The organism is Pontibacter korlensis (genome assembly GCF_000973725.1).
Classification (GTDB): domain Bacteria; phylum Bacteroidota; class Bacteroidia; order Cytophagales; family Hymenobacteraceae; genus Pontibacter; species Pontibacter korlensis.
The window spans coordinates 1,689,556-1,746,499 of sequence record NZ_CP009621.1; the positions used below are offsets into that span (position 1 = coordinate 1,689,556).

The 56,944-nt window shown below is 48.2% G+C and carries 55 protein-coding genes and 1 pseudogene (1 of these 56 cut by a window edge); 25 read left to right on the plus strand and 31 right to left on the minus strand.

Features of this window, described 5'->3' with window-relative positions:
* Positions 1-182, minus strand: partial view of a DUF202 domain-containing protein gene (locus PKOR_RS07185; RefSeq protein WP_052738755.1) — the 5' end (the start) only. It extends 211 nt beyond the left edge of the window; only the first 182 of its 393 coding nucleotides appear in the window; its start codon is at positions 180-182; its stop codon lies beyond the left edge, outside the window.
* Positions 183-413: 231 nt separating this feature from the next.
* Here PKOR_RS07185 and PKOR_RS07190 point away from each other — a divergent pair, with 231 nt between their 5' ends.
* The 3 genes from PKOR_RS07190 to PKOR_RS07200 are packed head-to-tail and all read left to right on the plus strand — an operon-like array spanning position 414 to position 6,334.
* On the plus strand, positions 414-3,110 hold the full coding sequence (locus PKOR_RS07190; RefSeq protein WP_046309969.1) for a TonB-dependent receptor: 2,697 nt from the start codon (positions 414-416) through the stop codon (positions 3,108-3,110).
* A complete protein-coding gene (locus PKOR_RS07195) occupies positions 3,110-4,180 on the plus strand; it encodes a DUF4249 domain-containing protein (RefSeq protein ID WP_046309971.1) in 1,071 nt (356 codons plus the stop codon). The genes PKOR_RS07190 and PKOR_RS07195 overlap by 1 nt, the downstream gene beginning before the upstream one ends.
* Before the next feature lie 36 nt (positions 4,181-4,216).
* Entirely contained in the window at positions 4,217-6,334 is a 2,118-nt protein-coding gene (locus tag PKOR_RS07200) for a hypothetical protein (protein WP_235337312.1), read from the plus strand.
* A gap of 90 nt (positions 6,335-6,424) precedes the next feature.
* Here the strand turns inward: PKOR_RS07200 and PKOR_RS07205 are convergent, their stop codons facing one another.
* On the minus strand, positions 6,425-7,288 hold the full coding sequence (locus PKOR_RS07205; protein WP_084694741.1) for an LOG family protein: 864 nt from the start codon (positions 7,286-7,288) through the stop codon (positions 6,425-6,427).
* Between the two features lie 149 nt (positions 7,289-7,437).
* Positions 7,438-8,685 (minus strand): ABC transporter permease, encoded by a 1,248-nt coding sequence (locus tag PKOR_RS07210; RefSeq protein ID WP_046309973.1) that lies wholly within the window; start codon positions 8,683-8,685, stop codon positions 7,438-7,440.
* 202 nt (positions 8,686-8,887) lie between these two features.
* Between PKOR_RS07210 and queA the strand changes: the two genes are divergently transcribed.
* Positions 8,888-9,934, plus strand: a complete 1,047-nt coding sequence (gene queA / locus PKOR_RS07215; RefSeq protein WP_046309974.1) for a tRNA preQ1(34) S-adenosylmethionine ribosyltransferase-isomerase QueA — start codon at positions 8,888-8,890, stop codon at positions 9,932-9,934.
* Between the two features lie 155 nt (positions 9,935-10,089).
* Positions 10,090-10,770 carry a 2-C-methyl-D-erythritol 4-phosphate cytidylyltransferase gene (locus PKOR_RS07220; protein ID WP_046309975.1) on the plus strand — a complete coding sequence of 227 codons (681 nt, stop codon included), beginning with the start codon at positions 10,090-10,092 and terminating at the stop codon, positions 10,768-10,770.
* A gap of 33 nt (positions 10,771-10,803) precedes the next feature.
* Here the strand turns inward: PKOR_RS07220 and PKOR_RS07225 are convergent, their stop codons facing one another.
* The 3 genes from PKOR_RS07225 to PKOR_RS07235 all read right to left on the minus strand — a co-directional run bounded on the left by PKOR_RS07225 (position 10,804) and on the right by PKOR_RS07235 (position 13,443).
* The gene (locus PKOR_RS07225; RefSeq protein ID WP_046309976.1) at positions 10,804-11,535 is read right to left on the minus strand and encodes an ABC transporter ATP-binding protein; all 732 of its coding nucleotides are present in this window, start codon (positions 11,533-11,535) and stop codon (positions 10,804-10,806) included.
* Positions 11,536-11,620: 85 nt separating this feature from the next.
* Positions 11,621-11,842, minus strand: coding sequence for a DUF2795 domain-containing protein (locus tag PKOR_RS07230; RefSeq protein WP_025608825.1), 222 nt, complete (start codon positions 11,840-11,842; stop codon positions 11,621-11,623).
* Positions 11,843-12,129: 287 nt separating this feature from the next.
* On the minus strand, positions 12,130-13,443 hold the full coding sequence (locus PKOR_RS07235; RefSeq protein WP_046309977.1) for a DUF349 domain-containing protein: 1,314 nt from the start codon (positions 13,441-13,443) through the stop codon (positions 12,130-12,132).
* Between the two features lie 365 nt (positions 13,444-13,808).
* Here PKOR_RS07235 and ettA point away from each other — a divergent pair, with 365 nt between their 5' ends.
* From ettA to PKOR_RS07250, 3 genes are all read left to right on the plus strand, one after another.
* Entirely contained in the window at positions 13,809-15,479 is a 1,671-nt protein-coding gene (gene ettA / locus PKOR_RS07240; protein WP_046309978.1) for an energy-dependent translational throttle protein EttA, read from the plus strand.
* Positions 15,480-15,562: 83 nt separating this feature from the next.
* Positions 15,563-16,555 carry a GNAT family N-acetyltransferase gene (locus PKOR_RS07245; RefSeq protein WP_046309979.1) on the plus strand — a complete coding sequence of 331 codons (993 nt, stop codon included), beginning with the start codon at positions 15,563-15,565 and terminating at the stop codon, positions 16,553-16,555.
* A gap of 11 nt (positions 16,556-16,566) precedes the next feature.
* Positions 16,567-17,553, plus strand: a complete 987-nt coding sequence (locus tag PKOR_RS07250) for a GNAT family N-acetyltransferase (protein WP_084694742.1) — start codon at positions 16,567-16,569, stop codon at positions 17,551-17,553.
* 348 nt (positions 17,554-17,901) lie between these two features.
* On the opposite strand, the gene PKOR_RS07255 is transcribed toward PKOR_RS07250, so the two are convergent.
* The 4 genes and pseudogenes from PKOR_RS07255 to PKOR_RS07270 form a co-directional block, all read right to left on the minus strand.
* Positions 17,902-19,482: a serine hydrolase gene (locus PKOR_RS07255; RefSeq protein WP_046309980.1), complete on the minus strand. Its 1,581-nt coding sequence runs from the start codon at positions 19,480-19,482 to the stop codon at positions 17,902-17,904.
* Positions 19,483-19,589: 107 nt separating this feature from the next.
* Positions 19,590-20,536 (minus strand): annotated as a pseudogene (locus PKOR_RS07260) (zinc dependent phospholipase C family protein).
* Between the two features lie 108 nt (positions 20,537-20,644).
* A complete protein-coding gene (locus tag PKOR_RS23405; RefSeq protein ID WP_052738756.1) occupies positions 20,645-21,076 on the minus strand; it encodes a hypothetical protein in 432 nt (143 codons plus the stop codon).
* A gap of 71 nt (positions 21,077-21,147) precedes the next feature.
* Entirely contained in the window at positions 21,148-21,942 is a 795-nt protein-coding gene (locus PKOR_RS07270) for an alpha/beta fold hydrolase (protein ID WP_046309981.1), read from the minus strand.
* Positions 21,943-22,426: 484 nt separating this feature from the next.
* Here PKOR_RS07270 and PKOR_RS07275 point away from each other — a divergent pair, with 484 nt between their 5' ends.
* A complete protein-coding gene (locus tag PKOR_RS07275; RefSeq protein WP_046309982.1) occupies positions 22,427-23,239 on the plus strand; it encodes a universal stress protein in 813 nt (270 codons plus the stop codon).
* A 54-nt stretch (positions 23,240-23,293) separates the two neighbouring features.
* Positions 23,294-24,208 carry a bestrophin family protein gene (locus PKOR_RS07280; protein ID WP_046309983.1) on the plus strand — a complete coding sequence of 305 codons (915 nt, stop codon included), beginning with the start codon at positions 23,294-23,296 and terminating at the stop codon, positions 24,206-24,208.
* A gap of 105 nt (positions 24,209-24,313) precedes the next feature.
* On the opposite strand, the gene def is transcribed toward PKOR_RS07280, so the two are convergent.
* Together def and ruvX are read right to left on the minus strand one after the other, a co-directional pair.
* On the minus strand, positions 24,314-24,883 hold the full coding sequence (def, locus tag PKOR_RS07285) for a peptide deformylase (RefSeq protein WP_046309984.1): 570 nt from the start codon (positions 24,881-24,883) through the stop codon (positions 24,314-24,316).
* On the minus strand, positions 24,880-25,296 hold the full coding sequence (ruvX, locus tag PKOR_RS07290; RefSeq protein WP_046309985.1) for a Holliday junction resolvase RuvX: 417 nt from the start codon (positions 25,294-25,296) through the stop codon (positions 24,880-24,882). Before ruvX ends, def begins: the two co-directional genes overlap by 4 nt.
* Before the next feature lie 243 nt (positions 25,297-25,539).
* Between ruvX and PKOR_RS07295 the strand changes: the two genes are divergently transcribed.
* From PKOR_RS07295 to PKOR_RS07310, 4 genes are all read left to right on the plus strand, one after another.
* A complete protein-coding gene (locus PKOR_RS07295; RefSeq protein WP_052738757.1) occupies positions 25,540-27,201 on the plus strand; it encodes a S41 family peptidase in 1,662 nt (553 codons plus the stop codon).
* 129 nt (positions 27,202-27,330) lie between these two features.
* Complete coding sequence (locus PKOR_RS07300) at positions 27,331-28,515, plus strand: homogentisate 1,2-dioxygenase (RefSeq protein ID WP_046309986.1); 1,185 nt, start codon at positions 27,331-27,333, stop codon at positions 28,513-28,515.
* 111 nt (positions 28,516-28,626) lie between these two features.
* The gene (locus PKOR_RS07305; protein WP_046309987.1) at positions 28,627-29,154 is read left to right on the plus strand and encodes a hypothetical protein; all 528 of its coding nucleotides are present in this window, start codon (positions 28,627-28,629) and stop codon (positions 29,152-29,154) included.
* A 16-nt stretch (positions 29,155-29,170) separates the two neighbouring features.
* Positions 29,171-29,548 (plus strand): co-chaperone GroES, encoded by a 378-nt coding sequence (locus PKOR_RS07310; protein WP_046309988.1) that lies wholly within the window; start codon positions 29,171-29,173, stop codon positions 29,546-29,548.
* Between the two features lie 218 nt (positions 29,549-29,766).
* Here the strand turns inward: PKOR_RS07310 and PKOR_RS07315 are convergent, their stop codons facing one another.
* The 3 genes from PKOR_RS07315 to sdaAA form a co-directional block, all read right to left on the minus strand.
* Positions 29,767-33,546, minus strand: coding sequence for a S8 family serine peptidase (locus tag PKOR_RS07315; protein ID WP_052738758.1), 3,780 nt, complete (start codon positions 33,544-33,546; stop codon positions 29,767-29,769).
* Between the two features lie 174 nt (positions 33,547-33,720).
* Positions 33,721-34,692 (minus strand): porphobilinogen synthase, encoded by a 972-nt coding sequence (hemB, locus tag PKOR_RS07320; RefSeq protein WP_046309989.1) that lies wholly within the window; start codon positions 34,690-34,692, stop codon positions 33,721-33,723.
* Between the two features lie 224 nt (positions 34,693-34,916).
* Entirely contained in the window at positions 34,917-35,825 is a 909-nt protein-coding gene (gene sdaAA / locus PKOR_RS07325) for an L-serine ammonia-lyase, iron-sulfur-dependent, subunit alpha (protein WP_046309990.1), read from the minus strand.
* Between the two features lie 217 nt (positions 35,826-36,042).
* On the opposite strand from sdaAA, the gene PKOR_RS07330 reads away from it, so the two are divergent.
* The 4 genes from PKOR_RS07330 (at position 36,043) to PKOR_RS07340 (ending at position 37,735) form a co-directional block, all read left to right on the plus strand.
* Positions 36,043-36,330, plus strand: coding sequence for an acylphosphatase (locus tag PKOR_RS07330; RefSeq protein ID WP_046309991.1), 288 nt, complete (start codon positions 36,043-36,045; stop codon positions 36,328-36,330).
* Between the two features lie 106 nt (positions 36,331-36,436).
* Positions 36,437-37,111, plus strand: coding sequence for a hypothetical protein (locus tag PKOR_RS07335; RefSeq protein WP_046309992.1), 675 nt, complete (start codon positions 36,437-36,439; stop codon positions 37,109-37,111).
* An 82-nt stretch (positions 37,112-37,193) separates the two neighbouring features.
* Entirely contained in the window at positions 37,194-37,385 is a 192-nt protein-coding gene (locus PKOR_RS24715) for a hypothetical protein (protein WP_148561646.1), read from the plus strand.
* A complete protein-coding gene (locus PKOR_RS07340; protein WP_052738759.1) occupies positions 37,361-37,735 on the plus strand; it encodes a Crp/Fnr family transcriptional regulator in 375 nt (124 codons plus the stop codon). Before PKOR_RS24715 ends, PKOR_RS07340 begins: the two co-directional genes overlap by 25 nt.
* A gap of 7 nt (positions 37,736-37,742) precedes the next feature.
* Here PKOR_RS07340 and PKOR_RS07345 read toward each other — a convergent pair whose 3' ends face one another.
* Entirely contained in the window at positions 37,743-38,423 is a 681-nt protein-coding gene (locus tag PKOR_RS07345) for a hypothetical protein (protein ID WP_235337314.1), read from the minus strand.
* Between the two features lie 129 nt (positions 38,424-38,552).
* On the opposite strand from PKOR_RS07345, the gene PKOR_RS07350 reads away from it, so the two are divergent.
* A complete protein-coding gene (locus PKOR_RS07350) occupies positions 38,553-39,119 on the plus strand; it encodes a DinB family protein (protein ID WP_046309993.1) in 567 nt (188 codons plus the stop codon).
* A gap of 12 nt (positions 39,120-39,131) precedes the next feature.
* Here PKOR_RS07350 and PKOR_RS07355 read toward each other — a convergent pair whose 3' ends face one another.
* From PKOR_RS07355 to PKOR_RS07365, 4 genes are all read right to left on the minus strand, one after another.
* On the minus strand, positions 39,132-40,568 hold the full coding sequence (locus tag PKOR_RS07355) for a thioredoxin-like domain-containing protein (RefSeq protein ID WP_046309994.1): 1,437 nt from the start codon (positions 40,566-40,568) through the stop codon (positions 39,132-39,134).
* A gap of 159 nt (positions 40,569-40,727) precedes the next feature.
* Positions 40,728-40,922, minus strand: coding sequence for a hypothetical protein (locus PKOR_RS07360; protein ID WP_052738760.1), 195 nt, complete (start codon positions 40,920-40,922; stop codon positions 40,728-40,730).
* A 7-nt stretch (positions 40,923-40,929) separates the two neighbouring features.
* Positions 40,930-41,118 carry a hypothetical protein gene (locus tag PKOR_RS23410; protein WP_052738761.1) on the minus strand — a complete coding sequence of 63 codons (189 nt, stop codon included), beginning with the start codon at positions 41,116-41,118 and terminating at the stop codon, positions 40,930-40,932.
* Positions 41,119-41,141: 23 nt separating this feature from the next.
* Positions 41,142-41,696: an ISAs1 family transposase gene (locus PKOR_RS07365; protein WP_046309995.1), complete on the minus strand. Its 555-nt coding sequence runs from the start codon at positions 41,694-41,696 to the stop codon at positions 41,142-41,144.
* Between the two features lie 506 nt (positions 41,697-42,202).
* Here PKOR_RS07365 and PKOR_RS07370 point away from each other — a divergent pair.
* From PKOR_RS07370 to PKOR_RS07380, 3 genes are read left to right on the plus strand one after another with little or no spacing between them, the layout of a single operon-like run.
* Positions 42,203-42,712: an NADH-quinone oxidoreductase subunit A gene (locus PKOR_RS07370; RefSeq protein ID WP_046309996.1), complete on the plus strand. Its 510-nt coding sequence runs from the start codon at positions 42,203-42,205 to the stop codon at positions 42,710-42,712.
* A gap of 3 nt (positions 42,713-42,715) precedes the next feature.
* Positions 42,716-43,291: an NADH-quinone oxidoreductase subunit NuoB gene (gene nuoB, locus PKOR_RS07375; RefSeq protein WP_046309997.1), complete on the plus strand. Its 576-nt coding sequence runs from the start codon at positions 42,716-42,718 to the stop codon at positions 43,289-43,291.
* 17 nt (positions 43,292-43,308) lie between these two features.
* Positions 43,309-43,905, plus strand: a complete 597-nt coding sequence (locus PKOR_RS07380) for an NADH-quinone oxidoreductase subunit C (protein ID WP_046309998.1) — start codon at positions 43,309-43,311, stop codon at positions 43,903-43,905.
* Here PKOR_RS07380 and PKOR_RS07385 read toward each other — a convergent pair.
* From PKOR_RS07385 to PKOR_RS07400, 4 genes are all read right to left on the minus strand, one after another.
* Positions 43,868-44,293 (minus strand): endonuclease domain-containing protein, encoded by a 426-nt coding sequence (locus PKOR_RS07385; RefSeq protein ID WP_071843122.1) that lies wholly within the window; start codon positions 44,291-44,293, stop codon positions 43,868-43,870. The two genes, PKOR_RS07380 and PKOR_RS07385, sit on opposite strands and share 38 nt — an antisense overlap.
* A 156-nt stretch (positions 44,294-44,449) precedes the next feature.
* Positions 44,450-45,250 carry an SPFH domain-containing protein gene (locus PKOR_RS07390; RefSeq protein ID WP_046309999.1) on the minus strand — a complete coding sequence of 267 codons (801 nt, stop codon included), beginning with the start codon at positions 45,248-45,250 and terminating at the stop codon, positions 44,450-44,452.
* Positions 45,251-45,252: 2 nt separating this feature from the next.
* Entirely contained in the window at positions 45,253-45,441 is a 189-nt protein-coding gene (locus PKOR_RS07395; protein ID WP_046310000.1) for a hypothetical protein, read from the minus strand.
* A 54-nt stretch (positions 45,442-45,495) separates the two neighbouring features.
* The gene (locus PKOR_RS07400) at positions 45,496-45,888 is read right to left on the minus strand and encodes a GNAT family N-acetyltransferase (protein ID WP_052738762.1); all 393 of its coding nucleotides are present in this window, start codon (positions 45,886-45,888) and stop codon (positions 45,496-45,498) included.
* A 502-nt stretch (positions 45,889-46,390) separates the two neighbouring features.
* Here PKOR_RS07400 and PKOR_RS07410 point away from each other — a divergent pair.
* The 3 genes from PKOR_RS07410 (at position 46,391) to PKOR_RS07420 (ending at position 48,601) form a co-directional block, all read left to right on the plus strand.
* A complete protein-coding gene (locus PKOR_RS07410) occupies positions 46,391-46,909 on the plus strand; it encodes a hypothetical protein (RefSeq protein WP_046308960.1) in 519 nt (172 codons plus the stop codon).
* An 11-nt stretch (positions 46,910-46,920) separates the two neighbouring features.
* The gene (locus PKOR_RS07415; protein ID WP_148561618.1) at positions 46,921-47,214 is read left to right on the plus strand and encodes a hypothetical protein; all 294 of its coding nucleotides are present in this window, start codon (positions 46,921-46,923) and stop codon (positions 47,212-47,214) included.
* A gap of 172 nt (positions 47,215-47,386) precedes the next feature.
* Positions 47,387-48,601 carry an NADH-quinone oxidoreductase subunit D gene (locus PKOR_RS07420; protein ID WP_046310001.1) on the plus strand — a complete coding sequence of 405 codons (1,215 nt, stop codon included), beginning with the start codon at positions 47,387-47,389 and terminating at the stop codon, positions 48,599-48,601.
* Positions 48,602-49,098: 497 nt separating this feature from the next.
* On the opposite strand, the gene PKOR_RS07425 is transcribed toward PKOR_RS07420, so the two are convergent.
* The 7 genes from PKOR_RS07425 to PKOR_RS07455 form a co-directional block, all read right to left on the minus strand.
* A complete protein-coding gene (locus PKOR_RS07425) occupies positions 49,099-50,472 on the minus strand; it encodes a LutB/LldF family L-lactate oxidation iron-sulfur protein (protein WP_046310002.1) in 1,374 nt (457 codons plus the stop codon).
* Positions 50,473-50,631: 159 nt separating this feature from the next.
* On the minus strand, positions 50,632-52,188 hold the full coding sequence (locus PKOR_RS07430; protein WP_046310003.1) for a M28 family peptidase: 1,557 nt from the start codon (positions 52,186-52,188) through the stop codon (positions 50,632-50,634).
* Between the two features lie 100 nt (positions 52,189-52,288).
* Complete coding sequence (gene ispF / locus PKOR_RS07435) at positions 52,289-52,774, minus strand: 2-C-methyl-D-erythritol 2,4-cyclodiphosphate synthase (RefSeq protein WP_046310004.1); 486 nt, start codon at positions 52,772-52,774, stop codon at positions 52,289-52,291.
* Positions 52,775-52,978: 204 nt separating this feature from the next.
* A complete protein-coding gene (locus PKOR_RS07440; protein ID WP_046310005.1) occupies positions 52,979-54,079 on the minus strand; it encodes an alkene reductase in 1,101 nt (366 codons plus the stop codon).
* Positions 54,080-54,194: 115 nt separating this feature from the next.
* Positions 54,195-54,644: a MarR family winged helix-turn-helix transcriptional regulator gene (locus PKOR_RS07445; RefSeq protein ID WP_046310006.1), complete on the minus strand. Its 450-nt coding sequence runs from the start codon at positions 54,642-54,644 to the stop codon at positions 54,195-54,197.
* A 184-nt stretch (positions 54,645-54,828) separates the two neighbouring features.
* Positions 54,829-55,278 (minus strand): PepSY-like domain-containing protein, encoded by a 450-nt coding sequence (locus tag PKOR_RS07450; RefSeq protein WP_046310007.1) that lies wholly within the window; start codon positions 55,276-55,278, stop codon positions 54,829-54,831.
* Positions 55,279-55,437: 159 nt separating this feature from the next.
* A complete protein-coding gene (locus tag PKOR_RS07455; RefSeq protein WP_046310008.1) occupies positions 55,438-56,697 on the minus strand; it encodes a M16 family metallopeptidase in 1,260 nt (419 codons plus the stop codon).
* Positions 56,698-56,944: the final 247 nt, after the last annotated feature.

Genomic DNA, 56,944 nt, shown 5'->3' on the forward strand with positions numbered 1-56,944 from the left:
AGCCCAGCCAGCACCATAGCCATGGCTGTCCGCATGTAGGCAAGAAACGTGCGCTCGTTTGCAAGTTTAGTTCGCTCCATAGCCAAGCTATCCCGAATTTCAAGGTTCTGCTTTTCTTTGACCTTGAGGTCCTGCTTTATTTCCTTTCTTCTCTTCCTGCTTAATATTTTTCTGATACCCATGCACGGTTATACGCAATGTGCAGTAGGGGGATAAGAAGCAGCAGCATATACTTCAGGCTAACTACAGGTGAAAAAAACAAGCTGATGATGTGAGCTTTTTTTGATAAATCAGGATCTGTTTGTGATTTTATATAATAGAGCTATATTGCTATATAAGTAAAGCATCTCATATACAGAGTACTAGCAAGTATAGCTCTTTATACTGCAGGTGTTGCCATTGCAGAACTCCTCATGAACAGACTTTACCGTTTTGCTATACTTTGCTGGTGTCTCTGTATAGCCGTAGTACACGCACACGCACAGCAGAAATCAGAGCCAGTACTTGTTACTGCCACCTATTCGAATCAGCCTCTAAAGAACGTACTACTCGACCTGCAGGAGAAGCATGAGCTACGCATGTTTTACCTGGGGGAGTGGCTGGATGGTGTGCAGGTAACCCAAATTTTTCAGGAGGAGCCCCTGCCTTCGGTATTACGTAAAGTGCTGGCCACTGCGCAGCTCACCGCCATACTCTATGATCCTCAGACCGTGGTGCTGGTGCCCGGCTTAACTTCTGATGCAGACACAACCGAATCCCAAGGAGCCTTGGCAGGAGCTGCGGCCGCAAAGTCCGGCAACAACCGCATGGTTACCCTCAGCGGATACGTTATAGAAGCCAAAACAAGAGAGCCAAGTATAGGGGCCGCTGTGCTTATCGAGGAGTTGAAGAAAGGCACTGTAACGGATGGTAAGGGATACTTCGCCCTCACTGTGCCGGCAGGTAATTATACGCTCGAGGTAAGAGCCGTTGGCATGGTAGCAGACAAGCGCAGGCTACAGCTGCAGCAGAGCCGCATACTCAATGTGGAGCTTTTCGAAGTATCTAATCAACTACGAGAGGTAGAGGTATCTGCCGTGGCACCTGACCAGAATGTGGCAAGCCTGGAGATGGGTGTTGCCCGCCTCAACATAAAAGAAGTAAAAGCTATACCGGCCTTTCTGGGAGAGGTGGATGTGGTGCGAAGCGTGCTGGCCATGCCAGGCGTGACAACTGTAGGGGAGGGTGCCACTGGCTTTAACGTGCGCGGGGGCAGCGTAGATCAAAACCTGATTTTGCAGGACGAGGCACCTTTGTTTAACTCTTCTCATCTGTTCGGCTTCTTTTCAGTGTTCAATCCGGATATGGTAGAGGATGTGACACTTTACCGCGGCGGTATTCCTTCCCGTTTTGGTGGGCGGGTATCGTCGGTGCTGGATGTAAAAATGAAGGATGGTAGTAAAACAACGCCTATCGTGAGCGGGGGCATTGGCTTACTTTCCAGCAGGTTAATGGTAGAGGGGCCACTTGTGAAAGACAAGGCTTCTTTTGTGCTGGGTGGAAGAGGAGCTTACCCAGGCCTGATGATGCGGTATGTGCCAAACAAGTCTGTTAGAGACAGTGATGGCTACTTCTACGACCTCAATGCTAAGCTTAGCTATACGCTCAGCGAAAAAGACCAACTGATGGTATCGGGCTACTTTAGCCGCGATAGCTTTAGGTTTGGAGCTGATACAACCTATACCTGGGGCACAGCCACCGGCACCTTCAAGTGGGGCCACACTTTCAGTAATAAGCTGTTCTCCACAGTTACCGGCGTTATCGGAGATTATCAGTATGGAGTAAGTGCTGAGACGCCGCCGAACAACTTCACACTCGACTCCGACATCAAGTATAAACTGCTAAAAGCGGACTTCAACTATGAGCCTACTCCGCAGCATAAAATTGGCCTCGGCGCTTCTTCTACATTATATGATTTCAACTCTGGCGAATTGAAGCCTTCCTCTGAACAATCAAGCCTGCTGCACATAAAAATGCCGCATGAAAGGTCTTTGGAAACAGCTTTATACCTTGACCACGAATATATTTTGAGTTCTAAAGTATCGGCATCTTATGGCTTGCGCTACTCTTCCTATTTTAACCTGGGGCCGGGTAGTGTGTATGTGTACAATCCAGAGTTGCCAAGGCGTGAGTCTAGCATTACAGATACCTTGCATTACGGCAGCGGGAAGCTTATAAAGCAGTACCATTACCTGGAACCACGTGTATCTCTGCGTGTGGCACTGGGAGAAAACAGCTCCGTTAAACTTGGCTACAACCGTATGGTGCAGTACATCCACCTCATCTCCAATACCGCTGCCGCCTCTCCTGTAGACATCTGGAAAACCAGCAACCCTTACCTGAAACCGCAGGTGGGCGATCAGGTGGCGCTGGGCTTTTTCAAAAATATGCAAGACAATTCTGTGGAGTTATCTGCAGAAGGCTATTACAAAATGCTGCATAACCTGGTGGAGTATAAAGACGGTGCACGGTTGCTGTTGAACAGCACGCTGGATGCAGACCTTTTACCTGGCGATGGTAAAGCTTATGGGGTGGAGTTGATGGTGCGCCGCAAGGGCAAAAAGCTTACTGGCTGGGCCAGCTATACTTTCTCCCGATCGCTGCGCAAAGTTGATGGCCCTACACCAGAAGAGAAGATTAACAACGGAAGCTACTTTCCTGCTAACTACGACAAGCCGCATGATTTTACGATGATACTGAACCAGCAGCTGAGCCGCCTGATAAGCTTCTCTGCCAACTTCACCTACAGCACCGGTAGGCCAATCACATATCCTGAGTCTGTATCGATGGTGGGAGGCTTGCTTATGGTGAACTACAGCGACAGAAATCAGCACCGCATACCAGACTACCACCGCCTGGATGTGGCATTGACCATTGATGGCACCAATAAGCGAAACGTGAACAAGGTTAGCAGCTGGACCTTCTCGGTATATAACCTGTACGGGCGAAAAAATCCATACTCGGTATACTTTAAGCCTGCCTATGGCGGCACCATACCGCAGGCCTACAAGCTCTCGGTTATAGGCTCTGCCGTGCCAGCCATCACCTACAACTTTAAAATAACAAAATAATGCAGGAGAGAACAGAACATAAAAGCTGGCTTTGGGCCCTGTTGCTGATCTGTATGGGGCTACAGGCCTGTGTGGAGCCTTTCGAATTGAAAACCGGCACCGACAAACGGCTACTGGTAGTAGATGGCATGGTTACAAACCAAAACAGGCCCGACCTGAACAAGGTGAGGCTGTCGTGGTCGGAGCCATTTGATGGGGAGAGGCAGGTGGTGCTAAATGAGCCGGTAGTCGGAGCTACTGTTACATTAAGGGATAACCAGGGCAAAAGAATGCAGCTGTATGAGAGAGTGCGTGAAGGGGAGTACGTTCTGCAGGAGGATGATTTTCAGGTAGAGGTTGGTAAAGCTTATTCGATACACATTATACTACCAGATAGGCGGGAGTATGAGTCAAGGCCTGAACTGCTGAAGCCGGTGCCCCTTATCCAAAGTATAAACTATGAGTTTAAGGAGTTCGTGAATGTGGAGGAAAACAGTGCCGGAATGCTGGTGGAGAAACGGTCTGTAGGCTTTGAGGTAAAAGTGCAGGTACAGGACCCGGAAGAGGGAGGCAACTACTACCGCTGGGACACAGAGGGTGTTTTTGAGTATTTCTCAAGAGTGCCGGAAATAACGCCCCCGCCTCCAGGCATCTGCTGGGCAAATGTAGGGAGCATCAACACAAAAGCCGTTACCTCCAGCGACAGGCTGGTGAACGGACACCTGTTTGAGCATGCCGTTGTAGTTGTTCCTGGGGATATACCTACCAAGTATCGGGTAAAGGTGCGGCAATATTCACTAACAGCAGAGGCATATGAATTCTGGCGACTGTTCAATGAGCAGCAATCAAGTGTCGGTAGCATTTTCGACCCGCCTCCGGCAAAGATCAGGGGCAACTTATTTTGCACAACCAATCCAGAGGAGCAGGTAATAGGCTACTTCAGCGCGTCAGCACTCACAGAGGATGCTATCATGATACCGCGTCATCTTTATGCCCCTTTTCCGGGAGTGCCTTATGAGCTGCCCTTCGGAGATTGCCGTTACCTGTTCCTTTACCCTAACGTGACCGACCAAAGACCTGAAGGTTTTTAAATTCACTTGCCATTGATGGCTCATCGTGACTTTATTATGAGAACTACAAAACAATTGCTTATACTTCTGCTGGCGCCATTACTGAGTTATAATGTGCTAGGGCAGCAGGCACAGGTTGCCTCACCCGGTGCAGGGCAAGTGCAGATGCTGTTGTCTGATGAACAGGTGCGGTTGGTGCACAGCCAGCCATACTATGCAGCGGGCGAGCGGCTATGGTATAAGGCACACCTGAACAAAAGCTCCTCACAACCTCTAAGCAAAGCACTTTATGTTGAGCTGCTGAATGCGCAAGGGCAACTTATTGTAAGGCAGCGGCTGGTTATAGATGAAAGCATCGCTTCGGGGGATATACTGTTGCCCCAACATCTGCCTACCGGGCACTATACCCTGCTGGCTAGAACCAACTGGATGAAGAACTTCAGCAATAAGCAGCAGTACCGCGAGAAGTTGCTGATAGTAAATGCAGGAGAAGTGGTGGCGCTGAAAGATAAAGCTCCCTTCGAGGCGAGTCAAAAGCTAGCAGTACAGTTCTTTCCGGAGTCGAATAGCGTGGTGGCAGGAGTTCCGGCCAAGGTAGCGGCGGTGGTAACCAATGCTGCGGGTACAGGTATAGCTGCTACCGGCAGCATAGAAAATGAAGCCGGTGAAACCGTGGCATCTTTTCAGACTGATGATACCGGGATAGGTTTACTTGAGTTTCGGCCTGATCCGCAGGCACAGTACGAGGCACTGGTGCAAGCTGATGGTTACCTGGCGCAGCGTGCAGTACTGCCAAAGGCAAAGCAGCATGGACTTGCACTCTCTATGGAAGGTCAAAATGAGGACGAACTGCAAATCAAAGTAAACAATACCACGCCCTGGGCTCATACATTGGTGGCAGCTTCGGGCGGCAAAGTATACTTAGTAAATCAGGGAAAGGGAAGTGGTACGGTGACTGTGCCGCGGCAGGCAAAAGCTGGAGAGCCTGTGAGGCTTTTGTTGTTAAACCCGGGTGGCTTGGCAGAGGCAGAACGATTGGTGCTGCCACCACAGTCAGATGCAAGGGTTTCTGTGAGCACAGAGCAGCAGCAGTATGCCCCACGCCAACAAGTACAGGTAACCCTACAGGTACTGGATGGGCAGGGAGCACCACTTGCAGCGGATGTTGCTGTGTCTGTAGCCGCTTTTCAAACAGACTTTCATATGCCACTGGCAAAAAATCCATCCTTTTGGGCAGATACATTACCAGACAAACTAGCGCTTATACAGGCCGTCGATGAAGGGCTATGGAAAGGTCTGGTACTTGGAAAACTAGAGACAAAGTACCAGCTAGAGCAGTTGGTTGATGCCTTTGCACGCGATGGTGTGATGGAGCCAATGGTTGCTTCTAATTACAACGCACGAACCGATACCGCTTTTGTGCAGGCATTGCCACAGAGTGTGTTAAGCTACGCGCTACAGCATCATAATAGAGTTAGAATAAATGAAGTATATGGGCTTGCAGAGCCTCACGCTGTTGCGCCTATTCCTAAGTTGCCAGCCGATAAAGTTTTTAAGCTGGATGACTATGTTGCCTTCAACAGTGTAGAAGAGGCCATAAGAGAAGCAACCACTAACCTAAGGCTAAGCAAGAAAAAGGGGAAGTACGTCGCGCGCTTATTGTATGTAAGGCCGGGCGTGAAGAAGCTGATGAAAGGTGAGCCGATTTACCTGATAGATGGTGTGGTAGTGAACAGTATGGAGGAGATACTCAACCTCGACCTGAATGATATCGCATCTTTTGAACTAGCCTGGATGGAAGAAAAGCTATATGCCGGCAATCTGGGTCATGTAGCCGAAAATGGTATGCTGGCTGTGTACACTAAAAGTGGAGAAGCAAGAGAGCGGCTTAAAGAGAAAGGGTATGCTATGCTGTATGAGCAGTATAACCGCCCGAGCGCTTTTGTAGCTTCCCCGAATGCCGGTGCAGAGGCAGGTAGCCAAACGCTGACTCCCGATTTTAGAAAACTGGTATTTTGGGAGCCGCAGCTCAAGGTAGGTACCGATGGAAAAGCCTCTTTCTCATTTTACACTTCTGATGAGACAGGAATCTTCATTGTAAAAGTGCAAGGCCAAACAGCAGACGGCGTACCTGTAAGTGGTGAAGCAGACTTTGAAGTGAGGCTGGTAAAGTAAGAGTAAGAAGCAGCTGACAAACAGGCGACGCTCCTAAAAAGAAGAAGCCCGCTGCATACGTAGCGGGCTTCTTTAATAAGTATAAACTTCTTAGAAGTTTGGAGACAGCAGGTATTTGCTGTAAAAGTCGTCAATAATTTTCACGGCCTCAGAGGCATCGTCTACAATGTGTACCAGGTCAAGGTCTTCCGGGCTGATGTTGGTTTCCATATTCAGCATCACGTCCTCAATCCACTTGAACAGGCCTTCCCAATAAGAGCGACCCACCAGTACGATAGGGAATGCACCGATCTTCTTGGTCTGGATCAGGGTAATCGCTTCAAACAACTCATCTAGTGTGCCAAATCCACCAGGCATTACCACAAAGCCCTGTGCATACTTTACAAACATCACTTTGCGCACAAAGAAGTAGTCGAAGTTGATGAGCTTATCGGAGTCGATGTAGATGTTGTTGAACTGCTCGAATGGCAGCTGTATGTTCAGGCCTACTGACTTGCCGCCCTCGGAGTGAGCGCCTTTGTTGCCAGCCTCCATAATGCCTGGGCCACCGCCTGTGATTACGCCATAGCCATGGCGTACCAACTTAGCAGCGATCTCCTCGGCCATAATGTAGTACTTGTTGTCAGACTTGGTGCGGGCCGAGCCAAAGATAGACACGCATGGGCCAATCTTAGCTAGCTTCTCAAAGCCTTCTACGAACTCGGCCATTACTTTAAAGATTTGCCAAGAGTCCGCAATTTTAATTTCATTCCAGTCCTTATCTACAAAAGCCTGGCGAACTTTTATATCCTCTTCAGAGGCAGGAGGGGCCGTAGACTGGCCGCTCTCACGCAGATCCGATACCGATCTGGCTTTATTATCGTTTACATCCGGTTTCAGAATGGTTTGCCCGCTGCCAGAGTTTACTGTACTCTCGTGCAGCTGTGTTTTGCTCGTTTTTCTAAGCTTCGTCATAGTTATTTCTCGTCATCTTCTGCAGAGGCTGCTGCCCCTTATGCCTGAAAAACTCAGGCATGCATCAACACATATTTTTATAAAATTCGTCCGGACCTGCAGCACTTGTGAGGGAGAGAAACTGACAGGCCAAACACGTAAATGTATCTTTATTTTGATCGAATGGCAATTACAGGATCAAGATTTGAGGCCAGTACAGCAGGTATAATACCTGAAAGCATGCCGATAACGGCCGATACGCCGAGGCCAAGTATAATGTTGCCAACCGACAGCGTGATCTTCATCATGTCCTGCGGAATGAGCGTGAGCAGAAACACCAGTAAGATACCAATGCCACCACCTAACAAGCTCAGAAACACCGACTCAAACAGAAACTGGAAGAGTATAAAGTAGTTCTTTGCCCCCAATGACTTTTGTATGCCAATGATGTTTGTTCGCTCCTTAACAGACACGAACATGATGTTGGCAATGCCAAAGCCTCCTACAAGTATAGCAAAGCCGCCAATTACCCAGCCAGCCAAGCCTACCACATCGAAAAAGCTACCTATAGCTTCTGTAGCCATTTCAGGCCGGTTCATGGCAAAGTTGTCTTCGTCGCGGGGGCGCAGGCCACGTATGTTGCGCATCAGACCCTGCGTCTCATATTCTAATTCTAGTAACCCCGGGTCATCATCACGTCCTTTCAGAGCGATGGTAGAACCCATGCCATTAGGGCCAACATCATACATCTTCGAAAATGTACTATACGGAATCATACCCATCTGGTCCATGTTGGGCATCCCAAAGATATTCTCACCTTGCTTTTCTATTACTCCAATTACCGTAAATTTCTGACCTCCTACCTTCAGCGTTTGCCCTAGCGGGCTGCCATATGGAAACAGGGTTTTAGCTACTTCATCCCCGATTACAATTACATTACGGGCTGCATTAGATTCCTGGGGTGTAAAATAGCGCCCCTCGGTTATCGGTACCTCGCTTACTTTAGGGTAGTCGTAAGAGATACCCATCAGGTTACCATCAGAGTAGCTGTTGTTGGAGTGCTTAAAGGTGTTGCCGCCCTTGCTGGAGAAGATAGCCACGCCATTGCTGGTGGTTATGCGCCGCTCCAGCTGCCTGAACTCCCGCTCCGTAGGCTCTGGCCGCTGGAAATATTTCCACCACGGGTAACTGCCCCCGAAAGACCATGGCCACTTCTGCACGTAAATCACTTTTTCGCCGATAAAGCTCATGCTGTCGCGTACGTTGCGTTCCAGCGAGTCTACCAGAGTAAAAACCGAGATAATAGCGAAAATACCAATTGTCACCCCCAACAGCGACAGGATGGTGCGCAGGAGGTTAGCACGCAAGGCCTGCCACGCAAAGCGGAAGCTTTCTGCTATAAGCCGCAGGTAGATCATAATTTTCTTCTCGTGTCAGGTTAAACAGAAACGAAGTAATTTTATTAAAAGTAAGAATAATTCGGTCAAACTGAGTAAATTTGCGGCTTGATTTTTTGTTTTTTAGTAGACGGTTGTTTATGAACCCCTGCAGGATTTTCTGTTGTTGTTTAACCAGAGATACTGTACAAGTATAGGAACCAAATACCGTAATATTTGATATATGAAATTATCAGAATTTAAATTCGAGCTCCCTGAAAGCCATCTGGCCACACATCCAACTGAAAACCGCGACGAGTCGCGCATGATGGTGGTACACCGTGATACAGGTAAAATCGAGCACCGTATCTTTAAAGACATCCTGGAGTACTTCGACGAAGGCGACGTAATGGTGGTGAACGACACCAAAGTGTTTCCTGCGCGCCTTTATGGTAATAAGGAGAAGACAGGAGCTAAAATTGAGGTGTTCCTGCTGCGTGAGCTCAACAAAGACATTCACCTATGGGATGTGCTGGTAGATCCTGCCCGTAAAATCCGTGTGGGTAACAAGTTGTACTTTGGCGATAGCGACCTGGTTGCTGAAGTAATAGACAACACTACTTCCCGTGGCCGCACGATCAAATTTTTGTTTGATGGCACCGATGAGGAGTTCTACAAAACAATTAACGATTTAGGTGAGACTCCGCTTCCGAAGTATATCAAGCGCGAGGCTGAGCCAGAAGATCGTGAGCGTTACCAGACAGTGTATGCTCAGAATGTTGGTGCTGTGGCAGCCCCAACTGCAGGCCTGCACTTCACTAAAGAAGTTCTGAAGCGCCTTGAAATCAAAGGTGTGGACGTGGAGCCAATTACGCTGCACGTAGGTTTGGGTACTTTCCGTCCAGTGGATGTAGAAGACCTGACTAAGCACAAAATGGACTCTGAAAACTTTATGGTGCCTGCTGCTACGGCTGATCGTGTAAACAAAGCCTTGGATAGCAAGAAGCGTGTGTGTGCCATTGGTACGACTACCATGCGTGCACTGGAGTCTTCTGTATCGGCAAATAGCCGCCTGAAGGCAAACGAGGGCTGGACAGACCGTTTTATCTTCCCTCCGTACGATTTCAAGATTGCTAATGCGCTGCTTACTAACTTCCACATGCCAGAAAGCACACTGCTGATGATGGCTGCAGCATTTGGTGGTTATGACCTGATCATGAAAGCATATGAAGAAGCTGTAAAAGAGAAATATCGTTTCTTCAGCTACGGCGACGTAATGCTGATCCTGTAAGTATAAATTATTGCCAAAGTAAAAAGCCCCGGCCCGAAAGCCGGGGCTTTTTATTGGGACCTTTCAAATATGAGGTGTTGCGTTGCTGTAGCCAGTATACCACAACACCTCTAACTTTTTAACCTTCTAACTCTCTAACTTTCTAACTTTGCTCCATGACACAACTTCCTGAATACGCAATTATAGTGGCAGGCGGCAGCGGTAGCCGCATGCAGCACGACATCCCGAAGCAGTTTATAGAAGTAGCTGGGAAGCCAATTCTGATGCGTACCGTTGAGCAGTTTTACAAGTATAATCCGCAGATAAGGCTAGTAGTGGTACTACCACAGGAGCAGCAGAATACCTGGCGTAGCCTGTGTAAAAAGCATAATTTCAAGCTGTTCCACATGACCGTACCGGGCGGCAGAACAAGATTTGGTTCTGTTAAAAACGGACTGGATACTGTGCTGGGAGATGCCTTGGTGGCAGTGCATGATGGGGTACGCCCTTTTGTAGACGTGGCAACTATTAAAGATGCTTTTGAGACTGCAGCTAGCAATGGAAGTGCCGTAGTGGCCGTATCGCCAAAGGACTCTATTCGTGAGCTTACAGAGGAGGGAAGCAGGGCTGTGCCGCGTGCTAAGTATAAATTAGTGCAAACGCCCCAATGCTTTCAGGCAGGTGTGCTGCGCAAAGCCTATGAGCAACCAGAGCAGGAGCATTTTACCGACGATGCCTCTGTGGTAGAAAGTATAGGTGAACGTATAACTTTAGTGGAAGGCAGCTACCGTAATATCAAAATCACCACGCCCGAAGATCTTATACTTGCAGAAGCCTTTGCAAGCCAGGGCTTTTAGTCTTTTAGCAACGGTACCACCAGCTTCTGCTAATTATAATACTGGGTGGCGGCCAGCCTCCAGAAAAGTAAGGTTCTCCTGCACAGTCTGCGACGAGATAGGTTCGAGTACAGGAGCAGGTTTTGAGAGGTTCAGCAGGTATCCCTGCATGTGGGTTAGGTTCTGAAGGTCGTGGGTAATGCAAAGAACAGTTTTTCCGCTTTGTTGCACCCAGTTCTGCAGTAGCGCGAATACCTGATTCTTATAGTAGATATCCAGTTGCTGGGTAGGCTCATCTAGCAAATTGATACCGGCATCTTGCAGCATGAGCTGAGCCAGCCATACCAGCTGTTGCTCTCCGCCAGAGAGCGTGGTAAAATCATGGTCTATCAGGTGGGAAAGCTGTAGCTGCTCTAGTGTCTGAGCTGCCAAGGTATAGTCTTCTGCGCTGTAGTTTTCAAAAAACCGCTTCTTACGAAAAAGCCCCATTACTATCAGGTCGTGCACCTTTATGGGGAAGTTGATAACGTTCTTTTGGGGGAGGTAAGCAATAAGACCTTTTCCAGAGGGGTTGGAAAGGTGTCGCAGGTTTTGGCCCTGCACCAGGAGTTGCCCCTGATAATCTATTTTTCCCTGAAAGGCTCGGAAAAGCGTAGTCTTACCAGCACCATTATGACCGATAACGGCAATAAAGGCAGGGGAGGGTATTGAAAAGGAAAGGTTGCGGATAAGGACTCTTTGGCCATAACCCGCAACCAAGTTTTTTGCTTCGACGATCGACTTCAATGAATATAGATGAATGAGTAGTGGATAAAGTTAGGATTTAAGACCCCAGCAAGCAATTACCCGCAGCCCACTCAGCTATTCATTATTAGTACTCGTCCTCGTTAAACATGAAATCCTCTTTGGTAGGATAGTCAGGCCAGATTTCCTCGATGTTCTCATAAGGCTGTCCGTCGTCCTCCAGGGCCTGCAGGTTTTCTACAACCTCCATAGGGGCTCCAGAACGGATAGAAAAGTCAATCAGCTCATCTTTAGTGGCTGGCCAGGGTGCATCCTCCAGATACGAAGCTAATTCAAGTGTCCAGTACATAATATTTTCTCCTTTAACTTATTGGCTTGTGTAAAATTGTTCGCAAAAGTATAAAAAAAAACATGAACAAAAATTTTCGCTAAAAATTAATTGCTTTTTTGTCTGTTTTTAACAACACAACGCAAATAAAACACAAATGTTCAAAAAGTAGAAAATAAATTTTAACCTCTTTTTGCCTTAAATAACATAAGATGTAAGTGGATGTGCTTAACCGGCCTTTTAAAAGAAAAAGCGCCTGCTGCAGGTGCAGAAAGCACTTTTTCATATTTAGTACTTGATTATGAGGCTTATCTGGAAATGGCACTCAGCTGGCTCTGGAACATTTCGATCAGCGCACTCTTAGTACCAATCTTACGATTGAAGTTGCGGATCTTGCCTTTCAGCATATTACGGAAGGCATCATTGCTCGGTGAGTCATTTAGCTTACCAAGGTTTGTCTCCAGTACTTCCAATTCACTTCTGTCCGACTTAATGAAGTCTCTCAGCGCATTTATGCGGGCCTGCAGACTATCAGTCTCAGAGAAGGTTTCGTTGCTTGCCTGCTGGCGCTTACGGATGTAATGCTCCAAACTGCTCAGTTCGAATACCCGGTCGCAAGCTTTTATAAAGCGCTCCCAAATAGCGTCTGAAACATCAGGGCGCACAGGTCCGACCTTTTTCCACTCAGCCTGCAATTCTTTGGCACGCTTCACGGCATCGTTCAGGCTTAGTTCCTGTAACAGTTGCTCTGCCTCTACTGCTAACTCCTGCTTGCGCTCATAATTCTGCTCATAGAACTGATCTCTTGAAGCATTCTTCTCCTTCTGTATCTTGCGCTTTAGACGCTCAAAGAAATGGTTGTGCGCTTTACGGAAAGTATTCCAAAGGTTGGTCATGGTTTTGCGTGGCAGGTTACCTCCCACGTCTTTCCACTCGTTCTGCAGCTGCTTCAGCTTAGCGGTAGTTTCTTCCCATTCCTCAGAGTTCTGCAAAGCAAAAGACTGGTTAATGAGCTCACGGTACCGCTCGTAGGCGCGGTTCTGCATGCGCTTCTTGTCTTCAAAGAAGTTCTTCTTGCGCTCAAAGAATTTTTCAACCGCATTACGGAAGCGCTCTTCTATCTCATCGGTTAGCTCTTTCTCTACAGGGCCTGTCTTAATCCAGGCCGTACGCAGGTCTTTCAGCTTTTCGCTTGTTTCCTTCCAGTCAATGCTTTCGCTATGCGCCTCTGCCTCCTTTATCAGCTCTATCTTGATGTTGAGATTTTTCTCCCGGTTCTGCTTAATCGTCTCGTTGATCTCCTCCTCTGCCTTGCTCAGGGTATGGAAGATTTGCTCGAAATCACCAAGAGCATCGTAGTTGCCTACCTGCTCTTTCATGTGCAGTACTTTCATCAGGAAAGAGCCTTTATTATCAGACGTCTCGATGCGCTGCAAGAGGTTATTTACCTTTTCGCTGAACATCTCGAATCGCTTGGCAAAATACACCAGCGAATCATCCTCCGACTCTTTCACTTCGCCAACCTGCCTAGCAGGATAGTTCATAAAGGGCTTTAGCCACACCTGCTGGTCTTGAATAAAACCATACTGTTTGGCTACTTCCAATAGGTTGTTGTTTTCCATTTTACTGGATTGGGTTTTGCTTCGTACGTAATAAGATGAGTAAGGCATCAGGGGTAAACTAACCTTTGCATACGCAGGCATGTCTGCAGCGTTTGCCATACCAGTAATTAACCGGCGGGGCAATCAGAAAGCCAGGTGCTAAAATCAGTAAGTGCATACCTTACCCATACAGTTTTTACAAGTTTAATGATTTCGGCGCACTTTTGTGAAGTGCAAAGACATGATTTTTTGCGATATTTGTAATTCCTTACGATAATAATAATCAAGCGGATAGATAAGCAGCGACTCATACCTGCAGGAGGTGTGGGTGAGGTGATACTACTGCTTCAGATATATAGTAGAAACACATTACAAGGATATAGAGCATGAGCAACGAAACCATTATTTTTTCGATGGCCGGGGTGAGTAAGATCTACCCTCCAAAGAAACAAGTACTTAAGAATATCTACCTCTCCTTCTTTTACGGAGCCAAAATCGGCGTTTTAGGTCTTAACGGTTCTGGTAAGTCCAGCTTACTTAAGATCATTGCAGGCGTGGACAAAGAGTTTCAGGGAGAAGTAGTGTGGTCACCGGGCTATACGGTGGGTTACCTGGAGCAGGAGCCACAGCTGGACCCAACCAAAACAGTGCGCGAAGTGGTAGAGGAAGGTGTGAGCGAAGTGGTAGGTCTGTTGAAAGAGTTCGATGAGATCAACATGAAGTTCGCTGAGGAGATGACCGACGATGAGATGAACAAGCTCATTGAGCGTCAGGGTGAAGTACAGGAGCGCCTGGACCAGCTGAACGCCTGGGAACTGGACAACCGCCTGGAGCGCGCCATGGATGCCCTGCGTACCCCGCCAGAAGATGCTATTATCGGCAACTTATCGGGTGGTGAGAAACGCCGCGTAGCCCTTTGCCGTCTGCTACTGCAGGAGCCGGACGTGCTGCTGCTGGACGAGCCTACCAACCACTTGGATGCTGAGTCGGTAGATTGGCTAGAGCAGCACTTGCAGCAGTATAAAGGTACCGTAATCGCCGTAACACACGACCGTTACTTCCTGGATAACGTAGCCGGCTGGATTCTGGAACTGGATCGTGGAGAAGGTATTCCGTGGAAAGGTAACTACAGCAGCTGGCTGGAGCAGAAGGCTAGCCGCCTGGCCCAGGAGGAAAAATCAGAGAGCAAGCGCCAGAAAACCTTGCAGCGTGAATTGGAGTGGGTGCGTATGGCACCTAAAGCCCGTCATGCCAAGTCTAAAGCCCGTATCAGCCAGTATGATAAACTTGCCAGTGAAGAGGCAAACAGCAAAGAAGAGAAACTGGAGCTGTTTATACCTGACGGACCTCGTCTTGGAGCACAGGTAATTGAGGTAAACAATGTGAGCAAGGCCTACGGCGATAAGCTATTGTTCGAGAACCTGAGCTTTGCATTGCCGCAGGGTGGTATTGTGGGTATCATCGGTCCGAATGGTGCCGGTAAGACTACATTGTTCAAGCTGATTACCGGACAGGAGAAACCAGATGCAGGTGACTTTACAGTAGGTTCAACGGTGCAAATATCCTACGTAGACCAGGAGCACGCCCAGCTGGACCCGAACAAGTCTGTATTCGAAGTAATATCTGGAGGTACAGAGCACATGATCATGGCTGGCCGCCAGGTGGTGTCCCGCGCCTACGTGAGCAAGTTTAACTTCTCAGGAGGTGATCAGGAGAAGAAAGTAGAGAAGCTATCTGGTGGAGAGCGTAACCGCGTGCACCTGGCCATGACTTTGAAAGAAGGCGGTAACCTGTTGCTGCTCGACGAACCTACTAACGACCTGGACGTAAACGCGATCCGTGCCCTGGAAGACGCACTGGAGAACTTTGCAGGCTGCGCCGTAATTATTTCCCACGACCGTTGGTTCCTGGACCGTATCTGTACACACATTCTTGCTTTCGAGGGTGACTCGCAGGTGTACTGGTTCGAGGGTAACTACTCTGAGTATGAGGAGAACAAGAAGAAGCGCATGGGCGATGTAGAGCCGAAGCGTATCCGCTATAAGAAGCTTGTGTAACAAGTATAAACAGAAGTCAAAAAAGGGATTATCTTTGAAGGTAATCCCTTTTTTATTTCATTAGAAATTCTTCCGGAGAGGGCATGATACAATACCTGAAGCACACGCAGATAAACAAAAACAAGTGGGATACCTGTATAACGGCATCTGCCGATAACATGGTGTATGCTTTGTCGTGGTTCCTGGATGTGGTGGCACCGGAGTGGCAGGCCTTGGTAGAGGAGAAGGAGGGTAATTATGTAACGGTAATGCCGTTGCCGGGTATTATTAAGATGGGTTTCCCGTACCTGGGTCAGCCTTTTCATACGCATCAACTGGGCATCTTCACCACACCGCAAAGCAGTAGTGGGATCAGAGGGAAGATGCTGGAGATGGCTGTAAAGCGTTATAAGTTTATTTACAACTATCGCTTTAATACTGGTGATACAGCACATTTGGAGAAGCTGCAGGATCAGTATGAGCTGGTAGCTCGTTACACCCGCTATCTGAAGCTGGACAAGCCTTATCCAGAGCTGTACAAAGCCTACACCCGCGACCGCAAAATGAATCTGAAGCGGGCAAAGCGAGCGAACCTTCGTATGTTCGAAAGTGACGACATAGAGCCGCTTATCCAGCATTTTAAGGTGCACATTGAACACAAAGTAGTAGGTGGAGTGTCTGAAAGTACATACCAGATGCTGCGCGACCTGTTCCGGGTGATGAAAGAGAAAGGCACAGCACAATTAATCTACACAACAGCTGGCGACGAAGTGAATGCCGGATGTTTGTTCTTCAAGTATAACAACGTCATCAGCTATGCCTTCAACTCAGCGGATAGTGAGGGGCGCGTAACTAATGGCCGCACGATGGTGTTGGATGAGATCATCCGGCAATATGCGGGCACTGATTACACTCTTGATTTTGAAAGCCCCATGATTGAGCAAATAGAGCACTTCTACGCTAGCTTCGGTGCTCATAGGGTAAAATACTTTGCCTTGCGCCATAATGCGCTGCCGTTTTACGTGAAACTCATCCGCAACATCCGGATGAAAGTATACCGCACGTTCTTCTCATCGGGTGTGGCTGAGGAAGTATAAATCTATCTGGCGTGCCGCAGCTACTTAAACATAAGCAGATAAATAAAACTGCCTGGGACACCTGCATAGAGGGCTCTGCCCAAAAGCAGGTGTATGCTTTATCCTGGTACTTGGATATTGTGTCGCCGGAGTGGCAGGCAGTGGTGGAAGAAGATAACGGAACTTACACCTGTGTGATGCCGCTGCCAGTGCGGCAGAAGTTCGGGATATTTTACTTGCAGCAACCGCTCTTTTGCCAGCAGCTAGGCATTTACGCTGTACAGGAGCCTAGGGCAGAGGTTGTGGAAGCCTTTCTAGCTGTTGTTCAGCAGCACTTTAACTATACTTCTGGCTACACCTTTTGTACTGCCAATACGCAGTCTCTTCAACATGTAGTGCGGCAAGAGGAGGTGCAGGTCTTGTATACCCATTACCTACCGCTGCAGTACTCTTACGATCAGCTGTGGAAAGGTTACAACCGCGATCGTAAATATAATCTAAACAAAGCCCGCCGCGAAAGCCTGAGCCTTGTGCAGAGCCAGGATATAGAACCGCTCATCCACTTGTTCAGGCAGAATATAGAGCATAAGGTGTATGGTGGTGTAGACCAGTCGGCCTACACAACACTGCGGCAGTTGTACACAGCTTGTGTGGAAAAGGGGAAAGCTGAATTGGTTTATACTGTGTCAGAAGATGGAAGTATAGCGGCAGGCGGGCTGTTCGTGTACTATGGCGGTTACATCATTTATCTCTTCAATGCTGCCGATGCCAAAGGTAGAAAGAGCAATGGCCGAACCCTTATCCTCGACGATATCATCCGGCGCAACGCTGGCACCCGTCAGATACTGGATTTTGAGAGCCCAATGATTGAGAATATTGCTGGCTTTTACCACAGCTTTGGGTCTATGCCAGTGCCTTTTTATGAGTGGCGTTACAATCGGCTGCCCCTGCCTTTCAGGTTGCTCAAGCAGGTGCGGCAGGAGGTGCTGCTTACCTTCCAACGAAGGCAGCAGCAGTAGAAGCCGTCACCAAATACTATATTTTATTTTCTGAGTAGAGGTGCTGTTTTTGTCCTATAATTAGTAGAAAATCAGAAGGTTAAAGCTTAACATTTAAATGTAGTAGCGCGTATACATAATAAAGACAAGATTCTAAAAGAGCTTTATTATGTGAAATTTTTACTGTTATTACTATGAAAAATGTTTACAAAAAACAGGAGTCTCTAGCTTACCTTATAATCGCTGCATACTTTGCAGTGGCTGGTACAGTTGCTATGCTGGTAAGCTACTAATAAACGCACCACTGAATGAGAAAAAGGCCGTACGAGAGTACGGCCTTTTATATTTATAGCCAAGTTGTAGTTGCTGCTACTTTACTTTCTCAAAATCAAGCTCACTGAAGTGGAAATCCGGGTTATTGGCATCCAATCGTAACTGGCTTATGGCTCCGTCTTCCCCGGTAATAAAGCGTGCATTGGTCGGGGTGAGTAGAGCGAAATCGTTTTTCCAATCAAGGTTAAAGATATCGTGTTGCCAGAAGCTCAGCGTGCCGCTAAGTGCTGGAGCTGGCTCCAGTTGCAGGTGTAGCTTACCGTCCTTCAGCGAAACTACCACATTGCCATACAGTTTGCTGTTGTATGTACCAGTGTAATCGGTGAGGGCACGGATAGGCTTGTTCTTCTTCTTTTTCTCTTTAGGGGCTTTGGCAGCTGCCTCAGCTTCTGCCTGCTTGGCTTTGGCCATGTTGTCGAGGTAAAACTGGCTCCAGTCGCGTTCGTTCTTTACACCTAGAATCTGGTCAACAGTATAGTTGCCTAGTGGTGTCATGATGCTGCTCATGCTGTTAGTTAATATTACCACCCCCAAGTTCTCTTCCGGTACCAGCACAGTGCGACTGTTCATGCCTTCGTGGCCGCCGCCATGGTAAACCAGCTTGCGTCCCTCATAGTCACTGACAAACCAACCCAAGCCAGCGCCCACAAAGTGAGTGGAGGGGTTAGCCTCCTCTGCCTGCTTCGAAACCGGAAATGGGTTGTGCATGGTCCACATGTTGCGGCTCGACGCTTCACTGAAGATTTCCTTGCCTTTATACTTACCGTGGTTCAGCTGCAGGCGCATCCACTGGGCTTGCTGGTTTACACTGGTAAAAATACCTGCCGCTGGGTTCCAGTTGTCCCAGGCAGTAAGGGTGGTGGCTTTAGGTTTTTTATTATCGTCGAAGCCGTGTGGTGAGGCTACGTTTTGCACGCCCTTCAGGTCGTTTACAGAAGTGTAGGAGCGGCTCATGCCTAGCGGCTGGAAGAAAGTCTCCTGAATGTAGTTCTCCCATGTTTTGCCGGTTACCTGCTCAATTACCTCACCCGCTGTAATAAACATCAGGTTAGAGTAGCCATAGCCATTGCGGAATCCATACACCGGCTCCAGGTAACGCATGCGCTGGATGATCTCAGGGCGGCTATAAGTAGTGTTGTACCACAGCAAATCTCCGCTAAAGGTCTGGAAGCCTATACGGTGGCATAGTAAGTCTTCTATCGTTAGGTTTTCTGTTACGAAAGGATCATAGAGCTGTAGGTAGGGCACATATTTTTTCACCTTATCTGTCCATTTTATCTTGCCAGCGTCTACCAGAGTGGCCAAAGCGGCGGCAGTGTAAGCTTTAGAGTTAGAGGCAATGCCAAAGACTGTGTTAGCATCTACCTGACCTCCCTTTTTGTTGTCGAGTACACCATAACCTTTTGCGAAGATAACAGAGTCGTTTTTCACAATGGCAATAGCCATACCCGGTACATCCCAATCTTTCAGGGCCTTTTGGTAGTAGGCGTCTAATTTCTGAAGGTTAGCTGCTGTACTTTGCTGGGCTTGAGCGGTAGGTAGTACTAAGAGCGCTACAAGCAGCAGCATGAGGCGAAGCCAAGTATGGCTAGCGCGTATAGTATGCGAAGTGTTCATGAAAGTTATATTGCTGATAATGCAGCAATATATGGAATTTTAAAGTGGCACTGAAAAGAACCCGGAGGGAGCTGCTACGGAACCGGTACAGGCATGTAAGGTTGACGTTATATGTCTTCTTCGCGGGGTATATGAGTCCCCTGTTCATACTCCTGCTTCTCCATCTCCAGGCGTTGTTGCTCTTCTGCAGTGAGGTTGCCAAGCCTGCGTGGGTCAGGTTGTCCGGCATCCACCCAGACGGTGTACCAGTAGCTGGCAGCCAAACGCATTTGTCGTTCTACTTGCCCGTTGAGACGTCTGCTGTAAGCTTCAGAGAAAGCACGGGAGTATACGCGGGTAGTCACGTTGTTGCGCAGTTCAAAGCCATACTTCTTCTCCTCGTCAAACTCTTGCGTTAGCTGTCGCTCGAAGTATAAAACAGAGTCCAGAGCTGTGTGGGCAGAGGCCACTAAGTCCCAGGCTTTCAGCTGCGGCTGCTCCAGGTAAATAGCCCGGCCTACAAAAAAGTCATAGTTGTCGGAGAACAGCTCAGGCAAGCGTGTTTCCCAAAAGGCATGGATGCCCCGCTGCCCGGTAAGCTGGCCGTTATAGTTCTGGGTAGTGTGCAGCGGTACACAGGCATCGGCTACATAATGGCCCAACTCGGTGCTCAGGCGCAGTATGCGATCAGCATTACGCTATTTAAAGGCTTGTGTCAGCTGGTGCTTCATCCGGTTAATGTGCCAGGGCACAATGCCATAAGCTTGCAGGGTGTCTTCGCCATATTATTCTATAGCCTGTTGCCAATACCGTGGCATAGTGTAAAGGGCGCTGTCGCGAGGTCTATGTAATGCCTCGGCGCTTCGCCCTCCACAGCGTAGCGGCGCCGGTCAGGGTTCACAGCATTTTCGGTGATGTAGCGGATATGCTTTTTGTAGAAGCCAACCATTTCTGGCGGCAGGGCAAATACAGCCAACCTGTTGATGCGCTGATGCGCGAAAAATCCCCAGGTATGGCCGTTAAGCGGTAACAGCAAAATTAGCAGCAGAAGTATAGCTTTGCACCTGATCGCCATACTTGCGGTGTACGCAGACAAGCCTTTAGAGATACTGAGGTATATCTCTAAAGGCTTGTTCTAGGATTGTAATAAATATTTAATTAGGTTAAATAGAAGCGCTTGATACTATGATGTCCAGATCAGGAGCCACTCTTCTGCGGCTTGCTCATCATTGAAGGACCTCAGGTTAAAGTATTCTCTAAAAAGGGGGTAAAGCGATTGGAAAGACCGCTGTCCATAAATGCCTGGCGATAGCACATGTGCATAATAACGCAGCCCCAACTCTTTAGCCTGTGGTGCCCATTTGTACACTAACCAGCTTATAGCTGAATCCCAGGGGCCTATTAATTCTTTGTTGCTACTCAAAATTCCCAGGCACGGCTTTTCCTGGAGCATGGAGAGGATATGGTTACCTCCCATTACAATGGTTTCCTGAGATTGTATGCCTATCCAGCTAACATACAGAAAACTATTATCAGGAGCCCTTCTGGCTTCAAAGAAGACATCTCCATTTCCTTTCCTGAGTTCCTTATAATCTATTAACTGAGATACGTCCACTTTATCAAATAACCTCTGTCTCCCTCTTCTGGAGCTGTTGTTCTAAACTCTTAATTCAAGCTTGTGTACGGCTATGCGTACAAAAAGCTTTTCATTGCTGCAACTGTCTCTTCTGGAGCGCTTAGGTTAGGGCAGTGGCCCGTTGCCTCCAAAACTCTAAGCTTGCTGCTAGGTATTTGCTTGCTAGTGTACTCCCCAACAGAAACAGGGGCAATGGCATCCTCAGAACACTGTAGAATAAGAGTGTCAACCTTTACATGAGGTAAGTCCTGACGACAGTCAGATAAGAAAGTGAGGTGGGCAAAGTCTCTGGCAACTTTCTGGTTGCTTTTACAGAAGCTTTGAGCTAGTTCTTGGCCTAGTTCTGGTCTGTCAGTGTTGCCCATAATAACAGGGGCAATGGTATTAGACCAACCGAGGTAGTCGCTTTCGAGAGAATTAAGTAAGCCATGGATGTCTTCTCTTTCAAAACCGCCTATATAATCTCCATCGTTTATAAAGCTTGGAGAGGGGCTAATTAAGACCAGCTTAGCAAAACGCTTTGGTTCCATGTTAGCAGCCAGTACTCCGATCATGGCACTTACTGAGTGGCCTACAAAAACAACATCTTGCAGTTCCAGTTCTTCGCATATCTCCAGGATGTCTGCGGCATACGCTTTTAAAGAAGAGTACTGCTCTTTTGTGTAAGTGGTTGTATCAGAGCTGCCAAATCCAATATGGTCGAAAAGAATGATTTTATAATCATCCTGAAAGGCAGGTGTTATGTAGCGCCACATGTTCTGATCACAGCCGTAGCCGTGTGCAAACAGCATAGGTTTTTCTCCTTTTCCAGTAACTGTTACGTTGTTCCGTTTTAGGGCATTCATATCATTAAGGGTTAAGGTTAAGCTGTATTACTGACTGTCAGATAACTTCTTTGGTGCTAAGTTAGCCATGAAAAGTGGGAATTATAATTTATGTTGTCTTTTTAAAGTTTGCCGCTACCTGTCCTATCGGATAATTGGCTCTGTAGCACAACAGAGTAAGCTTTTGTCAAAGTAAGTTCTGTCCCCCCGCGTTACCTGTAGCAGTTAGTCTCTTAATCAGCTTAGGGCAAGAGTTAAGTAATTCCTGTTTTAACCTTAATCACAATAAGTTAGATCTCTAATTTGCTGTTTTTAATAGATGTTGGGTTTGTTATTTTTCAGTGTTTTTCATTATATAATACGATATGTTTAATATGTATATATATACTTTGATATATTTATAATTTTAATGCTATTATAATGTCATATTAATATCAGTTTAATAGGTGTGCTTCTATTTTGTGAGCGTGCTTAAAGCCGCCAACATAAAATATAAGATACAACTGTGAAAAAGATTCTAATACCAACAGACCTAACACTTCACTCCCTAAACCTTATAAAGTATGCACTGCACCTACTGAAGGGAGAAACCTGCCAAATTGCTTTAGTGCATCCGGTGCCTCTGCCAGATTCTATTACGGAGCTTCTGATGTTGCCCAGAGACGAAGAGGGGCAGGAGAAGGCAAGTAAAGCTTTTAAAAATGCCTTAAAACGAATTGCTAAAGCATATGCAGTTGAAATTAACAGTATACAAACAGAGCGTATTTACTGCAATAATTCTTCACAGATCCGGAGCTTTATAGTTAACAACAAGATAGATTTGGTACTTAGTCCGGTTCAGGTAACAAGAGTGTCCGATGCTATAAGCCAGTTCAATAGCCTGGTAAAAGGTGTGCCTTGCCCGGTTCTGTATGTTCCCGAGCTTTTCGAGATCAATCGTTTCAGGAAAATTGCCCTTGTGCTTGATGTGGAGGATAAAACAGACTCGCTACCCGATGAGACATTGGTGAACCTTCTCTGCAGAAACGATTACCACATTACATTTCTGCTTGTGTTTAAGCCAGGGACAAGTACGGATAGGCTGAAGCATGCACTGGACGTAATATATTCCTCTAAGATGCTTGAAGGTATCAGCTACTCGGTTCACCTCATACATGAAGCAGACCTCACGAGCGGTGTAGTCTCTTTTATAGATGAGTTTGAGGTAGACTTGGTTGTTACCTGTAAGAAGAAAAGTATGCTCGACTACCTGCGGCTGGGCAGAGGTTTCAGTCCCAAAGCCATCAACACCAAAGTGCCTCTTCTTTCTGTAAGGTAGAGGCTTTACAAGTTTATAACTGGTTTAACTCAGGCCAACTTAATCCTATCTCCAATGTTGTTAAAGACAAATATTCCCATTGGGTATGTGTTTGGGAAAATAAAGTTCGAGGTTTTCTTCGTTTCTGTATATGCTACTCTAATTGCTGTAGAGGACACTTTCTTCCACTTTCTTGACCTCTCTATTCCGCTGAGCGTGCCCATGGTGCTCGGTACAGTGCTTTCGCTGCTGCTGGCCTTTAAATCGAACCAGGCATACGACAGATGGTGGGAAGCAAGAATAGTTTGGGGAGCTATTGTAAACGACTCTCGCTCCCTTATTCGGCAGGTGCTTTGCTTTACCGAGGCACCTTACCCTTCTGAAGAAGTGACCCAGCTGGTGGAGCGTTTTACTAACCGGCAAATTGCCTGGTGTTACAGCCTCGGCATGTCCCTCCGCAATAAAATGGACATGCGCAAAATTGAGAAGTACCTGCCTCAGGAAGAGATTTCCTTTATTAAGAAGCACAGTAACATACCCAACGCTTTGCTGGAGCTGCATGCCCGAGATTTGAGGCACGCACTGAATGAAGGCTGGCTGAACAAATATCAGCAGGTAGAAATAGATGCCACCTTAACCCGTCTGACTGATTGTATGGGTAAGTGTGAGCGTATCAAAAATACCGTTTTCCCGGTAACTTATACACTTTACACACATTTCTCTCTGTTCTTCTTTATTCTGCTGTTGCCTTTTGCGCTACTCGAGATATTTGGTGTGTTAGAGGTTCTGATGGTTATAGCAATTTCGTCTGCTTTCTTCCTGATCGAGAAAATGGCTATCCATCTGCAGGACCCGTTCGAGAATAAGCCTACAGACACACCGGTTACAGCTATAGCCAGAACAATCGAAATTAACCTAAAGCAGATGATCGAAGCTAAAAATGTGCCTCAGCCCGTCCAGCCTGTGGGAAACAGCTTCTATGTGCTATAAGCCACAGCAGTACAAAATTTTTAAACGTTGTAGTAAGTTTATTACAGAACAGGCCTGCCACATCAACTGTAGCAGGCCTGTTCTGTAATAGTTCTAAATATAAACCTAGCGCTTTTTGGCCAGAGCCGGGAAGTTCATCTTATAATCGGCGTCTACTTCGCCCTTAGAGATCTTAGCCAGCTTGTTCTTAATCAGGCGCTTCTTCAGGCCAGACAGATAGTCTGTAAACAGAATACCTTCAATGTGGTCGTACTCGTGCTGGATAACGCGGGCGGTCATGCCGTCATACGTATCCTCATGCTCATTCCACTCCTCATCAAAATAGCGTATAACAATGCGCTCTGGGCGATATACTACCTCGCGCACGCCAGGTATGCTCAGGCAGCCTTCCTCAAAACCCCACTCTTCTCCGTCTTCCTCTATTATCTCTGGGTTAATAAAGGCTTTCTTAACACCTTTGCCCTCATCGCCTTCATCCATCATTGGCTCAGAGTCAATCACAAACAGGCGTATGCTCTTGCCGATTTGTGGGGCAGCCAAGCCTACACCATGGGCATGATACATGGTGGCAAACATATCCTCCACCAGCTCTTTCAGGTTTGGGTAGTCCTGTGGAATATCCTCGGCTACTTCTTTTAGTACAGGGTCGCCATAGGCAACAATTGGGTAAATCATATACTTCTGCTTTCTAAATACGACTGTAAAATAATTACGGCGCTTATGCGGTCTACCGTGCCTTTATCCTGTCGGGCCTTCTTTTTCAATCCGCCGGCAAGCATAGTTTGCTGCGCAATTTTTGAAGTAAAACGCTCGTCTACGGTATGCACCGGTATAGCCGGAAACTCCTTCTGCAGCTTTCGCTGAAAGCCTACCACATGCTGCGTATTATCAGTGGCTTCGCCGGAGAGCCGCTTGGGCATTCCCAGCACAAATGCCTCTACAGGCTCGCGCTGCACATAGGCCTTTAAGTAAGATAACACATCCTGGGCATGAACGGTTTCTAGGGGGCTGGCAATAAGCTGGAGCGTATCCGTGGCAGCTAGCCCCACACGTTTAGTCCCGTAATCAATTCCTAAAATTCTGCCCATAAGTATAAAATGCCGCCGCTGAGGTTATCTGTACAAAGGTAAGGGTTTAAAAATTAATCTGATAGTGCGCACGGTACTTTGCCACGGCTGTAAAGAGCATGCATGTGCTAATAACTTATGGCAACTTAAACAAATCTGAATTTGTATAGATATAAAGGAGCTCAGTATATTTAGGGTAAATTATTGTACTACTTTGCCGTGCCTGTACTGTGGCAATAACTTAAATTTATATCATTCAAACCTATGGACAAGATGGAGCATGGTGAGGAAAAAAGCAGAGTCCGGAATTCAGGATTTCAGATAAAGCTGCCTCTGTTTATAAGTATAGCCTTGGTGGTGGGTGTGTTGTTAGGTGCTACTACGTTCTCCCCATCTACCAGTAATCCACAAGGTACAGCCAAAAGTTACCTGAAGTTCCGTGATGTACTAAGCTATATAGACCGTGATTATGTAGATACGGTTGATGTGGAGGCGCTGACAGATTATGCCATCACTAAAATGCTGGAGAAACTTGACCCGCATACAGCGTACATTCCGGCGGAAGAACTGGCTATGGCGCGCTCTTACCTCGAAGGTGACTTTGAGGGCATTGGTGTAGAGTTCAACATCTTTAAAGATACGATTTATGTGATCACGCCCCTGAGTGGCGGTCCATCCGAGGCAGCAGGTATACAGGCAGGCGATAAGATTATTAAAGTAAATGGGGAAAATGTAGCTGGTACAGGCATAAATAACGAGGGTGTTTTTAAGCGCCTGCGTGGCCCCAAAGGAACTAAAGTAAGTATTACAGTACAGCGTGAAGCTGTAAAAAAGCCTCTCAGTTTTACCATTGAGCGCAGCAAAATACCGACACACTCTGTGGATGTAAGCTATATGGTGGATGATAGAACCGGCTACATTAAAGTAAGTCGTTTCTCGGCTACCACCTATGAGGAGTTTATGGAGGCGCTGAGTAAGCTGAAGAGCAAAGGCATAAAACAGTTGATGCTTGATCTGCGCGGGAACCCTGGTGGCTACATGGACCATGCTATACGTATGGCCGACGAGTTCATAGACGGTGATAAAATGATTGTGTACACCGATGGCAAAGGTACCCGCTACGACTCCAAGACGTTTGCCCAGAAGCAAGGTGCGTTTGAGAAAGGATCCTTGGTTGTGTTGCTGGACGAGGGTAGTGCCTCAGCATCTGAGATTGTAGCCGGAGCGCTTCAAGATAACGACCGTGCCTTGATTGTAGGCCGCCGTTCTTTTGGCAAGGGTCTGGTTCAAATGCCGATTCCGCTGAACGATGGCTCTGAACTGCGCCTCACCATATCGCGCTACTATACACCTAGTGGTCGCTCCATCCAAAAGCCTTACGGCGAGGGCATGGAAAACTATGAGATGGATATTCTGAACCGCTTTGAAAACGGGGAATACTTCCACCCGGATAGCAGCCTTTTTGTTGATTCGCTTAAGTATACAACCTTGGGTGGGCGCGCAGTGTACGGCGGCGGCGGCATTATGCCGGACGTGTTTGTACCACGCGATACCACAGAGTTATCGCAGTACTTAAGCCAGCTGTATAACAAGAACGTTATTCGGGAGTACAGCCTGGAGTATTACCAGAAGCACCGCAAAGAGCTGGAGAAAATGCCTTTCGAGAAGTTTAATAAGAACTTTACGGTTACAGATAGAATGCTGCAGGAAGTAGTACAGACAGCTAGTGCCTCAGGGGTAGAGTATAACGAGGCGGAGTTCAAGCGTTCTAAGAGCCTGCTCCGTAACAACCTTAAAGCCTTCATCGCACGAAGTGTGTATGGCAACGATGGCTTTTTCCCGGTGCTGCACCAGTCGGATGAGGAGTTTCAGCAGGCACTGAAGCACTTTAGCCGGGCACAGCAGATGGCCGCAGGTAGTATGTAAGTGTGGCAAAGGACTGTATGAGCGATAGACAAAGGAATGCCAAGATATAATATCGAATTATTCCTTTGCCTTTCTGAAAGCTTTCCCTTTGTCATCAATAGAGAGCACCACCTTAAAAACTGATCATACATGGCCTTTTACTACAAACTTGGAGAAATTCCGCACAAGCGGCACACGCAGTTTCGGCAACCTGATGGTAGTCTATATGCTGAGCAGCTGGTAGGTACCCTTGGCTTTAGCGGGGTTTCGTCGCTACTGTACCATATCAACCCGCCCACACAGATTAGCCGCATCGGTGAGGCAAAGCCGTTTGCACCAAAAAAGGCAGAGGGTATAAAACTGGCGCCACAGCATTTGCGCACTGTAGAAGTCAACGCTACTGGCACCGATTACCTTAGTGCACGCAAAACGATGCTGTTCAACAACGACGTTGCCATCAGCCTCTGCAACCCATCAGAACGTGAGATGAACTACTACTATAAAAACGGGCAGGCTGATGAAGTAGTGTTTGTTCATGATGGCTCCGGCGACCTGCTTACCCAAATGGGGCGCATTCCTTTTCAGGCTGGCGATTATCTTGTTATTCCGCGCACAGTCATCCACAAGTTCCGCTTCAACGAAAGTGAAAACCAGGTAAGGCTGCTGGTAATAGAGTCTTTTAGCCCGATAGAAACACCTCGCCGCTACCGCAACCACTTCGGCCAGTTGCTGGAGCACTCACCATTTTGCGAGCGCGATATGCGCCCTCCGGTGGAGTTGATAACGGAAACCCAGAAAGGCGAGCACCTGGTGCAGGTGAAGAAGGAAGGAGAGCTACACCAGTTCTATTATAATTTCAGTCCTTTTGATGCTGTTGGTTGGGATGGCTACTTTTACCCTTATGCCTTCTCCATTTTTGATTTTGAGCCGATAACAGGCCGTATTCATCAGCCGCCTCCGGTGCACCAGACCTTTGAGGCACATAACTTCGTGATCTGCTCTTTTGTGCCACGCCTCTTCGATTTCCACCCGCTGTCTATACCTGCTCCTTATAACCATTCCAACGTAGACTCTGATGAGGTGCTATACTATGTAGAAGGAAACTTTATGAGCCGTAAAGGCGTGGATCGTGGTTCGTTTACTATTCACCCGGGAGGTATCCCGCACGGGCCGCACCCAGGTACAGTAGAGGCAAGTATCGGCAAGAAGGAAACAAACGAGTATGCCGTGATGATTGATACTTTCCGGCCACTACATTTAACAGAGGACGCCCTGCCATACCTGGACCAGAACTACCCAATGAGCTGGAACGAGCATGGCAGCACAAAAGCCTAATAACGTTATGTTTGACTAAACTGCGCAGTGTTTTGTAACTTGCGGCGGGAAAGGCGAGACTAAGGTCTTTGTTTTTCCCGCCGTACTATTTTCACCCTATCACAAATACTGATGAAAAGATTGATGTTGATGGTTGTGCTACTGTTTGCTGTTGTAGCTACTGCCTGCGAGAAAATTGATGACCTGCTAACCTTTTATATCAATGAGGATGAGACTTTCACAATCGAGTCTGGTTTCCCGTTAGGAGCAGTGATACCGGCTACGCCTTTTACGGTTACCACTAACTCAGAAGAAACGTTTAAGAATAACAAAACGCGTGCAGAGTTGGTTAAGGACGTTAGCCTGAACCGGCTGGAGTTAACTATAGTTGAGCCGGAAGGGCAAAACTTTGATTTCCTGAAGCGCATTGAGCTGTATATTTCCAGCGAAAACCAGCCTGAGGTTAGGATTGCCTACCTGGAGGAGGTGCCGGCGGGAACAACAGTGCTAAAGCTGAAATCCACTAATGCCAAGTTAGATGAGTATATCAAGAGCGACCGTTATACCATTCGCACAGAGGCTGAGCTAGCAAAACCAGTTACACAAGACATAACCATCAAAGCTGATATGCGATTTAAAGTAACCGCAGATCCTTTATAAGATGCATACATTACAAATGAGAATCTCAGAAGATAATAAGTTAGAAAAGATCATCATAGTGGGAGATCGTGTGCTGATTAAGCCGAAGACCTCCCGCGACCAGACCAAAAGTGGTTTGTACCTGCCACCGGGGGTACAGGAGAAGGAAAAGGTACAGGAAGGCTACATCATGAAAGTAGGTCCAGGATATCCGATTCCAGCTGACTTTGGCTATGATGAGGAGTCGTGGGGGCAGGAAGAGGAAGAAGTCCGCTATATCCCGCTTCAAGCTAAAGAGGGCGACTTAGCCATTTACCTACAGCGCGATGCCATTGAAATAAGCTACCTCGGCGAGAGATACTTTATCGTGCCTCAATCTGCTGTGCTGATGCTGGTGCGTGAGGAGGACTTATAGACTACTCACAACTGTATTAAATAAAAGAAGCCCCGGCTGCATATAGCCGGGGCTTCTTTTATTTAATACAGTTGTTAGAGTGGTTTAGTCAGAGTAAAGTTGGGACTTTGGAAGCTAGATGAACCTATGGCACTGGCAGGTACTTAGTTTAAAACAAAGAGCCGGCGCTGTGGCAGCACCGGCTCTTTACAAGGGTAAAGGGGTATAGTATAAAGGGGTTATTTTCGAATCATAATCTTTTGGGTATAAACCTGCCCGCCATGCTGCAGGCGCACAATGTATAGGCCGTTTGAATGTTTAGACAAGTCAAAGGAGCCCTTGTACTGGCCGTTAATCTGGCGAACGGAGGTAGAGTACAGTTGCTTGCCCAGTAAGTCTACTACTGTTAATGTCAGATCTACCGGGGAGGAAGTCTCTACAGTATAGCTGAATTTACCGTCTGCACTTGGGTTCGGGAACACCATCAGCTCTGGCCCTATATTTCGCTCTGCACTTTCCAGCTCATACCTGTATGCTAAAGACATTTCAGATACGCAGCCATCCTTAAACGTTACGACACTGTACCTGCCATTCATAGTAGGGGTAAAGCGCTGGGTAGTTGCTGCCTGTAGCGGCTCGCCATCCAGGTACCACTGGTTACCCTCCGGTTGGCTGGATACCAGTTCTTTGCCCTCGCGGCTTACCTCAGGCTTATCAAGCGGAGCGCCAACTTTCTGAGTAACTGCAACTCGTGGACTTGGACAACCTAGCGCACGCACCTTCAGATCATAGAAATAGTAATAGTAGCTGTCCCAGGTTACGGAGCCGGAATTAGTGGCTGTGTTACCGCTGATAGAAAATACCTGGTCGATACCGAAAGGATAGCCCTGTACACCGGCGTTATTGCGGTAAATAGTGGCACCATTCTCATAAGAGATTGCAATGTTGTAAGTGCCTGCCTGCGGCAACTCCAAGCCAAGGTAGTACAGCTGGCCCTGATCGTTAGGGTCATCTGGCTGAGGGCCTTCGGCAGGTGTGCTTCGCGTAGCGGTAACATTTAGCGTGCGCGACGATATGGGAGCTCCGTTGCTGTCATACACCGTAAAAGTGATTTTGCCACTATGGCCAATGTATAGTCGGGCCTGCTCTAGCACCATAGGTGCCTGCGTAGCTACCTGCACATCCGGAGAGAACTGGTTATAGCCACCACCTGCAAAGACATTCTTGTTAGCAGGGCCTACTGTGCCTGAGAAATCATCAAAGGCAGCATAGAGTGTATTTCCGGCCTTGGCTGTTGCAACCTGTACCTGGCTTCCTGCTGCTATAGGTGTTGTGCTGGTAGGGGAGGTGTACCAATAAGGCGTTCCACCACCCTCTGCCGATAAAGTATAGGCTAGACCCTCGCCGCATCGAAAGGCAGAAGCATTTACAGGAGCAGAACTTTCAGTAGCTACTGTGAAAGAATAGCCGCGCTGGTTGTTACTCTCTACCGCATCAGATGCTAAATTAGACTGTGCCAGCAGTTCATAAGTAGCACCTGCTTCCGTGGCAAAAGAACCATCAAGCAGCAATTCAGCCTGTGTAAAAGCTGCAAGCTTGCCTGCAAAGGATCCTGTTAGCGTTGTGAGCTCTTGCCCATTCTTAAGAACTTTGATAGATACAGGTATATTCTGCTGTTCTGCTGTGCCATTGTTACGGATAGCCACGACCAGATTCTGTGCAGTGGAGGCACACAGTGAGCTAGCACCCACAGGCTGTACGGCTGCTATACTTATGTCTCGCTGAGGTTTGATAAACTGGATAAGATAATCCTGCGTTTCGCCGCGTGTATAGCTGTTGCAGGCACTGACTGCAGAGGCGCTGCTAGTCTCCTGTACTACCACGCGCATTCGCACCTTATCATCTGCTGCCAATGTGCCTGGTGCATTGATAGTGGCTGTAAAAGTGCCGTTGCCGTTAATCGTGCCAGATGTGGCTACAGTTTCACCGGCATCTGTAAAGTTACCGTTACCATTCCAGTCGATAAACACTTTAGCCACCTTAGCGGCATCTGTTCCGCAGCTACCCAGCTCCAGCGTTATCTGTCTTGCCTGACTTGGCTCCATGGTGAACACAGTAGCGGTCAAGTCGCGATAGGTAGTGCAGTCGTCTTTCAGGTTTACAGTCTGCGTGCCGAAGATCAGTTTATTGATGCGGGCCCCTTGGTTAGAGGTAGGGGCGCTTGCGCAAACAGCTGTGCCACCCACACCGCTTGCCAACAGAGAAAAGGCTTGAGGACCATCTTTAAGTGTTCCTTTATGCCCAATCGTGATGGTGTACTTCTTGCCCGGTACGGCGTCAGCTATCAAAATCTGCTCGACATTATCTACTATGTTATCGCCTGTTTTGGCAGCAGCCTCAGGTGCAGCAGGGTCAAGCGTCCAAGGCAGGTAGTTTTTGCCGTTGCCGGATACACGTATGTCCAGGTCATTCACCAGTTTTGGCGAGCGGTTGTTCAGCACCTTAGGGCCAAGTGCCATAACACTGCCCTTCGGGTCTGTCCAGGAGATGGTGATTTTAAGAGGTCCGGCACCGGAGGCTGTTACCTCCAGTGTCTGCGGTTGGTTTTGAGCCAGCGTCCTTTCTTCCAGCAAATGAGTGCCACCAGTATTGCTGATAACGCTGGCTGCTTGCTCCGCATTCAGAAGCCCCCAGCCGTACACGTAGTCAGGGCCTGCTGAGGCTCCTGCCTCGTCGGCAGTATGTATTGCCAAGCCTTTTAGAGTGGATGCACGCATAAAGCTGCCGCTTTTAAGGTTTGCATAGTGCTCCTGTAGCAGCAAAAGGGTACCCGAAACGTTAGGAGCAGCCATAGAGGTGCCGCTCTGCACTGCATAGCTTCTATCGTTGGTAGAGGTGGTAGAAAGTACACGAACGCCGTTGCCCACTATGTCTGGCTTTATACGCCCATCGTCTGTGGGCCCCCAGGAGCTGAAGGAAGACATTTTTACGTCCTGCGGCTGGTTATAGCCATCTGTTATAGCCGCTACAGCGCCTACGGTAAGAATATTCTTGGCAGTGCCCGATGTAGAAATTACATCATAGCCATCGTTGCTGCTTATGTTGGCAGGACGCTCCTTTACCAGCTCGAAGGTGCCGTTGCTTTTGCGCAGGAAGTATGGTTTGCCCACTTCCGGGCCAGTCTCACCGTGGTTGTTACCTGCTGATTTTACTATAAGGTAGTATGGCGCGTTGAAGGCTATCTCGTCCCAGGTGGCGGCATCATCATCATAATACCCAAAAGAATAATCTTCTTCGCGGCTTACGTTGGTGTTGCCCCACCACTCCCAGTACGGGTCTTCATCGGTGCCTTTACGGTCAGAGTTAAAGCGCCAGCCAGCCAGGCTACCATAGGAGTGGTTTGATAATAGCAAGTCTTTGGCGGCACTGGCCATCTCAGAGTTATCCCCATTAAAATCATAGGCTATTAACGACTTGAAGCCAAAAGCCATACCCTTAGCCAAAGGGTTTATACCACTGGCTATCATAGTACCGGCCACATGCGTAGCATGCTCGCTGTCTTTAGAAGGATTATCTTTCTGCGTTACGCGGCCTGTCAGTTCCTGATGTGAGGCACGTACACGACCACCATCCCAGATGGCAAGCTTATTAGCTATGCTACTGCCGCTGCCGCTCAGGTTCAGACCTAGCGAGCCTCCAGACCACAGCTGATTTGTTTTAGTAGTGGCCGCTGCATTGGAGTTGTTATAAGTAATGTAGTAAACAGGAAGACCAGTGGCATCAAGGCCTTGCAGCGAGATTACTCTACCGTCTTTAAACTCTTTCTCAATCACCCAGCCATACTTCTTGGCCAGCTCCACCGCCTTAGCCCTGTTGGCCTCGTAGTCTTTGCTAGCAGCAGTGGCAATACGCTGAAGTTCCTGCGTATTAGCGCGGGTAGGAGTAAGGCTACGCTGTGCAAGTGCCGTAGTGCCTGTTGCAAGGCTAAGCGCAACAAGCCAAAGGCTGAATCTTCTCATAAAATATAGCGGGGTAGTTATGTTCCATACTAAAGATACTATAAAAGCATAATAAACCCAAAGCAGTTCCTGCTGCTACAGCTTATTTACAAACTTGAGAGGCAGTAGGTTAAAAACAGAAAAGCGCACCAGCCGGGGCTGATGCGCTTTTGAAGTATAGCTGTGTGAGCTGTGTTATTTACGCAGGTACTGTGCGAACTCCTTAGCAAAGTAAGACAGGATAATATCGGCACCGGCACGCTTTATACTTAGCAGGCTTTCCAGCATAGCTTTCTCGCCATCTATCCAGCCTTTTTCAGCAGCGGCCTTTACCATAGCATACTCACCGCTTACGTTGTAGGCAGCAATTGGCAGGTGCGAGTTCTCGCGCAGCAGTTTAATAATGTCCAGGTAAGCCAGGGCAGGTTTTACCATCAGATAGTCTGCACCTTCAGCAATATCCAGTTCAGCCTCCAGCAGGGCTTCGCGGCTGTTTGCTGTGTTCATCTGGTATGTTTTCTTGTCGCCCATTTTAGGGGCAGAGCTTAGTGCATCGCGGAACGGGCCGTAGAAAGCACTGGCATACTTAGCGGTATAGCTCATGATACCTACTTTCTGGTAGCCGTTTTCGTCCAGTACGTGGCGTATGTGAGCAACGCGGCCATCCATCATATCAGAAGGAGCTACTACGTCGGCACCAGCCTGCGCCTGCGCCAGGGCCATTCTGCCTAGCACCTCCAGCGTCTCATCGTTCAGGATTTCACCGTTCTCCACAATGCCGTCGTGGCCGTCGGAGCTGTATGGGTCCATGGCTATGTCTGAGAAGATCACCACATCCGGAAAGTTCTTCTTGATCTCGCGGATAGCTCTGGCGTAGAGGCCTTCTGGATTATGACTTTCAGTGGCATACTTATCTTTCAGCTGCTCAGGTATACTTGGGAAAGGTGCAAAAGCCTTTATACCCAGTTCTATGTTAGAGGCAATCTCATCCTGCAGCTTATCGATTGAAAAACGGTTGATACCCGGCATTGAGGCAACTTCTACCTGTTGGTTCTGGCCTTCAATAACAAAGAGCGGAAGTATAAAATCGTTTACTCCCAGCGTTGTTTCCTGCACCAGGTTTCGTATGGCTTCCGTTTGGCGGTTGCGTCTTGGTCTTCTATTCATAATGCTGTTGTTTACAGAAAAACATTCTGTTAAAGTCCGTGCAAAGGTACGGCTTAAATGGTAGAATTGCTGATCGTTTGTAGCAGTAGTGGAGGTGTCTGTCGGGTTGGCGTAAGGAGAGAAATGCAGTTAGCCACTGCCGCTTCACCTATCTCCGAAACAGGATATCCCACTGCTCCTCAGAGGGAGCAGCAGGTGCCTTTTCTTTTTTGAAGCAAATAGCTTTACTCCTGGTTATCCTCATCCGGAAGGATTTCCACATCCTGCACGAGCACAAAATTCTCTATTTCGCGGGCTCTGGGAGTGTTAGCCAAGCCACCTTCGGCAGTTTCTTTATACTTGCGCTCCATGCTTTCGCCAACTTCGCCGAGTGCGTGCACGCATTGGTCTACTGGTATAACCGGGTCTACGCCTGCAATAGCTAGCTGCGAAGAAGAGAAAGCAATGGCTGCGGCACTGGCGTTTCGCACAATACAAGGAACCTCCACCAGGCCAGCCACCGGGTCGCATATCAGGCCGAGCATACATTGTATCGTAATGGCTACGGCATTAAATACCTGGTCTACATTACCGCCGAGGCAGTATACAATAGCACCGGCGGCCATGGCTGCAGCGCTACCTGTTTCGGCCTGGCAACCACCCACGGCACCGGCCAAAGAGGCGTTCTGCTCAATAATCAGGGCGATGCCTGCGGCTACTAGCAAGCCTTCGTGTATCTTTCTGTCATCCAGGTTGTGCAGCTCCTGCAGGGTAGTAAGTGTACCAGGTAAAATGCCTGAGGCACCAGCCGTAGGAGCCGCCACCACACGCCCCATGCAAGAGTTAACTTCTTTGGCGCCCAAGGCTCGTGATACCAGCATCTGGAACTCCGGCGACAACACGGTAATTGGCGATTTGGCTACTTTCTTGGCGCCATTGTTTACCATGCCTGAGCGCGATTTCATATCCTCCGTCAGGCCAGTCTTTACGGCGTCTTTCATCACGTCGTAAGCTTTGGCTATATTCTCCCAGATAAACTCTTCGGTACGACCCTTTTGGTCTATCTCGTATTCTAGTACAGGTTGGTAAAGCGGCTCGCCTGTTTCGGCACAATGCTTTTGCCAGCTTTTAAAATCAGTGAACAGTAATGACATAGTTTTTAGTCCGTCTATAGTAGTATGTATGCGGCTAAGGCCATAGTTGGCGCATGAGCCGCTAGGCTTATATACAAGTATACGTGCCTCAAAGATAACAAAACCGGACGCAGGAAATGTTCTGTGTCACAAAAGTATAAGTTGATTAACCTATGGGTATTCTGCGCGTTTGCTCAGAGCATAAGTATAAGTAACACAGTAAATCATACTTTAAGAGATGGAGGACAACAGCAAAAAACGTGTAGCCATGCGAGTGCATGGTAAAGTACAGGGTATATTTTTCAGGGCCAGCACCCAAGAGAAGGCCCAGGAACTTGGGTTAACGGGCTTTGTGCAAAACGAGCCGGACGGCACAGTATACTTGGAAGCCGAAGGAAAGACTGAGGCCCTACAACAGCTGGAGCAATGGGCACATCAAGGACCAAGGCGCGCACGGGTAGAGAAGGTGGAGGTAGAGGAGAAGGAAGAATTACAAGGGTTCGAGAAGTTTGAGCAGAGGAGGTAGAGAAGTTATTTAGATCAATACTAGCGCAATTAACCACCTGTGCCATAGAATAACACAATCACTAGAGGAAATATCCATATATTAGGATGCACTATAGCATAAGGATATGAAGTTTCCACAATCGCTACGCCAAATTAAAGCTCTAAAAGAGTCGGATGACTATCTGTTGATTAAAAGTATAGAGTCAATCAAATTCTCCTATAGTATTTTCCTTAGCAATTACTCCGATCTTAAGACTGCTCTAGAAGAGCATAGAGAAAAAAGTGATGATGGTAGTTTGTGGAGCGATGATGAACTGCGCTGGATAGTTCAAGAAAGAATAGTAAGGTTGATGTATAACTTCTTTTCTTCAGCTTTTAGATTAGTAAATCATAACAGAAAGCTTTATGAATCTTCAACTGTTATCGCTAAAGAATATCTGGAATATATAAATAATAACTTTGTTAGCAATCCTCTGCATAGCTTTGTCATAGATTTTAGAAACTTCCTATGCCACTCATCTTTACCTTTGATTGTTTCTAACAAAAAGTACAGTAACAAAACTGTGAAGACAACTTTTATGATTAGGAAGGACTCAATACTAAAATTCAAGTGGGAACCGGTTGCGAGGAGTTATTTTGACTCTCTGCAAGAAACATTTGATCTAGGAGAAATAGTAGATCAGAACTTTCACAAAGTAAGGGATCTACATGAGTGGTACAAGATAAGACAATTGCAATTTTACAGGCATATATGCAGAGGTTATTCTAAAGAAAAAGGCACTATTGAGCTTAGCTACTGAAGAGCGAACTACACAAGCTTTGCCCTTTAATCAAGTAGATATTGATAAGGAGGAAGAAATCTTAAATAGCTTATAACTCCCCATGCTCTTTTCCCTCCTCCAGCAGGTCCCATACTTTACTCCGGACGATATAGCTGCTTTTCTTCAGCTGTGGCAGAAGCGGGTGCAACTAAACAGGCATGATTTTTTGATACGGCAGGGGCAGGTAGAGCAGGGGCTATACTTTGTTATCAGCGGTGTTACTTTCCGTTGCCGGATGAAGAGATCTGTGTAGGCTTTGCTTACCCCAACACACTGGTTGTTTCTTTTCCTTCGTTTGTTGATAGTAAGCCATCGGCCTATTACATACAGGCGCTCCGGAAAATTGAGCTGCTGGGTATCAGCAAAAACGACCTAGTGCAACTGATGGAGGAGAGGCCCAACATCAAGCGCTTTTGGTATGAGCAGCTGGAGAAAGCCTTGGTAGGCAAAATTGAGCGGGAAGTGGATCTGCTACTGCCCGAACCAGAACAACGCCTGAAGCGCGTCATGCAGCGCAGCCCGCACCTGTTTCAGGACATCCCTAAAAAATATATTGCCTCTTACCTGCGTATGACGCCCGAAACCCTGAGCAGGCTAAAATAGCTGATGCTTAAAGACTGTTGTAATAGGCCACCAGCTTGGCCATATCGTTGTCGTTGCGCAGGTTCAGCGAGTTTGCTTTAATGTATGTTTCCAGGAAATCGGACTTCTCAGGCATAGCGGCCAGCAACGAGTTTTTAGTTTTCTTCACTTTTACCAGCTTGTTGCCGGTGGCTACGTAATAGTCTTCGCTTTCCTGCACCTCGCGTTCTATAGTGGCAGAGTTATAGCCCTTACGGTCGAATATCTTTTTAGAAGTGCGCTTTAGCAAAGTTGTTTTGCCGTCGGCCATCACCTCCAGAAATGTATCAGGGGAAATGTCATCGCCGCTGTAGCCTTTGCGGAAGGTTTTGTTTACAGTTGCGTTATTGTTAATGTAGCTGATGCTAAACTCCTGTACCGGTTCGATAAGCTCCTTTACCTGATCATTATTGGTCTTGAAGATAATCACATCTTTCACTTGGTCGTACATGATATTGATGCCCTGGTACACGGTGCCATTGCTCAGGGTAACGGCGCCGGTAGCCCAATCGGGGTGCAGGTAAGGCGAGCCTTGTATCGTAATAGTATTGTACTCGTGTACCGCCCTACCTTCCATATCATTCGTATGAGTGTATTGAGCCGAAGCATCAAGATAGAACAGGCTGCAAGCCAGCAACGACAACGTAAGTACTTTCACTACTTTTCCCATGATTGTAAGTTTTAGCTTCAGGTGCTTAAGATGCAAAATAATCTAAATATATGCTATCGTAAAACTTGATTTTAATCAAGGATTCTAAAGTATAACCTGCTGTACCTTTGTGCTGTACACTATAAAACTATGACTGCCATGAACGCATTGGAACAACTCTCTCAGACTGTCAGAAACCTATCCGATATCGTTGCCCACAGCTTCTCATCGCTTAGCCTGGTAGACCTAAACTATAAGCCAGCACCAGACAAATGGAGTATGCTGGAATGCCTGGAGCACCTTAACCGCTACAGCCGCTATTACAACCCTGTACTAACTAAGGCCGTTGCGCAAAGCTCCAGCGACGAGATCTATGTTACAGGTATTAACTATAGCTGGATCGGCAAAAAATCGCTGGAAATGGTGCGGCCGCAGAACATGAAGAAGCATAAGACTGTGAAGCACATGAACCCCAACAATAGCCAGCTGACCCGCGCCACAGTAGAAGAGTTTCTGCTGCACCAGCAGGAGCTGCTGCAATTGCTTTACGATGCCAGAAAAGTGAACCTGAACAGAAAAGCTGTACCCGTAGAGTTTTTTAAGCTGCTAAAAATGCGCCTGGGGGAGTCGCTGGAGTTTATGGTAGTGCACCAGGAGCGCCACATACAGCAGGCACTACGGGTAAAGCAGGAGCTTATGAAGCAGGCAGCGGCCTAAATAAGTTGCTTGTTATACTTTGGCTTCACTTAAAACTACCTGCACCTCCTGTTTTTCACCAGTGTGTATATCCACAGTAAACAGTTGATGGCTGTTGGTGCTGGTTACCCACAGTTGCCCGTTAAGAAAGAGGATGTCGTTGGGTTCGTGTAAACCGTCGGTGAGAGTGCGGACTCTCCTGCGCTGCAGGTCCAGGACCTTTATTTTACCGTTGTAGGTGTCAGCTATAAACACATCGCTGTCGATAACCTCAATCCCTACACCGTGCTGCAACAGCGCGTCGTCTGTGTCGCCGTCTACGTCGCCAAAGTCGAAGAGGCCTCTGCCAAGTGGTGTGAGTACCATGCCAGTTTCAGTATTTACAGTGCGGATGGCGCTAGCTTCTGCATCGGCCACGTAAAGTACAGGTCCGTTAATGGCTAGTCCGCTCGGTTGGTTGAAAGCCGCTTCGCGCAAAGGCCCGTCGGTTAACGCCTCGCGGCCGCTGCCTGCGTAACGGTATACTTTCTCAGTGGCTAGGTCCATGCGCAGGATCTGGTGGTTGCCAGCATTGGCGATAAACATGTTGTTGCCATAGATGTACAGGTCCCAGGGGCTGTTGGGATTTACTGGCTCATCCAGCTTATCCTGCAAAAAGTAGTAACCCATTTCGCCAGTACCTGCTGCGGTGCTTACCTGCTTGGCCTGCAGGTCTACCTTCCGGATAGCGTTGTTCTTAGCATCGGCCACATAAAGTATACTTTCGTGTAGTGCCAGCCCATGCGGCTCATAAAAAGTGGCCTCTGCATAGCTACCATTGTCAAAGCCCTGTATGCCGCTGCCTATAATTTCCAACACTTGCCCCTGTTGGTTCAGCTTCAGGATGCGGTTGTGGCCGCTGTCGGAGAGGTAAATATTCCCCCCCGTATCGCTTACCAATTTAGACGGGAAGTACAAAGTGTCGTCCTGTTTGTGCTCATGCTCCACGTGGAAACGTATGGGCTCACGGTTCAGTTGGTCCTTATGCTGCTCTATCAGCTGCTCAAGGTATGGCTTCACGGTCTGGTACACGCCTTCGCCGGCATGTTGGCCAATCACCTTGCCATTTGGGTCTATGAGTACAGTGGTAGGCCAGGCGCGGACACCGTAATGATTCCAGATTTTATAATCAGCATCGTTTACCACTGGATGCTCAATCCCAAACTTGCGGATAGCCTGCAGAATAGTCCCGTTCTGTTTTTCTGCATCAAATTTGGCAGAGTGTATTCCCACCACTACCAGCACATCGGCATACTCCTCCTCCAGCCGCTTTAGGTCAGGTACTATGTGCTGACAGTTGATGCAGCCAAAGGTCCAGAAGTCGAGAAGAACAATTTTGCCTGCAAAGTCTTTGATAGACCAGCTCCTGTCGGTATTGAGCCAGCCATGTTCGGTGTTTATTTCTGGTGCGTTTACGCGTCCGGTAAGCATAAGTAAGTCTGTTTTCGTATTAGAAAGGTGCCTTAGTTGTTACAGGGTTATAACTCTTTTTGTTTACCTCTCTCGAGTCCCTCTGTTAAAAACAGGAGGAGAGTTCAGCAGGTATAAACAGGTGCACCCACCTCTAACCCCTCCAAGGAGGTAGGGCCGTTAAGTTCTAATTAATTTAGTCATTAGGCCAACTTCATTGGCAAAAGCGGCAATGGCCTCTTTCATGGAAGAGAAACCGCTTTTTCGGGCGATGTTCAGGGCCATGTTTTTCAACAGCGACAGGTTCTCGGGCGCCTGCCCGCTGCAGATGCCGTTGCCGTCCTCGTTCAAGGTCACGTCCTTCTCCCAGTGCACCCGGTTCTCAATTCCCCAATGCCCCCGGCCACCTGGCTCTTGCCTCCGCGCTGGCCGCAAACAGGTCCAGGGTACGGTGCACCTCCCTTCCCCGGCTGCGCTCGCTCTCCTGCCAATGCCCGGCTGCCGTTCCTTTGGCAGCTGTCTGCTTGATGTCTGAGAGCAGCTTTCGCTGATTGCCCTTCACCTTGATCAAGTAGTGCTGCCGGTGGGAGACAATCAGACCGGCTGTTTTTTTTGGCAGTGCAGCGCGTCCAGCGTCAGCAGCAGGCCCCGCTGCTGCATCCTGTCGAGCAGGTCCCGCACGCTGCCTATCTCGCTCTGCCTGGCGTTCTCGAAGCGCCCCACCTCCTCTATCAGCCCCGTCTGCTGGCAGAAGGCGCTGACCAGCACCACCAAGTTCTGCCGCTCGTTGGCATGTTCGCTCACCGTGGAGCGCAGGCTCTTGCCGTCGATGCTCACCACCCGCCGTCCCTGCCCGGCCGCCCAGCGGCGGAAGGCCGCCGCCAGGGCCTGGAAGTCGACATGGGTGAGCACCTGGCGGATGGTCACGTGGCTGGGCAGCCGCTTGCGGCCAAGCCCCAGGCAGGCTGTCAGCTCCTGCTGGTTGTGGCTGATAAAGCGCCCTATTTCCCGGTAGGCACAGTAACCGCTCATGATGCTCATCACAACCATGCAAAGAGTCTCGGCCAGGGGGTAGCGACGGCCCTGGGCACGGCGGAAGTCTGGCACCTGGCGCAGGCACTCAAGCAGGTTAACTTGACTTGTTTCCATCTCAGCTCCTCCATTTTGCTAAACTATTTAGTGTACGTAAGGTAGAACTTAACGGCCCTACTCCAAGGAGGGGAATTCTCAGGAACGACAAACATCCCTATGACCTCCGGTCGCAAGTTTCGACTCTCGACTCACTTGTCCTCAAAGGGACAGTTACAGAAGGCAGCAGCTATCGAATCCGATCCCAGTCCTTGGGTTGAGCGCCTTGTGAGATCCGGTGCAGCGCCCTGGCGCAGGAGGGAACACAGCGCGATGCCCGAGGACGAGGCCTGCCGGCCTAAAGGGAACCAAAGCCGGATATGGAAAGAGCAGCTAGTAAGGCTGAGGATGAACAGCAGACAAAAAGAGGTTTAATCAGGCAGCAGTCTAGCACACAACAACCCCGTCGCCCACAGGAGCTGCGCACGCTGTGTGGTTTAAAAAATCCTGTCTCTATTCTTAGGAAAAGTCCGACGTGGGGTATTCCCGCAATTTTATCGTAATTTTGCATAAACAGCTGCAATACAATGGCAGAAAATTATATCTCAGACTTCGGAACCATCCTGCTCTTTCTAGTAGGCGGGGCTATCTTTGTGGTGATCGGCCTGCTCACCAGCAGCCTTGTACGCCCTAAAAGCCCGAATCCGGAGAAGCTGACAACCTACGAATCAGGAGAGGAACCCATAGGAAATGCATGGGTACAATTTAACCCACGCTTTTACGTGGTGGCGCTCATCTTCATTATTTTTGATGTGGAGCTAGCCTTTCTGTTCCCATGGGCTACGGTGTTCGGGCGGAAGGAACTGATAGAAGCGACAGATGGTTTTTGGGGATGGTTTTCGCTCATTGAGATGTTCATTTTTATAGGAGTACTGGTGCTGGGGCTGGCTTATGCTTGGGCCAAGGGTCACCTTGACTGGATTAAACCACAGCCCGTGGTACCCAAAAGCCGTTCTAAGATACCGATGGATGTATACCAGCGCGTGAACGAGCGGAAGTATGAGACCAGAAAGCCACAGCAGCAAGAAGGAGAATAGTATATGAATTTACCACAGGATAAGACTGGAGAAGGCGGCGTAGTAATCACCAAGCTCGACGATCTGCTCAACTGGGCGCGACTGACCTCGCTGTTCCCGATGGGTTTTGGCTTGGCCTGCTGCGCTATTGAAATGATGGGTGCTTATGCCTCAGGTTACGACTTAGACCGCTTCGGCATTATACCACGTGCCTCTCCGCGGCAGTCGGATGTAATGATTGTGGCAGGTACGGTTACCTTCAAAATGGCCGACCGTGTGCGCCGCCTCTACGAGCAGATGCCGGAGCCGCGATACGTCATTTCTATGGGGAGCTGCTCTAACTGTGGCGGCCCTTACTGGGAGCACGGCTACCACGTGGTAAAAGGTGTAGACAGAGTTATACCGGTGGACGTGTATGTGCCAGGCTGTCCACCACGCCCGGAGGCACTGATCGGTGGCTTTTTAAAGCTACAGGAAATCATCCGAAAAGAAACTATACGCGCCCCAAGGGCCGTGCAGCAAATTATGGCCAAGCGTGCACAGCAAGGCCAACCAGTAGATGATGCTGGTAAAGAGCTAGTTGCTGTTCATCATTCATAAATTAAATTATTAAAGAGGTGCAGTTCGAGGAGCTACAGCAGTTTATAGTTGATAAGTTTGGCGCAGAGGTTATACTTGAAGCAAAGACCGGTGCCCTGCAGCCATACCTGGTGCTACAGACGGAGCGCCTGTCAGAGGTATGCCTGGAGCTGCACGACAACGAGCAAACCTACTTCGATTTTCTTTCCTGCATTACGGGTATAGATAACGGTCCTGAGGCAGGTACTATGGAGGTAGCTTACAACCTTTATTCTATCCCTTACGACCACCACCTGACGCTGAAAGTACGGGTGCCGCGGAACAATGCGCCGGAAGAGGTGCTGCCGCAGGTGCCTACCATTACCCACATCTGGCGTACTGCTGACTGGCATGAGCGCGAGGTATTTGATATGTTCGGCATCCTTTTTAAAGATCATCCTGACATGCGTCGCATCCTCTGTGCCGCTGATTGGGAAGGTCACCCGCTCCGCAAAGACTATAAGTTGCAGGAGTACTACCACGGCATCAAAGTGCCTTTCGACCAGCATAATGAACTTAATGGCTTTAGAGGTGAGCCGCAATGGCTGGTGGGGCAGCCTACTCCTTTTTCGGATAAGCGGGAGAAGCCTGAGTAATACCGGATCCAACCACCCCTAGCCCCTCCTTGTCTAAGGCGGGGAACTTTATGATTTCTTGTAGCACAGCTTCTAAGTGATGAAAAATATCTTTGTGCTCGAAGCGTAGTAGTTTTATACCTAGGCCAGCTAACTCTTCGTCTCTTTCCTGATCTGCTTGTTGAGCAGCGGAATGTATGTGTACTTGCCCATCTAATTCTATTGCAATTTCTTCAGAAGGACAATAAAAGTCTAAAATGTAGTTACCGATACTGTGCTGCCGTCTGAATTTTTGCCCTTGAAGTTGCCCACTTTTCAAATACTTCCACAACTCTCCTTCAGCCGGGGGTGAGTTGTTCCTTAGTATCTTACGATTTTCTTTTAAGTAAGCTCTGTGATGCAGTTTCATCCTCACTGATAAGTTGCTATGCCAATATAACCGGGGCAGCGCAATAATTCTCCGCCTTAGAAAAGGAGGGGCTAGGGGTAGTTGAATAACAAGCGATAAAAACAAAACAGGCCGCTGGTTATACTTCCAGCGGCCTGTTTTTATATTTGGCTATACTTACTGCACATTTTTGAAGAAGGTTGGGGAGTTGCCGTAGAGCGGGGTACGACCATCCCATTTCTCGATGAACTGCTGCTGTATGAGCAGTGGCGTGAGGGTGCGCTGACGTAGTTCGTTGGCGCGGGCTTCGGCCTCGGCTTCTACTATTTTCTTGCGGGCCTGCGCCTCGGCAACTTTCAATTCGTTCTCTACCTGCAAGGCTTGCTGCACGGCACGGTTCTTCAGATTCACGGCCTTCACGATCTCGTCAGGGTATTGCAGACCACTGGTCATTTGCTCTAATGCAAAGCCTTCCCTGCGCAGCAACTCACCCAGCGCATGTTGCACCTTGTCCTCAAAAGACTGACGGTTGGAAATAATACTGTCGGTGGTATATAAGTTAAATTGGATGCGAAAGGCATCGCGGGTATAGTTGAAGAGCGTTGTTTTTGTTATCTGGTCAACATCCTTTCTATACTTCGAAAAGATTCTGGGGCTCTCGCCCGGGCTTACCCTGAACGACATGGTCGGGTCTACAGTAAATACTGATCCGTCCTTAGCATTTACGGTAAAGGCAGGATAGTCTACGGTCTGTACGAAGGTCGGGAACTGGAACACCTCTTCGGTGAAAGGATTGTACCACACGCGGCCTGTTACCAGGCTTACGTCCTGCACACCCTTGTCGGTACCGTAGAGCTTTACAAGTATACCCTCGTGGCCTGCATCAATGCGGGTGCAGGATTTCATGGCGGTGATGGAGAAAACGAGTATAAGAATGAAACTGAGGCTCCAGGTAAAGAGCTGACGGGCATTATTCATGGTTAAGCTTTAAGTTTGTTAAGGGAAAAACGGATGACAAAGAAGTTGGCTACAACGAGCACGAGCAGCAGCCCAAGGCCGATGGCTACTTTGAGATCAGACGGCTGCCGCACCATAGAGGCAATTTCTGTAAAGGTCAAGATGTCGACCAGGAGCAGCAAGACAAGCAGGAGGATGTAAGCGAATTTCATTGAAAAGTATATTGTTAACACAATATACTAAAAACCTTTTGTTCTTTCACTTCTTTAAAGCCAATAGCCTTGTAAAATGCATGGGTATCGGTTCTTTGGGTGTTGCATCGCACCCTTACTTGACTTACTCCCCCTTTGCTTTGCCCACTCCCGCACCTTCTCCACCAGCTTTCGGCCGGCTCCTGTTCTTCTGTAGCTCTCATCTATTATCAAACCGCCTATCTCCACAAAAGCACCCGATTCCAGACGCAAAGTATAAAACCCATGTATCCAGCCGACCAGTTTATCGTCCAGCACTGCTCCGAAGGCACAATGGTCTTCGCTGTCGAAGATTTCCTGCAGCCATACTTTGGTTTCTGCAGCAGATGCTGAGTAGCCGAGTTGGGAAGAGAGGAAGGTGATGGCTTCGGCGTCAATGCTGGTGAGTAATTTGAGATGCAGGTTCATGGCATAGTGAGACCTTTCTTCGCTGGCGCGAGCCCAATGTCATTCAGTTAAGGAATTTAATCTTATGTGCATTGCTTTTTCTTTCATGAGAAAGAGCAGATTATTTGTCGCGTAAGGGGGTTTTAATGGTAAATGCGGTGGACGCCAAGTATAAAAGCAGGTCGCAAGACTTCACCAGGAAGCGTGTACTACCTTTTAAGCTATTGGCGGTTTTGATGGCTCTACAAAAGCCTGGCTCTGGAGATAGGAGAGTTCTTCAAGGAGCCTGCCCAACCGAAGGTGAGCTTAAGCCTGGGTGCTTGCACGCAGGCCAGGCAGAAGCCTTCACCGACCTTACTCCACACCTTCAACCTGGCGTTTTACACAGATAATGATGAAAGGGCAGGGCTGTTAAAGTGTATGCGCATCCTGGCCGCAGACGGCTCCACGCTGGACCTGCCCTTTAGCTCGGGGTTGGCAGCAGCCTACGGCACCCACAGCAACCACCTGTTACATCACGGTGATGCATGATCTGCCTAACGGTATGGTCATAGACGGGGTGCTGCAACCTTTTGCCCAGGGAGAGCCTTCTGCCGCCTTAAAGCACCTGAGCTGGGCGGGTGATTTGTTGGTCTATGACCGCAACTATGCTTCATTTGAGGTGGTCTGTGAGCACCAACAGTGTAACATGCATGTGCTCATGCGCCTGAGGTCGTCTTTCAGCCAGCAGGTAAAGACCTTTGCCCAATCAGCCGAAGATGATGCAGTGGTAGCCATCAGGCCGGGGGAGAATATGCCCGTCAAAGATAAAGCCTATGGCAGGAACACCGCCGTACAGGTTCGGCTGGTGAAGTCTGGGCTGGATAACGGGCAGGTGGCCCTGCTGCTTACCACACCTCCGGGTAAAGAGGAGTTTCCTGTAGAATGCTTAAAGCAGGTCTATGCGCTGCGCCGGGGAGTAGAGACCGCTTACGATGTGTGCTCAGGGGGGAGTGCTTCTCTGGCTTTAGCCAGGCAGCCACTGCGCAGGCCTTCTACATAAGTTTGTTTTTGATGAACATGCAGGCCTTGCTGGCAGATGAGCTGCAACAAGAGCCGAAAGACCGCTACAGCCACAGCAAGCTGGCCTACAGGATCAACCCGGCAACTGCCGTAGGGCATCTGAAGAAAAATGTAGTAGCCTTACGCACTTCGGATTCGCCGCAGCAAATACTGCCAGAACTCAAGGAAAGTTTTCTACAGCATGTAGAGCCAGTAAGGCCAGGCAGAAAATACCCACGCCAGAAAGATAAGTACCGCCACCGAAAGACCCCGGTCTTGATGAAAAACAGAAAGAACGTACTATAAAACCCTTAACTTAATGACATTGAGCGCGCACTAGCGGGGAAGTTTAGGATTATTAAATTTACTATATTTTAGAAATTATATAATAGTATTTCTCGTATATATTGGTGCTTTTAATAAACCCCTGCATAAATCCCCCTTTTTTCCGACCTTTGTAGCGACATATTCTACAGTATTGGAAAGTAAATCAACCATATATAAAAGTTACCTGCTGCAGTCGGAGCCGAACAAGTTCAGCCAGGATGCGCTGAAGGCCGGTGAGATGATTGTGAACATGGGGCCGCAACACCCGAGTACGCACGGGGTACTGCGCCTGGAGGTGGTCACCGACGGCGAAATCATTCAGGAGGTGGTGCCGCATATTGGCTACCTGCACCGCTGTTTCGAGAAGCATGCCGAGAACATGGCTTATAACCAGACCATACCCTACGTGGATCGCATGGATTACTTGGCTGCCATGAATTCGGAGCATGTGTGGTGCATGGGCGTGGAGAAGCTACTAGGCATTACCGATCAGATTCCGAAGCGGGTGGAGTATATACGCGTGCTGGTAACGGAGCTGAACCGCATTGCCTCTCACTTTATAGCCATCGGTACCTACGCTATTGACATCGGAGCTTTTACACCGTTCCTGTGGCTGGTGCGCGACCGCGAGCATATTCAGCGCTTGCTAGAGTGGGTATGTGGGGCGCGTATGCTCTATAACTACATCTGGGTAGGCGGCTTATACTACGATTTGCCTATTGGGTTTGAGGAGCGTTGCCGCGAGTTTATAGACTACCTGCAGCCCAAGCTCGACGAGCTGGATACTATACTTCTCAGCAATAAAATCTTTATAGATCGTACGGCCAATGTAGGCATACTTCCGCTGGATGTGGCGATCAATTACGGCTGCTCCGGCCCAATGCTGCGTGGTTCCGGCTTGAAACACGACCTGCGTCGCGTGGATGGCTACAGCGTTTATCCGGAACTGGACTTTGAAGTGCCGATAGGGCAGGGGCTTGCTGGAACCATCGGTGATTGCTGGGACCGCAACTATGTGCGTGCGCTCGAATGCCGTGAGTCAGTTAAAATCATCCGCCAGTGCCTCGACCAGCTTACCGGTGACTATAAACGCACTCCTGATTTTGACCCACAGGCTGCCTGTCCGAAAAAGATGCGTATGACGGGCGCACAGGAGCTATACTTCCGTGGAGAAACACCACGTGGCGAGCTTGGCTACTACTTCCGCACCACCGATAAGAGCGATATGCCTTTCCGCTGTAAAGGACGCTCTCCTTGCTTTTCTAACCTGTCAGTGCTGCACGAAATAAGCCGTGGCTGTATGGTGGCTGATATGATTGCCATTGTAGGTTCGGTGGATATTGTGCTGGGAGAGTTGGACAGGTAAGTATAAGGCTATACTTGCTTGTTGACGAAAGTGCTGACTTGTGCCTTATACTTTAGCTGCTGCTTTTTGCAGCTTGAACTAAGCTATACTTGCTAGTTGCCGTTTTCCATGGCTTTACCACCTGCTCGTTTCAGTTCTGGCTGTAGTGCGCTCAAGCCCGCGAGCATCGCGCTGGGAGCTCTTCTTTGCTCGCTATCGCTTTTCAATCCCGCTCACGCGGGACTGGAAAACTCCAAAGGCGCTCAACCCAAGGACTGGGAAACATTTCGAAGGCTGTTATGCTAACTTGAACCAACTCCCCTCCTCGGAGGGTCCAAGGGTGGGTTTACCTGAAGAGCCAATGCTACATCGAAAGCAGCTACAGAGTTCCCCTCCTTGGCCAAGGAGGGGAAGGGGTGGTTGGACCCGGTGCCGAAGAAAATCCAGCTCATCCAAACATCCTGAAAATCCTGATTCTGACAAAAAAAAGCCTGCTTTATCAGCAGGCTTTTCTGTTTCTATCCCCGTTTTTCTTTCCAGAGCTGGTTAAATGATTTTTGTGGTACTTGCAGCGGCTCTCGGCGCTTGCTCCAGGATTCTTTCTGCACGTATCGCAGCACAAAGTTCTTGATGCTTGCTGGTGCAATATTCATCAGCCTGCGGCTCTTCATAGCCTTTAGCCACAGCTTGATGGCAGTTTTTTCCTGGCTTTCAACCAAGCCTTGGTCCACGCTCTGTTTGCGGTTAAGCAGCAGCAGGTTGTGTATGTTGATCTTAACCGGACATACCGAAGTACAGGCGCCGCAAAGGGAACTAGCAAAGCTCAGGTGTTTGTGCTCGGCCATACCATTGTAATGCGGTGTAATGACTGAGCCAATCGGGCCGCTGTAAGTGCTCTCATACGTGTGGCCACCAATGTTCTTGTACACAGGGCACACATTAAGGCAGGCACCGCAGCGGATGCAGTTTAAGGCTTCACGTTTCTCTGGCAAGGCCAGCAGGTCAGTGCGGCCGTTATCCAGCAGTACTACATACATCTCTTCGGGGCCGTCCTTCTCTTTAGGCTGGCGCGGACCAGTAAATATGCTGTTGTACACAGTTACGTTCTGGCCTGTGCCGCTGGTGCTCAGGAGTGGCCAGAACAAATCAAGATCCATGATGGATGGGATCATCTTCTCGATGCCCACAATAGCAATATGTGTCTTAGGGAAAGTGGTTGAAAGTCGGGCATTGCCTTCATTCTCTGTTACAGCCACACCACCCACATCAGCAATCAGGAAGTTACCGCCGGTTATGCCTACCTCGGCAGAAGTATATTTCTCGCGGAGCAGCTTGCGGGCTACACCTACCAGTTCTTCAGCATTTTCGGTAGGAGCGATGCCTAGCTTGCGCACAAAGAGGTCGGCAATGTCTTTTTTAGACATGTGCATGGCTGGTGTAACAATATGGTAGGGCCGTTGCTCAGCCAACTGCACAATGTACTCGCCTAAGTCTGTCTCTACAGTCTCAATGCCATTCTTCTCCAGGTACTCGTTCAGGTGAATCTCCTCCGTAATCATGGATTTGGATTTCACTACTGAGCGGGCGCGTTTGCGCTTCATAATTTCCCCGATTTCCTTCAAAGCCTCCTGTGCATCGCGGGCCCAAATTACTTTACCACCACGGGCAGTAAAGTTGGCCTCAAACTCCATGAGGTACTTGTCCAGGTTGTTGATGGTCTGGGTTTTTATATAAGAGCCACGCTCGCGGGCCAGTTCATGGTCGGTGTATTGGGTGAGGCCACGCTGCACAGCGGCATTGTACTTGCCGATGTTGAATTTGATGGTTGCGCGGTGACCTTGGTCGAATGCTTTTGTCTCTGCGTCCTGCAGAAACTGTCTCAGTTTACTCATACTGTATCTCCCCTACGTTTTTCCGGGGCAAAGGCTACCTTTGCTCTACCCCTACAAAAGAAAAACACCCTTAAAGTTAGGGTGTTTTTCGCAAAGCTACTAAAGCTGTAGCATTTATACTTCAAACGGTTACGGTATCCGCTATAGTATTGGGTTATATTATTTCTTGTTGCTATCTACTACAATGCGGTTCTCGCGGTTGGCAAGTTCCCATGCCACGTGGAACGCCAGGCGCGCTACCTTCTCGGCACTCTCGTAAATGATTTTGTCCGCCTCGTCGCCAGGCTGGTGATAGTCGTCGTGCACACCGTTAAAATAGAACACAATCGGAATTCCATTTTTGGCGAAGTTATAATGGTCGGAGCGATAGTAGAAGCGGTTCGGGTCGTTCTCGTCATTGAAAGTATAGTCGAGCTTCAGGTTCACGTACTTCTGGTTCATCTCCTCATTGATCTGGTGCAGCTCAGAAGATAACTTATCAGCACCGATCACATAGATGTAGTTGCTGTCGTTAGTCTTCTCATGCTCATAGTCCATACGGCCGATCATGTCAATGTTCACGTTTGCCACCGTATTCTCCAGCGGGAAGATAGGGTTGTTGGCATAGTACTCAGATCCCAATAGGCCTTTTTCTTCGCCAGTAACAGTCATAAACAGAACGCTGCGGCGTGGGCCGTAACCGTCTTTCTTAGCCTGGGCAAAAGCCTCAGCCATTTCGATAACCGCTACTGTACCAGAGCCGTCGTCGTTAGCACCGTTGTAAATCTTATCGCCTTCCAGCGACTCATCAACACCTACGTGGTCATAGTGAGCTGTTACCACAATAACCTCATCCTTCTTATCGGTACCCTCTACGTAACCCAGCACGTTCTCGGTAGATAGTGGCGCGGTGTTTCTGCTCATCAAGATTCTTACATCAGAGGCAGGCGTGAAAGAAGCTGTAGCGGCGTTTTGGCTAGCTTGCTGCAGTTTTTCAGGCGTAGTACCCAAGATGGCTGCACCTACAGTAGGCGTAGTGAAAATGCTGGCTGGGCGGTTGCCACCACTTCCAACTTGTGATATGGTCGGCTGCGACAGGCGGTGTGAGAAGCGTTCTGCCATAGCGCGGTAAGCCTCGGCATCAAGCACATAGGCAACACCTTTGGCATTAGCCTCTTCGGCGGTGGCAGAGAAGCCGCGCATTTTATTCTGGAGTTCAGCAGGAGTAGTAAGCAACGTTACTACCAGTTTGCCTTCCACACCTTTTGAAGCAATTTGCCCGGCATCAGCTACATAAACAGCCTCAACACCCTGCTCTGTGGTAAACGGCGAAGAGCCGAACGGGAAGAAGTCCTGCATCATCAGGTATTTCTCCTTGCCTACAGAGATATATCCTTCGCCCCAAGAGCTTTGCTCCAGGTCAAAAGTTTGATAATAAGGATTGGCGCTGTTGCTCTTCACAGGACCAGCCAATCCGTCCTCACGAAACTCGCGGGCGATGTACTCGGCTGCCATTTTCTGGCCTTTCTCGCCAGTGTTACGGCCTTCGTACTCATCGGAAGCGATAATGTACAGGTGCTTTGATAGGTCTGCTGCAGTAATGGTTTCGGCATACTTTGGCGCAGCCTCGCTTAGCTTAGCCGAGTCAGTTGTCGGCTTGCTGGCGCTTGGGCCCTGAGCACAGCCATATCCGATGGCCGCCAGCAGCAGGCCGGCGTAGAGATTGTGTCTCCTCATAGTTAAGTTGAAAGGTGTTTAAAGTTTAGTTCAGTTCTTTCAGTGCAGTTTAGACTGGCACAGGCACTACAGGTTTAATACGGTTAGGGGAGCAGTTTGCTTACTGCTTTACAATCAAAACGGTTGCAAATGCAGCCACGCCCTCTTTCTTGCCTACAAAGCCCAGGTGTTCTGTGGTAGTCGCTTTAATGGAGATGTCCTCCTCCGGTATACCCATTACCTCTGCCAGGCAGGTTTTCATGGCAGGAATGTGAGGATTTACCTTTGGCTCCTGCAGACAGATGGTAGAGTCGATATTGCCAATCTCGTAACCTTCGCGGGCCAGCAGGTGCACTACCTCTTTAAGCAAAATCTTAGAATCAATGCCTTTGTACTTAGGGTCTTTGTCGGAGAAGTGGTAGCCGATATCGCGCATGTTGGCTGCTCCCAGCAGGGCGTCGCAGATGACGTGTATCAGTACGTCGGCATCAGAGTGGCCAAGGGCACCATGTGTGTGCGGAATCTTAATGCCGCCAAGCCAGAAATCTAGCCCTTCCTGGAGTTGGTGTACATCGTAGCCGAAGCCGGTTCTTATTTTCAGTTTCATGAAACGAGTAAATGAGTTGGGTACATACTTGCGCGTATCGGCGCAGGTATAAAAGGTAAATCTAAGCCAAAAATACGATTTTGTGCTAAAGCTCGCCTCTTTTTACGGTAGCGGAGGAGCCGGGAAAGAGGGTGGGAAATAAAAAAAGGAGCCTGCTATACTTAAGCAGGCTCCTTCAATTTATAATGAATAGAGAGTTTAAGATTAAGCTTCTATCTCTTCCAGTACAGGATAGTCGGTATATCCCTCTGCGCCTGTTGCATAAAACGTTTCACGATCTGCTTCAGATAAAGGGACATTCTGCTCAAAGCGTTTTGGAAGGTCTGGGTTAGCGATAAAAGGTACTCCAAAGGCTACCATGTCAGCATCGCCATCGGCAATTACTTTATTGCCTGTTTCCTGGTTGAAACCTTTGTTGATGATCAAAGTGCCGTTGTAACGAGGGCGGTAACGCTTAGCAATATTTGGCTCAGCATGCGGTACATTAGTTACATCAGTGAATGGCTCAGACAGGTGCAGGTAAGCCAATGCAGAATCATTCAACCTGTCTATAATATAGTCGAATGTCGGGATTGTTTCCTCGTCAACTGTAATTCCAAACAGGTTATGCATACTTGGGTTCAGGCGTACACCCACACGCTCAATCGGCATTACTTCCTTCACGGCATCCAGTACTTCAAAAAGCAATCGGCTACGGTTTTCTCTGGAGCCGCCATACTCATCGGTGCGGGTATTAGAGCAGTTCACAAAGAACTGGTGGAACAGGTATCCATTCGAAGAGTGTATCTCTACACCATCGAAGCCAGCCTCTACGGCATTTTTAGCAGCGTTTTTAAAATCCTGCACAATCTGCTTAATCTCGGCTATTTTCAGTGCACGAGGCGTAACAGTAGGCTTAAATCCCTCTTCGGTAAAAACCTGGTCGTTAGGGTTAATGGCAGAAGGAGCCACAGGAGCCTTGCCGTTATGGAAGTCTGGGTGTGAAACACGGCCCACGTGCCACAACTGGGCAAATATTTTACCTCCTTTGTCGTGGACAGCTTTTGTAACTTTCTTCCAGCCCTCTACCTGTGCCTCTGAATAAATGCCAGGTATATTAATGTAGCCTACCCCTTGAGTAGAAACAGGCGTGCCCTCTGAGATGATAAGACCAGCTCCGGCTCGTTGCTCATAGTATTCAGCAATCAGGTCGGTAGGTGCTTTTTCTGGGTTGTTGGCGCGTGTACGCGTCATAGGAGCCATTGCAATTCGGTTCTGTAGCTCCAGGTTATTAAGCTTTATTGGTTTTAAAAGCGGTTGTGACATGTGTATTAAATATTTGTGTTTAGAGCGCATTTTTATGTGCGGCTCCTTTCTATAAACTAATTAATTTACAGTATATACATTATTTGTCTATACAAATATGATGCTAAAAAAATAGCTATCCGCGAAGTTTGTCCAGAAGGTTACTTACCAGCACAGCCTCTTCCTGCGAAAGGTTGTGGAACCGTTCAAACAGGCTAGGAAACTTTGCATCTACCTCCTGCAGCTTCTGTAAACCCTTGTCTGTAATCCGAACTTCTATCATGCGTCGGTTGCTTTGGCAGATATCGCGGGTAACGTAGCCTTTCTCTATCAGTTTATCTATAAGACGGGTAACGTTAGAGTTGCGGTCTACCATGCGGTTCTGTATATCGCCGAAGCACACAGGTTCGGGGTGCTGCCCACGTACAATTGCCAGCACGTTATGCTGCTGCAGTGTTAAGCCTAAGTCCTTAAAGAACGGCATCAACTGCTGATTCATCCAATTGTTAGTGAATAACAAGTTGGCCATCAAGCGGCGATAGTCGTCTTTAAATTCGCTCTGGTGTATTTCGTCTTCTATGCGCATACATATACCTACTGAACAAAGGTATAGTTTGTTATTTGTAGGAACAAGTGTTGCGGGAAAAGGTTTTGAGAAGCACGAATTACGGCTGTAAAAATCAAGTACCGGAAATGCAAAAGCGCAAGGCTTATTGCCTCGCGCTTTTATACAGAACAGCCTTCCGGTAAAGGTAAGGTTATGCGAAGTGTTAGTCCCAGTATGGCTGCTGAGACTGTTCATGCCCATCGGCAGAAAACACCAGCTTCTGCTCCTGCTTGTTGTTGTCTAGTTCTACCTGATAGAAAGTTGTCTCGCCCTGTACAAGCTCCTCGGCATCATCTACTATGTAGCCAGCATAGTTTTGGCTGATGGCCGCCTTCACTTCCTCAGGTAGCGCAGACTCTGCAATATCATACTTATGCATGAGCAGGTTGCCAGATGCATTGAGCAGCGCGCTGTAATCTACCGTAGTCTGGTCAAAGTCTGCTTCGTAATCACTGCCTTTCTTTTCCCATTCGATATTGATGGCATTAGGGAATGTGTTGATCAGTGTGTCTTTCACTGCTGCAGGTACATCATCTGGCTTGATGTCATCATCGTTGTCGCAGGAAAGTAGAGAGCCGCTCAGAAGCAGGAATGCAAATGCTGTTAATTTCATGATTTATACTTTAAGGTTAAACGAGTTTATATCTCAAACCTACAGCCTGATTCTGAAGCAATACTGGAGCAAATCTGAAGCAATTTTGGAGATGGATAAAAGAAACAAAAAAGCCCGGTGTGTACCGGGCTTTTCTACATTTCCAGAGAAAGTATAAATTTATACTTCAACAGGCTGCTCCTTCTTCTCGGCCTTATAAAGCAGGGTAGAGCAGTTAGTCTTGCGCAGTACCTCCTGGGCGCAGCGCTGAATATCGTCTGGCGTTACGGCTTGTACTTTCTCACCTTCTTGGTTAATGAGGTTGGCGTCACCAAGCAGTTTGCTGTAGGCCAGGTTCATGGCGCGGTTCAGCAGCTCAATCTCCGAAAAGACAATGCTGGTCTCGGCCTGGTTTTTCACCTTGTTCAGCTCCTCTTCGTCCACACGATTATCTATAAGTTCTTGCACAACAGCCTCTATGGCAGCATTTGCTTCTTGCAGGTTAACGCCTTCGTTTAGCTTGCCCTGAATTATCAGCAACCCTGGCTCCACACTACCCGACACAGAGGCATTGATAGAGTTAAACAGTTTCTGCTCCTTTACTAGCTTTTCGTATAGGCGGCTGGACTTTCCACGGCCCAATATATCGCTTATCAGGTCTACTGCATGATAGTCTGGGTGCTGGCGGCCTGGCATGTGGTAAGCTTTGTAAATGGCACTGAGCGGTACATCGGAAGCTACCTCTAAGGTGCGTGCCTCCGTCTGCCTTGGCTCTTCTTTAAGCTTACGCTCATACTTCTCTCCGGCAGGTATAGGTCCAAACCACTTTTCAGTCAGCTCTTTTGCCCGTTCAAAGGTTACGTTGCCTGCCACTACCAGTATAGCATTGCTAGGGGAGTAATGCTTACGGAAGAAGGCCTTTACAATATCCATGGTCGCCTCCTCTATGTGCGAGATCTCTTTACCGATGGTAGCCCATTTATAAGAGTGCTCCTTGTAAGCCAGTGGGCGCAGCTTCAGCCATACATCGCCGTAAGGCTGGTTCAGGTAGTTTTGCTTAAACTCCTCTACCACTACTTTGCGCTGTACTTCTAAGCCGTTCTCGCTAAAGGCCAGCTCCATCATGCGGTCCGACTCCAGCCAAAAGCCTGTCTCTATATTCTGTGCCGGCAGCGAAAGGTAGTAGTTTGTAATGTCGGGGCTGGTGAAGGCGTTGTTCTCACCTCCCACACGCTGCAGGGGCTCATCATACACAGGTATGTTCTTAGAGCCACTAAACATCAGGTGCTCAAACAAGTGAGCAAAACCTGTGTGTGTCTCGTCCTCATCGCGAGAGCCTACATCATAAAGCACATTTAATACCGCCATTGGCGAAGTATGATCCTCGTGTACAATCACACGGAGGCCATTATCAAGGGTAAATTCTTTGAATTCTATCATATCTCTTTATTAGCGACACAAGACACAGGTATCAAGACAAAAGACTCCTGATAATATAGAGTGCTTTAGCCTTTATCAGCTCTACGTACACTTGCAACCTTTTCTGTATTTCTGTACTTTTTGCACGTCAAGATAAATGTCTTGTATCGTGGTTCTTGATATTTGTGTCCGAAGTTGAACTAAGCAAATGTATAAATTAGTGGCATAAGTTTCAGATGGAACGCCATTAGTTTAACTTGCCAATCTA

Bases quoted from the DNA above. Each gene is read 5' to 3' on its own strand.
- PKOR_RS07230 (WP_025608825.1), bottom strand. From the start codon at position 11,842: ATGTACTGGACACTTGAATTAGCTTCGTATCTGGAGGATGCACCCTGG.
- PKOR_RS07280 (WP_046309983.1), top strand. From the start codon at position 23,294: ATGTTGTTAAAGACAAATATTCCCATTGGGTATGTGTTTGGGAAAATA.
- PKOR_RS07445 (WP_046310006.1), bottom strand. From the start codon at position 54,644: ATGCGCATAGAAGACGAAATACACCAGAGCGAATTTAAAGACGACTAT.
- PKOR_RS07190 (WP_046309969.1), top strand. From the start codon at position 414: ATGAACAGACTTTACCGTTTTGCTATACTTTGCTGGTGTCTCTGTATA.
- hemB (WP_046309989.1), bottom strand. From the start codon at position 34,692: ATGAATAGAAGACCAAGACGCAACCGCCAAACGGAAGCCATACGAAAC.
- PKOR_RS07400 (WP_052738762.1), bottom strand. From the start codon at position 45,888: ATGAACCTGCATCTCAAATTACTCACCAGCATTGACGCCGAAGCCATC.
- PKOR_RS07210 (WP_046309973.1), bottom strand. From the start codon at position 8,685: ATGATCTACCTGCGGCTTATAGCAGAAAGCTTCCGCTTTGCGTGGCAG.
- ispF (WP_046310004.1), bottom strand. From the start codon at position 52,774: ATGAAACTGAAAATAAGAACCGGCTTCGGCTACGATGTACACCAACTC.
- PKOR_RS07300 (WP_046309986.1), top strand. From the start codon at position 27,331: ATGGCCTTTTACTACAAACTTGGAGAAATTCCGCACAAGCGGCACACG.
- PKOR_RS07195 (WP_046309971.1), top strand. From the start codon at position 3,110: ATGCAGGAGAGAACAGAACATAAAAGCTGGCTTTGGGCCCTGTTGCTG.
- ruvX (WP_046309985.1), bottom strand. From the start codon at position 25,296: ATGGGCAGAATTTTAGGAATTGATTACGGGACTAAACGTGTGGGGCTA.
- PKOR_RS07370 (WP_046309996.1), top strand. From the start codon at position 42,203: ATGGCAGAAAATTATATCTCAGACTTCGGAACCATCCTGCTCTTTCTA.
- PKOR_RS07395 (WP_046310000.1), bottom strand. From the start codon at position 45,441: ATGAAATTCGCTTACATCCTCCTGCTTGTCTTGCTGCTCCTGGTCGAC.
- PKOR_RS07390 (WP_046309999.1), bottom strand. From the start codon at position 45,250: ATGAATAATGCCCGTCAGCTCTTTACCTGGAGCCTCAGTTTCATTCTT.
- PKOR_RS07205 (WP_084694741.1), bottom strand. From the start codon at position 7,288: ATGACGAAGCTTAGAAAAACGAGCAAAACACAGCTGCACGAGAGTACA.
- PKOR_RS07310 (WP_046309988.1), top strand. From the start codon at position 29,171: ATGAGAATCTCAGAAGATAATAAGTTAGAAAAGATCATCATAGTGGGA.
- PKOR_RS07345 (WP_235337314.1), bottom strand. From the start codon at position 38,423: ATGGGAAAAGTAGTGAAAGTACTTACGTTGTCGTTGCTGGCTTGCAGC.
- def (WP_046309984.1), bottom strand. From the start codon at position 24,883: ATGATTTACCCAATTGTTGCCTATGGCGACCCTGTACTAAAAGAAGTA.
- PKOR_RS07255 (WP_046309980.1), bottom strand. From the start codon at position 19,482: ATGAACACTTCGCATACTATACGCGCTAGCCATACTTGGCTTCGCCTC.
- PKOR_RS07305 (WP_046309987.1), top strand. From the start codon at position 28,627: ATGAAAAGATTGATGTTGATGGTTGTGCTACTGTTTGCTGTTGTAGCT.
- PKOR_RS07415 (WP_148561618.1), top strand. From the start codon at position 46,921: ATGAACATGCAGGCCTTGCTGGCAGATGAGCTGCAACAAGAGCCGAAA.
- PKOR_RS07270 (WP_046309981.1), bottom strand. From the start codon at position 21,942: ATGAATGCCCTAAAACGGAACAACGTAACAGTTACTGGAAAAGGAGAA.
- PKOR_RS07365 (WP_046309995.1), bottom strand. From the start codon at position 41,696: ATGGAAACAAGTCAAGTTAACCTGCTTGAGTGCCTGCGCCAGGTGCCA.
- PKOR_RS07335 (WP_046309992.1), top strand. From the start codon at position 36,437: ATGAAGTTTCCACAATCGCTACGCCAAATTAAAGCTCTAAAAGAGTCG.
- PKOR_RS07440 (WP_046310005.1), bottom strand. From the start codon at position 54,079: ATGTCACAACCGCTTTTAAAACCAATAAAGCTTAATAACCTGGAGCTA.
- PKOR_RS24715 (WP_148561646.1), top strand. From the start codon at position 37,194: ATGCTCTTTTCCCTCCTCCAGCAGGTCCCATACTTTACTCCGGACGAT.
- PKOR_RS07315 (WP_052738758.1), bottom strand. From the start codon at position 33,546: ATGAGAAGATTCAGCCTTTGGCTTGTTGCGCTTAGCCTTGCAACAGGC.
- PKOR_RS07330 (WP_046309991.1), top strand. From the start codon at position 36,043: ATGGAGGACAACAGCAAAAAACGTGTAGCCATGCGAGTGCATGGTAAA.
- PKOR_RS07410 (WP_046308960.1), top strand. From the start codon at position 46,391: ATGCATGATCTGCCTAACGGTATGGTCATAGACGGGGTGCTGCAACCT.
- nuoB (WP_046309997.1), top strand. From the start codon at position 42,716: ATGAATTTACCACAGGATAAGACTGGAGAAGGCGGCGTAGTAATCACC.
- PKOR_RS07350 (WP_046309993.1), top strand. From the start codon at position 38,553: ATGACTGCCATGAACGCATTGGAACAACTCTCTCAGACTGTCAGAAAC.
- PKOR_RS07430 (WP_046310003.1), bottom strand. From the start codon at position 52,188: ATGAGGAGACACAATCTCTACGCCGGCCTGCTGCTGGCGGCCATCGGA.
- ettA (WP_046309978.1), top strand. From the start codon at position 13,809: ATGAGCAACGAAACCATTATTTTTTCGATGGCCGGGGTGAGTAAGATC.
- PKOR_RS07200 (WP_235337312.1), top strand. From the start codon at position 4,217: ATGAGAACTACAAAACAATTGCTTATACTTCTGCTGGCGCCATTACTG.
- PKOR_RS07235 (WP_046309977.1), bottom strand. From the start codon at position 13,443: ATGGAAAACAACAACCTATTGGAAGTAGCCAAACAGTATGGTTTTATT.
- sdaAA (WP_046309990.1), bottom strand. From the start codon at position 35,825: ATGTCATTACTGTTCACTGATTTTAAAAGCTGGCAAAAGCATTGTGCC.
- PKOR_RS07245 (WP_046309979.1), top strand. From the start codon at position 15,563: ATGATACAATACCTGAAGCACACGCAGATAAACAAAAACAAGTGGGAT.
- PKOR_RS07385 (WP_071843122.1), bottom strand. From the start codon at position 44,293: ATGAAACTGCATCACAGAGCTTACTTAAAAGAAAATCGTAAGATACTA.
- queA (WP_046309974.1), top strand. From the start codon at position 8,888: ATGAAATTATCAGAATTTAAATTCGAGCTCCCTGAAAGCCATCTGGCC.
- PKOR_RS07450 (WP_046310007.1), bottom strand. From the start codon at position 55,278: ATGAAATTAACAGCATTTGCATTCCTGCTTCTGAGCGGCTCTCTACTT.
- PKOR_RS07425 (WP_046310002.1), bottom strand. From the start codon at position 50,472: ATGAGTAAACTGAGACAGTTTCTGCAGGACGCAGAGACAAAAGCATTC.
- PKOR_RS07295 (WP_052738757.1), top strand. From the start codon at position 25,540: ATGGACAAGATGGAGCATGGTGAGGAAAAAAGCAGAGTCCGGAATTCA.
- PKOR_RS07355 (WP_046309994.1), bottom strand. From the start codon at position 40,568: ATGCTTACCGGACGCGTAAACGCACCAGAAATAAACACCGAACATGGC.
- PKOR_RS07455 (WP_046310008.1), bottom strand. From the start codon at position 56,697: ATGATAGAATTCAAAGAATTTACCCTTGATAATGGCCTCCGTGTGATT.
- PKOR_RS07220 (WP_046309975.1), top strand. From the start codon at position 10,090: ATGACACAACTTCCTGAATACGCAATTATAGTGGCAGGCGGCAGCGGT.